This is a genomic window from Fodinicola feengrottensis (assembly GCF_010993775.1).
Taxonomy (GTDB): domain Bacteria; phylum Actinomycetota; class Actinomycetes; order Mycobacteriales; family HKI-0501; genus Fodinicola; species Fodinicola feengrottensis.
Genome location: NZ_WOTO01000032.1, coordinates 1 through 54,105 on the forward strand (window position 1 = coordinate 1; position 54,105 = coordinate 54,105).

Consider the following 54,105-nt stretch of genomic DNA (forward strand, 5'->3'; position numbering starts at 1 on the left):
GTCGCAGCCACAATGTAGCCGGCGGCAGGCAACCACGCTCGTTCAAACGCTTCGCTGACCGCGGGGCAGGAGCTTTTGCTGGCGCTGCGCCGAGTCGACGAGCTGATCGCGCGCTATCCGTTGTCGGGGCAATCAAAGGTCCGGTGGGTACGAGCGCGGACAATGCTGGCTGCAGCTGCGGCTCGCCGGCCGCCGCGGTTGACGAGCTGGAGGCGGCCGTCGCCCGGCACCTTGGTTTCCAGGACTCGCTGGTCAGCGTCGGGCAGGTCTACCCACGGTCGCTGGACCTGGACGTAGTGAGCGCACTCGTGCAGGCTGCCGCCGGGCCGGCGTCGCTGGCCACCACCATCCGGCTGATGGCTGGGAACGAGCTGGTCACCGAGGGTTTCAAGGCCGGACAGGTGGGTTCCTCGGCGATGCCGCACAAGATGAACAGCCGGTCGTCCGAGCGGATCACTGGTTTCGCGAACATCCTGCGCGGCTACCTGACCATGGTCGGCGCGCTCGCCGGCGACCAGTGGAACGAGGGCGACTGGTCGTTCGCGCTGCCAGACGCATTTTTCCGTTGGACGGCGGCTGACCGTGACCATCGGCGTCGGCTCCCCGCTGCCCGAAGTGCGGCGGTATCTGCCACCACCACGAAACTGTTGGTCGCCGCGGTGGGCGCCGGCGTCGGCCGAGAGACCGCGCACGAGGTCATCAAGGAGCACGCGGTGGCGACCGCGCTGGCCATGCGGGAGGTCGGTGACACCGACGGCTCGGCCTTGCTGGACCGGCTGGCTACCGATCCGCGGCTCGGGCTGACTGCCGCCCAGGTCCGCGACGCAGTTGGCGAGCCGCTTTCCTTCACCGGCCTCGCGCAGCGTCAGGTGGCCACTTTCGCTGACCTGGTGGCGAAGCTGGTGGCCGCCGACCCAGCAGCGGCGGCCTACCAACCCGGCGACATTCTTTAGGGCGCGTCTCCTCATCCACCTGGAATGAGGAGACCCGCCCTAGCCGCGTACGCCCAGAAAACGGTCGGCGAGGTGGAGGAACAAATAGAGGTTCGGGATTTTCTTGGCCGGCGTGCCACCGGCGGCCATCCACTTGCCGGCCCGCTTGATCGAGACGTAGCCCTCCCGTACGTTCACGGCCTCCACCTCGGGCCACGGGACGATGCCCTTGCGGATGGCGATTCCCGGCCGGCCGATGCTGACGTCGCCGAACTGTACGTTTTTCGCCACGGGACAGTTTCGCTTCCACCGCGGGCAGATGGGTCCGGGCGACCTGGTCGCAGACCAGCCGGCCAAGCCGCGCGATGTCGTCATAGAAATGGGTGAGCTTGGTCTGCACGTCGTCGTCGCGAATGATCGTGTAGACGTAGGTGGTGCCAGTTTTGATGCCGTTGGAATAATTCACGGTGATTTCCTGGTAAACAGAGGAAATCCGGTCCCAACGATAGGTCGACTCAGGGCCTGCGTGATTGACGGTCATGAATCCGTGGTCGAACACGTACACCCGCTTAGCGGCCTGTCTGGGGTTCAACGAGCTCTGGAAAGCCAGCCAGAGAAAGTAAAAGCCGACGAGAATGACCAGTGAAGCGAGTCCCATCACTATCATCGCTATGACGGCTACGGTGCGCCGCTTGGGGTGAAAAGTCGCGATGTGCCGGCCAAGACTTTCCTGATGCGCGCGGGTCAGAACGTCGTTCGGTGGTCTTTCCAGCGTATTCGCCATTGGCTGCGCGGTCACAATGCCCCGTTTCGTGGTGATGGGATTTGGCCGCTGAGGCGGGCCGGTCGTGACACTATCCGATGAGTGGTGCGCACATCACGCTTTCGCCAGGGTCGGTCATCGTACGTCTGGCGGGTTCGGTAGCGTATTGCAATGACAACGACGTCTCCCCGGCAGCCATCCCGGCCGACTGCTGACGAAATCCGTACGGCCCCCAAGGTGCTGCTGCACGACCACCTCGATGGTGGGCTGCGGCCGGCCACGGTCGCTGAGCTTGCTTCCGAACACGGCTACAAGGACCTGCCCACCGAGGACGTCGGTGCGCTCAAGAGCTGGGTTCCGGGACGCCGCCGACTCCGGTTCGCTGGTCCGCTATCTGGACACCTTCACCCATACCGTCGGTGTGCTGCAGACGCCAGACGCACTCGCCCGGGTGGCGTCCGAATGCGTCGAGGATCTGGCCGCAGACGGTGTCGTCTACGCCGAGGTGCGCTTCGCGCCCGAGCTGCACGTCGAGCGCGGACTCGCGTTGACCGAGGTCATCGAGGCGGTGCTGGCCGGTTTCGCGGACGGCACGGCGCGCGCGGCGGCGGCCGGCCGGCAGATCCGGATGGGTGCGCTGCTGACCGCGATGCGGCACGCGGCCCGGTCGCTGGAAATCGCCCAGCTGGCGATCGCGTACCGAGACAGTGGCGTGGTGGGTTTCGACATCGCCGGTGCTGAGGCCGGTTTCCCGCCCACTCGGCACCTGGACGCGTTCCAGCACATCCAGCGCGAGAACGGGCACTTCACCATCCACGCCGGCGAGGCGTTTGGGCTGCCCAGCATCTGGGAGGCGTTGCAGTGGTGTGGCGCGGACCGGCTCGGCCACGGCGTACGCATCGTCGACGACATCACCCCCCCCGGGGCCGCCGGTGGCGCCAGCGGTGCCCGGCTGGGCCGGTTGGCCGCGTACGTACGAGACAAGCGCATCCCGCTGGAGATGGCGCCGTCCTCGAACCTGCAGACGGGCGCGGTGGCGTCGATTGCCGAGCACCCGATCGGGTTGCTCCGCGAGCTCTATTTCCGGGTGACGGTGAACACGGACAACCGGCTGATGAGCGACACCTCGATGACCAGGGAAATGGCCCTGCTGGTGGACGCTTTTCACTACGGCTGGCGGGATCTGCAGTGGTTCACGGTCAATGCGATGAAGAGCGCCTTTATCCCGTTCGACGAACGGCTGGCCATCATCAACGACGTGATCAAGCCGGGCTACGCGAAGCTGATGAGCGACGCGTAAAAGGGTGACAGCTGACCACTGCTGAGTGGGTGTGATCAGCTGTCACCCGGCTTTTATTCGCTCGGAATGACAATCCAGAGCACGATGTAGACCAGAAACTGTGGCCCAGGTAGCAGGCAAGAAAGCACGAACAGGAACCGCACCAGGTTGGCGGAGAGTCCGAACCGCTCCGCGAGACCCGAACAGACACCGCCGATCCAGCGTCGATCTCGTGGTCTACGCAGCGATGACATGTGACTTTCCTTCGTCTCGGCGGTGTTTTCCTTTGTTGATTCCAAGCTAGCTCGCCGAATCGGCAATGCCGTCGCCCGCGTGGATGATTCCGACCGGATCCGGTCTTAGGGGTTTTCACTGAGGACGATCGGGTACGGCCAGGCCTGGGTAGAGTTTTCTCCGGCGCACAGTGGGCCAGCAACAGACATCAGGGAGTGTGGCGCGTGACCGAACAACCACTCGGCCTCAACGGCCGGACCTTTGCCGAGGAGGCGGTCCGGCGGATCGGGGAGTTGGCTCGTACACAGGCCGAGGCCATCTCGGCGGCGGCCGATGTCGTGGTGGCGGTCTCCCGCGCGGACGGCGTGCTGCACGCTTTCGGCACCGGCCACTCGGAGGCCTGCGCGCGATGGAGATCGCCGGCCGGGCCGGTGGCCTGGTGGGTACGAACAAGGTGTCGCTGCGGGATGTGGTGTTCATCGGTGGGATGGATCCGACCGGCGTGGACCCGCTGCTGGAGCGTGACCCGGCCACTGGCCGGCAGCTGTTTGGGCTGGTCAAGACCGCCCCCGGCGATGCTTTCGTGGTGATCTCCAACTCCGGCGGCAACGGGTCCGTCGTCGAGTTCGCGCTCGCGGTGAAGGAAGCCGGCCTGCCGCTGGTCGCGATCACCTCGGTGGCGCACTCCAGCGCGATCCAGTCCCGGCATCCGAGCGGCAAGCGGCTGTTTGAGATCGCGGACATCGTGATCGACAACCTCGCCCCGTACGGGGACGCGATCCTCGACCTGCCCGGCGGTGGCAAGGCCTGCGGGATCTCCTCCGTCACCTCGGCGACCGCCGCGCAGATGGTCGTCGCCGAAGCGCTGGCCCGGCTGGTCGCGGACGGCGGCACCCCACCGGTCTACTTGTCCGCGAACATCCCGGACGCGGACGAGCACAACCAGAAGCTGGAAGACCACTACGCCGGCCGCATCCACCGCGGGCCCTTCTAGCGAACCCAGGACACTAAGTGGACGAGACCGTTATCGGCGTCGACGTCGGCGGCAGCAACACTCGCGCGATGCTTGCCACCCTGGACGGCGAGGTCCGCGCGGTAGCCGGCGCTGGCGCCGGCAACCCCGTCAGCGTCGGTGCGGCCGAGGCCGCGCGCAACGTTCTGGACGCATGTTTTGGCGTACTTGAGAACGAGCCGGCCGCGGCCGTACGCGCCGTCGCGATGGGCTGCGCCGGGGGCAGTGCGTCGTCCGAGTTCGGCCGGCTGGTGCTCGGCGGGCTGGCTGACGCCGGCGTACGCGGCCCGGTGGAGCTGCGGCCCGATCTGGAGGCCGCGTTCAGCAGCGGCACCGCCGAGCCGGACGGCTACGGTCTGATCGCCGGCACCGGCGCGACCGGTGCAGGTGAAGGGCAACCGTCTTCTCCGGTGCGTCGGCGGTGCGGGTTGGCTGCTCGGCGACGAGGGTGGCGGTTTCTGGCTCGGCCGCGAAGCCGTACGGGCCGCCGTCGCCGATACCGACGGGAGTGGGCCTACGACGAAGCTGACCGACCAGATCATCGGCGTACTGGACTGCACCCGAGAGCGCGACCCGCTCCTCAACGCGGTCTACGAGCGGCCACCGATCTGGCTCGCCAGCCTCGCCCCGATAGTGACCGCCGCTGCCGTCTGCGGCGACCCAGTGTCACTGTCTATTGTGGACAACGCTGCGCGAGCTTTGGCTTTACTGCTGGAATCCTTGCACCCGGAAACCGGTCAGCCGGTGGTCCTGATCGGTGGGGGGGTGGTCTCCGCCGGGTCGCCGGTGGCGGACCGATTGGCCGTACGATTGGCCGCGGCTGGACTGGTCAGCACGTTGGTGCAGAGCGGCGCTCCGGGAGCCACCTGGCTCGCGCTGCTGGAAGCGCGGCCGGACGACGCCGGCGCGGACGTACACGCGCGGTTGGTGGCACCTCGTACGTGAGAAAGCGGCGCCCGGGTGGGCGCCGCTTCTCTCAGGTGAGATGTCTGAGGTCGTCGAGGGTTTTGGCGTGGTGGATGGCGTTGACGGTGGTGACGAGGTCGTGTTGGGCCAGTTGGCGAGCGATGTCGTCGAGGGCGGGTTCGTCGATGGCGGGGTCGGTGCTGAAGTTCATCCGGAGCAACCCGGAAATGGTGCTGAACCGTTCCTCGTACCTGCCCTCGACTTTGCCCTCGACCTTGCCCTCGACTTTGCCCTTCTTGGCGCCTTCGGCGAGGAGTCCGCGGACGAAGCTGGACTCGTGCATGTCGATCGGCATTCCTGACTCCTTCCAGATCCTGTCCACTGTGGCGCTTGACAAGTGTAGCCCGGCGAACACCCTGGCCATGTCGGCAAGCTTGCCCTGGTCCGGGTCGCGGCATTCCCGAATTAATGCCAATGACTTCCGTAGCAATTCCCTTCGCTCGGCCTTGGTCGCCGCCTTCGCCAGCACGGCAAAGGGCATAGTGGTGGGCCGGGCGAGCAGTTCGGCCGCGTCCATCTCTCGTAATATGTGGCACTTATAGACGAGCGTCACGCCGTCCTGGCGCCAGATTTCCGGTGGGCTTCCGCCGCGCAGGATCACCACGTGCTGCTCCACCCGCCGGCCCGGATATTTGTCGAGCAGCCGGGCGAGGTAGATCAACATCGACAGCCCCAGGTTGGGCGGTGACGTGGTATGGAACTCGATATGCGCAAGGCGCCCTGGACCGACCTCGAGCAGGTAGTCGACCCGTTTCGGGTACGCCTCGAGGTCCTCGCCCAGGATCCGGACCGGCCCGGTGGTGGCGGTGCCGAGCCAGCGGCACAGCTCCGCCCGGTGGCCTGGGCTCAGCAGTTTGGCGGCGTTGTCGAAGACCGGACCTGGTCGGGTGTTGGTGGCCATTCGTGGTTCTCCCTCCGTTGGGTGATGACGCTAGGGAGGGGGACTGACAGAAAACGCGAGGAGGTGATCGGTTGACGGAGTGAGTCCTCACTCCGTACGATGGGACCCATGGCAGAAACACAGATGGCAGGCCCGCCGGCTCGCAAGAGGGCTCCGGGCATGACGACGGAAGAGCGCCGGGAGATGATCGTACGAGCCGCGTTGCCCTGGTGGTCTGCGAGTTCGGCGCGGCGGTCACCACCGCGAAGATCGCCCGCGCTGCCGGCATCGGCGAGGCCACGGTTTTCCGTGCCTTCGTGGATAAAGACGAGCTGCTGGCGGCCTGCGTGGCGGAGGCCGTACGGGCCGACCACGTGTTCGCCGAGGTGGCGGCCATCCCGCTGGACCAGCCGCTGGCGGCCCGGCTGGTCCAGGCGGTGGACGCGATGCGGGCGCACCTGACCAGAGTCGCCAGTGTGGTCGGGGCGCTGCAAACTTCCGGCCACCGCGAAACACGTCGAGGGGCGCCGGGAGGCCGACAGGAGATGCTCATGCTCAGCCGGTCGCGTGACCTGCTGGCCGACCTGATGGAGCCGGAGCGGGACAGCTTGCGGTTGCCGGTACGGCAGTCCGCCGCGCTGTTCCTCTCGGTGGTATTCGCGATGGCGCGGCCAGCCGACGGTTTTGCGCCGACCACTGCGGAGACCGTGGATTTCTTTCTTTATGGTGCATTGGCGAGGGGAGAAGAATGAAAGGCATGAGACTCGGCGCGGTCGGTCTCGCGGTGATTGCGCCCGTCGCGGTTTGGCTGCTCGCTACCGCGGTTTTCGGCGCCCGGCTAGTGGTTCCTGGGCAGTCCGGCGGGCCGCCGCTGGACATCGGTTGGCCGGCGGTCGTCGCGATTGCCCTGGTGGCTGGTCTGCTGGGCTGGGGGCTGCTCGCCGGGTTGGAAAAACTCACCAGGCGGGCTCGTACGATCTGGACGATCACCGCGGTCGTGGTGCTGGCACTGTCATTCGGGTTGCTGATCGGTCCTGGAATCGCGGCGAGTACGCGTACCTGGCTGGGTCTGATGCACCTGGCCGCCGGTGGCGTGCTGATTTTCCTGCTGCCCAGCCGAAAAAAAACAAAACGGGCGCAGTCTCCTGGACAACAATCGGCCAAGGAAGACGGCGCCCGCTCCGGTTGAACTCAGTCGTGCCACTTCACGGCGGCGTCGACCTTGCCGATGAGGCTGCGCCAGGCGATCGCGGCCCGCTCCGGGCTGATCTTGCGGACTTTGCGGCGGGCGATGAAACCGCTGGCCCGCAATGCGTCGTCAAGGTCGTCGAGCGGGGTGTCCGGGGCCAGCGCGGACAGCACGTCGTCGAGCTGGCACGCGAACGCGATGTCGCGGGTCACCTCGCCGGCACCGATCAGCAGGTCCTGGTCCCACACGTCGTGGCCGCCGCGCAGGTTCTGGACGACGAGATCCAGCTCGTACTCGTCCTCTCCCAGCGGTTGTACGTCCTCGGCCTTGATCGTCTCGACCAGCGCGGCCCAGGAGTCGTCCTTGAGGTCGTGCTCCGCGTCGCCCTTGACGTAGTCAACGAGCCCCTCGGCGGACTTGAAGAGCTGCAACTTGCCTTTGTGGGCAAGGAAAACAGCTTCTTCGAGTTCGTCGCCCTCATCGTCGGTGACGACCCGGTAGTGCCGCAGGGTGAAGCCGGTGCCGGACGGCAGCACGATCTCGACGGGGTCAATGTTGGCGGCCGCCCAGAGCGCTTCGGTCTCCTCGCTGCGCTCGACCGGCTCGTCGTCGTCCTCAGCTGAGTCGTCGGAGTCGTCCGAGTCTTCGGAGTCCGAGTCGTCGTCCTTGGCAGCGGCGCCCTCGTCGTCGTCGGACTTTTCGTCGTCCGAGTCCTCCTTGGCGGAGTCCTCATCGGAGTCGTCGTGAACGTCCGCGTCGTCGGCCTCGGCCTTGTCTGGCGAGTCAGCCTCGTCCGTGTCAGCTTCTTCCGTGCTGTCCGCGTCGACGCTGTCCGCAGCGGCCACGTCGTCGTCGGTGGCGTCCGCCTTGCTGTCGCCGTCGGTGGCGTCCGCGTCGTCAGTGGAGTCCGCGCTGGTCTCTGCGGCGTCAGAAACCTGGGAGTTGGCTTCGGACTCGATCTCGGCGACGTTCTCCGTCGTCGTGACCGCGGAGGCCTTCACCTCGCTGGGGGCGTCCTCATCGGCCTTCCCCCGCTTCTTCCAGAAAGCCACTGCCCCTCCGATGGGTGGACGACACTCGATGCGCCGAGCGTATCGGGACCGTTCCGCGTGGGTCGGAGGCGGGTACGGGGACGGCCCAGACCAAGCACCCCGAACCCCGGCCGTCGGACAACTAGACTCGCCGGCATGACCACTGTTACTGGTGAACGTCCCTCGGGCCGCGACACGCTTGCCGACGTGTCCGCCTCGGGAGCGTCGCTACGGCGCTTCCTGCACGGCCTGCCAGGCGTCGACCAGGTCGGGGCCGAGCAGCGGGCGGCCATGTTGGCCAGCAGGTCCATAAAGACCGATTCCAAGCAGGCAGGCCATTGACCTCGCCATCGGGATGATCGACCTGACCACGCTGGAGGGCATGGACACCGCCGGCAAGGTGCGCTCGCTATGCGCCAAGGCGCGCCATCCGGACCCGACCGACCCGACGTGTCCGCAGGTGGCCGCTATCTGCGTCTACCCGGACATGGTGCCGCTGGTGGTGGCCGAGCTGAAGGGCACCGGCATCCACACCGCGAGCGTCGCGAGCGGGTTCCCCTCCGGTCGTACGTCCCTGGACATCAAGCTCGAGGACACCAGGAACGCGGTGGCGGCGGGCGCCGACGAGGTCGACATGGTGATTGACCGCGGCGCGTTCCTGTCCGGCGACTATCTGTTGGTGTACGAGCAGATCGCGGCGATCAAGGCGGCCGCCGGGAAGGCGCATCTGAAGGTCATCCTGGAGACCGGCGAGCTGGTTACGTACGACAACGTGCGGCGCGCCTCCTGGCTGGCGATGCTGGCCGGCGGCGACTTCATCAAGACCTCGACCGGCAAGGTGGCGCCGGCCGCGACGTTGCCGGTGACGATGGTGATGCTGGAAGCGGTACGTGACTTCCGGGTCGCCACCGGCCGCCAGGTGGGCGTGAAGCCGGCCGGCGGCATTCGTACGTCCAAGGACGCGATCCGCTATCTGGTGACGGTGAACGAGACCGCGGGCCCGGACTGGCTTGACCCGGACTGGTTCCGGTTCGGCGCGTCCAGCCTGCTCAATGACCTGCTGCTGCAACGACAGCGGATGGCGACCGGGCACTACTCCGGTCCCGACTATGTGACGGTGGACTGATTTCCATGCGATTCGAGTACGCACCGGCGCCGGAGTCGACGGCGATCGTCGACATCAAGCCGTCGTACGGTCTCTTTATCAATGGTGAGTTCGTTTCCGGCAAGGACGGCGCCGCTTTCAAGACGGTCAACCCGGCCACCGAGGAGGTGCTGGCCGAGATCACCGAGGCCGAACCGTCCGATGTGGATGCCGCCGTCAAGGCGGCCCGGACCGCCTACGACAAGGTCTGGTCCAAGTTAAAGCCCGCCGAACGCGGGAAATACCTGTTCCGGATAGCCCGGATCATCGCCGAGCGCGCCCGCGAGCTGGCGGTGTTGGAGTCGATCGACAACGGCAAACCGATCCGCGAATCGCGGGACGTGGATATCCCGCTGGTTTCCGCGCATTTCTTCTATTACGCGGGCTGGGCGGACAAGTTGGCGTACGCCGGTTTCGGTCCCGCCCCCCAACCGCTGGGCGTCGCCGCGCAGGTGATTCCGTGGAATTTCCCGTTGTTGATGCTGGCGTGGAAAATCGCGCCGGCGCTGGCGTGCGGAAACACGGTTGTCCTGAAACCAGCCGAAACCACCCCGTTGACGGCGTTGGCTTTCGCGGAGATCTGCCAGCAGGCCGACCTCCCGCCGGGCGTCGTGAACATCGTGACGGCGCGGGCGACACCGGCCGTACGCTGGTGGAGCACCCCGGCGTCAACAAGGTCGCTTTCACCGGCTCAACCGACGTGGGCAAGGCGATCGCCCGCTCGGTCGCTGGTACGGCCAAGAAAGTCACGTTGGAGCTGGGCGGCAAGGCCGCCAACATCGTCTTCGACGACGCACCGATCGACCAGGCGGTCGAAGGCATCGTCAACGGCATTTTCTTCAACCAGGGCCATGTTTGCTGTGCTGGCTCGCGGTTGTTGATCCAGGAAAGTGTGTACGACGAGGTGCTCGACTCGCTTAAGCGACGCCTCATGACGCTGCGCGTCGGCGATCCGTTGGACAAGAACACCGATGTCGGAGCCATCAACTCGGCCGCCCAGCTGGAAAAGATCCGTGAGCTGTCGCAGATCGGCGAGAACGAGGGCGCGCATCGGTGGTCGCCGCCGTGCGAGCTGCCGGACCGCGGCTTCTGGTTCGCGCCCACCCTTTTCACCGAGGTCACGCAGGCGCATCGCATCGCCCGCGAGGAGATTTTCGGGCCGGTGCTGTCCGTCCTGAGTTTCCGTACGCCCGGCGAGGCGGTCGAGAAGGCGAACAACACGCCGTACGGGCTGTCCGCCGGGGTCTGGACGGAGAAGGGCAGCCTGATCCTGTCGATGGCGAACAAGCTGCGTGCCGGAGTGGTGTGGGCGAACACGTTCAACAAGTTCGATCCGACCTCACCTTTTGGTGGATACAAGGAATCCGGTTACGGCCGCGAGGGTGGCCGGCACGGTCTGGAGGCCTACCTCAATGTCTGACCGACTGGCCGTACGCAAGACGTACAAACTCTATGTGGGAGGAAAATTCCCACGCAGCGAGTCCGGGCGGAGCTACGTCGTGACTGACCACAAAGGACGGTTCGCCGGCAACGCCGCGCTGGGCTCCCGCAAGGACGCCCGCGACGCGGTGCTGGCCGCTCGCAAAGCCGTCGCCGGCTGGTCCGGCGCGACGGCGTACAACCGCGGCCAGGTGCTTTACCGGGTCGCCGAAATAGCCGAAGGCCGGCGCGCCCAATTTGTCGAGGACGTCGTTACGGCCGAGGGCGTTTCACGGTCGAAGGCCGAGTCCACTGTGGACGCGGCGATCGACCGCTGGGTCTGGTACGCCGGCTGGACCGACAAGATTGGTCAGATCGTTGGCGGCGCGAACCCGGTCGCCGGCCCGTTTTTCAACCTGTCCACGCCGGAACCGACCGGAGTGGTCGGGATTCTCGCTCCGCAGTCGTCGTCTTTGCTCGGTTTGGTCAGCGTTCTCGCGCCGGCGATCGCCACCGGAAACACGGTCGTGCTGGTGGCCAGCGAATCACGGCCGCTGCCGGCGATCACGCTGGCCGAGGTGTTGGCGACCTCGGACGTGCCGGGTGGAGTGGTCAACATCCTCACTGGCCGTACGGCCGAAATCGCCCCCTGGTTGGCCTCGCATGCCGACGTCAACGCGCTCGACCTGACCGGCGTTGCGGAGGAACTGGCGGTGTCGCTGGAAGTTTCCGCGGCGGACACCCTCAAGCGGGTCTGGCGTCGGACCGCGGCCGAACCGGATTGGACCGAAGAGCCTGGCATCGACCGCCTCACCACCTACCTGGAAACCAAAACGGTTTGGCACCCGATCGGCGTTTAGCGTAAGTCTCCTGCGCTAGGAGCGAACTGCCTTGCTGCTGCTGGGAACGTCCGCTTCAGTAGTTGGCATGGACGTTTTGGTGTTGGGTGGCACGGCCTGGGTAGGACGCGAGACGGCACGGGAGGCGATGGGTCGCGGGCATAACGTGACGTGCCTCGCGCGCGGCGAAAGCGGTGAGGTGGCCAGCGGTGCGACGCTGATTCGCGCGGATCGTAACGAAAAGGGAGCGTACGACGCGGTCGCCGGTCGCGACTGGGACGCGGTGGTCGAGGTTTCCTGGCAGCCCGGAATGGTTCGTGGTGCGCTGCGGGCACTCGGCGAGCGTACCCGGCACTGGACGTATGTGTCGTCCGGGAATGTGTACGCTTCGCAGGCTGTCCGAGGTGCCGATGAGAGTGCCGAATTACTCCCACCGACCGAGCTGGAAGAGGTCGACAGGTCGCTTTACGGCGAGGCGAAAGCGGCCTGCGAAAAGGCGGTTCGCGAAGCGGTGGGGGACAAGGCGCTGATCGCGCGCGCCGGCTTGATCGGCGGTCCCGGAGACCACAGTGGACGGACTGGCTACTGGGTGGCTCGCAGCGCTCGCGAGCCGCTGAATCCCTTGCTTGTCCCCGATATCGCACCCAACCCGACGCAGGTGGTCGACGTACGGGACCTCGTCAGCTGGCTGGTTGACTGCGCCGAACGCGGCACGGTCGGCGCGTACGACACCGTCGGGCCAGCCCTGACCTTTGCTGAATGGCTGGCGCTGTCCCGAAAGATCGGCGGCCACACCGGCGAGGTGGTGACCGCGCCGGAGAAATGGTTGAGCGACCAGGGTGTTGCCGAATTCATGGGGCCAGAATCCTTGCCAATGTGGATTAACGAGGACGGGTGGGAGGGTTTTCAGGATCGGGCCGGCGGTGCCGCGGTGACGGCGGGACTGCGGCACCGAACCCGCGAGGAACTCCTGCGCGATCTGCTCGCCTGGGAGCGGTCCGAGGGCTTGGACCGAGAGCGTCGTGCGGGCCTGTCCGCGGCCCGGGAGCGGCAGTTGCTGGCCGCTCTGTCGGGTGCGGGTAGGCTGTCGGCCGGGTGATAGTGTTCGGGCCGCTGCCGGCCTGATGAGAGACGTGTGATGAGTGGTACGCAGAACGACGGCTCAGCCGCGGATGCCGAACTTGATCTGGTCGACGCCGGAAACGCGGCGTACGACGAGGGCGATTTCGACACCGCCGAGCGATTCTTCCGGCGGGCGATCGACGCCGGCGATCTGACCATGCATCTCAACCTCGGCAATACTTTCGCCGAACGTTATGAGACCACCGAAGACCCGGCGGATCTGGCCAAGGCGGCGGAGTCGTACCGGATCGCCCTGGACGCCGGCGAGACCGACGCGTGGCGCAATCTTGGCATGGTGTTGGACAAAATGGGCCGCACCGATGCGGCGATCGAGGCGATGCGCTCGGCGATCGCCGCCGGTGACCAGGACGCCCTGCTGTTGCTCGGTTACATTTTTGAGGAGCAGGACGACGCGGCCAGCGCCGAAAAGGCTTACCGGGACGCGGTTGCCGGCGGCTGTGAATTCGCCGATGCCGCGCTCGGCTCTTTTCTGCTGAACGAAGACCGGATGGACGAGGCAGAGTCGGTGCTGCGCCCGATCGCGGGGAACCAACCCGATGCGCGGGCGGATTTGGGCACCCTGCTCATCCGGACGGACCGGCTGGCCGAGGCGGAACAGGTTTTGCGGGCCGGTTTCGGGGCCGGCGAAGTGGAGTCGATGATTCCGCTCGCGAATCTTTACCACGAGGATCTCGACGATCTCGACCAGGCTGAAGAAGTGTTGCGGACGGCGGTTTCGCTGGGCGAGCTGAACGCGATCAACAACCTCGCGGTGGTGCTGTGGGATCAGGGCCGCGAGGCCGAGGCGATCGAGCAGTGGACGCTGGCGGCGGACGGCGGCGACGAATTAGCTGTTTCCGCGCTGGAAGAAATCCACGCCGGCACGGACTAACCGGCTGAGGTCCTCAGGTGAGCAGGAGTTGCCGGTCCCAGGTTGGTGGTTGGTCGGCGGCGGCGGAGAGCAGGGTGAGCGCCACGCCGGACGCACCGTCCAGGAAGCCCGGCCGATCCGAGTATTTTCCGCCCTCCGCCAGCGATGAGAAGCCGTACGGCAGGGCCGGGTCGTACATTCGCAGCAAATACTCGGTCAGCTCGGCGGAAAAATCGGCGAAGCGCGGGTCGCCGGTCTGATGGCCGAAGCGCAGGACAATTTGCAGCAACCCGCTGACTCCGTGGCACAGCCCGGGAGAGTCGCCCATCGCCCGGTCCCGCCATGGTCGCTGGCGCACCGCCATCATCGCCTCGACGGCGATTTCCCGCAGCGAATCGTCGTCCACCGCGTTTCCGGCCAGCCACAGTGATCGGGCCACGCCCGGGCTGCCGTAACACCAGGCATTGTGAGTGGGGTGCCCTTTCGGGTACGAGCCAGCTGCATCTATTGGTCCAACGCCCATGGGCCAGTTGGGCCCCCAACGGTCGTCGCTGCGCCGGTTGGCGATCCAGTGCCCGAGCCGGCTGATCGCCTCGACCTGACCGGGCACCAGAACACCTTCGCTGGCTGCCAGGGAAAGGAGCGCGAGCGGGCCTGGAATGCCATGCGCGAGGCCACAGTTGAACGTACCGTTCGGATACAGCTCGCCAATGGGGGTGTTGGGAAACATCTCCTGCGCAGGGGTGAACCAGTTCGGAACACCGTCGCGTTCCCCGGAAATCGCGACGAACGCGGTCAGAGTGTCCTTCAGTGCATTCTTCGCGAGCGTGTTTTCCTTGACTTGCAAAAGATACGTAGCGGCTCCAGCCAACCCGCTGATGACGTCGTATGTGTGAAATGCCAGCCCGTACGGCTTTTCGAGCATCTTTGGGGGCGCGGACGGCCACGGTCTGCGAGATGTGGTCGTCGAGAACGGCCACCAGCCGCTGGTATCGCTGGCCGTCGCGGCTGAGCGACCGAGCCGCGTACGCCACGCTGCTGAGGCCACCGAACGGGCCGGGTGCGGAAATGGCGGCCCGTTCGACCTGCTGCTTGGCGATGACCAGGCTTTTTCGTGCGCGCGGTCCGCCCAGCCGCCTTCCAGCCGGTCCATTTCGCCGTGCAGGACGGCCACTCCGGTGACGGTGTCGACTTCCTCCAGGTGCAGCACGAGCGGTTGTTTTTCCAGCTCGGTAAGGACGTTCGCGGGCACCAGCCGACGGGCGACCTCGGTGGCCGTGTGTATGGCCCGGTCGGCGAGAGCGCCGGAGACCGCCGGCGCCCACTCCCTGACCACCCCTGCCTCGGTCATTCTCTTCCTTCTCCAGCGGGATTTCCCGAGCGGAAACCGGTCGTTTTCTGCTCGGTCATGGAAAGCGTTCGCTATGGGCAGCAGCTGGTGCGGACGGTTGGGCAGGTGTTGCCGCAGGTGTAGCAGCCGGTGTTCTCGCAGCCACGCGGACCTGTGGTGGTCAGGGACATGTCGTGGTCGGTGAGAATCAGCGGGTCGCTCAGCCGGATGTCAAGGTCGTATTCGTCCACGGGCGCGGTCATGAAATCTCCTTTTCGCAGGCGGATGTGGCCTCACCATCGTGCGCCCGCCACCAGTGGGCAACCAGAGACAATGATCGGGAAGCGGCCGGGAAGATTTCCCGGCGTACGAAAAGCAACCTGACCACCATTGATTCCTGGACAACGGTCGCCCCCGACCGGGGCACCGGGATCTTTCCGGGCAAACTACTGCTGACCGCTTCCGGCCGCTGCTACCGTAAGCATTACGTGACGCGCTCGACGCACAGCAGGAGGCTGGAACCCCGGTGGCTGCCATCATCGTCCCCGTCGGCTTCGACAACGGCCCCCGCTACGACCCGGATGCCGCGCCAGACAGCGGGCCGGAGTATTACGAGGTGTCGGAGCGCCGAAACTCCGCAGAGCTGCCCTTCGACGCGTACGAGGTTTGGCAGCTGGCGCATGTCGACGTCCAGTCCCACGCAGCTGGGGAGTTCAGTCGTGATCGACTGATCGAACTGGCCGCACGGACTGGTCGAGATGCGAATGGCATTGTCAACCGGCTGGTGGCGACGGGCCTGCTGGTCGAGTACGAGGTCGGTACGCCGTCGGCGATCAAGGTTTTGCAGAGCCACCAGTTGCATCCCACCGGCCAGGGCATCGGGAACACTCAGGAGCACCCGGAGATCTTCCGCATCGGCCGCAATGGCGAAGTGCTACTGGAAGTGGTCAACGAGGTCTATACGTTTTGGACTGTCTCGCACGGGTATCCCAGCATCTGGGACGCCGTACAGGACGATGCGCAAGCGATTCCAGCGGGACTGCCCTATCAGACGGCGGAGGAACTGGGCTACCTGTTCGCCGCGGCCATCCCGATGATTGTCGCATCTCATATGGGGGTGCTGGAGCCGATATGAGCGAGCCGGTGATTGGCTACCACAAGAGCCCCAAGATTCCGAAAGTCCGAGCCAGGAAGCCTTCGTTCTGGCCGCGGGTGGCGCGCGGCGGTCAGATTACTGGCACCGCGGTCACCGCTGGTGCCCGGAAAGCCTGGTTCGATCTCGTCGGGACGGTGACCTCGCTTGGCATCGCCGGCGTTGGTGCGTACGTGCTCAATTCCTCGCACCTGCCGGCGGGCGTCAAGGCGGTCGCCACCTTTGTGCTCGGCGGCAGTGTCACGGCCAAGGCCGGCGCCAGTTTCTGGTCGGAGACCGGCAAAACCACCGCTGACGAGCGGGCCAAGGATTCGCCGCAAACGGCCCGGGCGGGTGCCGACGAGCCGCGGATCGCGGCGTTGGAGCAGCGGGCCGCGAGCCTGGAGGCGGCCAACGCGCAGCTGCGGCTGAACAACGCGGCGGTGCTGGCCGACTATGCCAACATGCGCGCGAGCAGAACACCACCCTGCAGCAGTCCAATCATGCGGTTCGTACGCAAAATGTCGAGCTCTTCAACAAAATCGAGGAGTTAGCGAAGAAGTTCGACATGATCTGGACCGTCACTCAGGCGAATTCCACCATTGTCGGCGACCAGAAGAACCATCTCGAGAGTCACGACAACGCCCTGCAGGTCCAGGGCCAGAGTCTGGTACGTCACGAGAGCATGCTGGCCGGCCACGGCGAGGCTTTGTTCACCCACGAAGAAACCCTGAAAAGGCTCCGCCAGCAGTCAACGTCCGCGCCACCGCCATCCGTGGACGCGAACCGGGCGACCTCATTTTTCGACCACGCCAACGAAACTCTGGCCCGAGCGAACCAGGGTCCGGCTGAAACACCGCAGCAGCCGGACCCTGGCTATTACACCGACCCGAACATCGGCCCTATCCGCTAGCAGGACGAGCGACCGCCAGCGAAATGCCGGTTGGCCCAGGAAAGCGCCTGGGCATACCAGTCCGTGCTGTTCAGGTGCAGGTTCACGTCGTGGCCGGAGTTCGCAAGTACATAGCTTTCCAGGCACGCGTCCGCTGGATAGAACGGTTTTTCCTGCGCCTGCACGCGGGCGGAGGAGGAACAGTCCGAGCCGCCGAGGCCGCAGAAGATGATGTCCTTACCGCCGATGACCACCAATACTGGTACGTGAATATTGGACGTCGTCCCGTTCACCAGCACCAGCGGGAAAGTTGCCAACTCGCCAGCCGTGAAGGTGTCTTTCGTCGCCTCGTCGGTAGCGACGACCTGTGGGTCGGCGTTCGAAGCGTTGTAGAAGAAGCTCTTCCTGGTCCCGGGCTCGGTGGTGACAAAGCCCAGCGGCAGTTGGGTAAATCGGCCGGATGGGTCGATATTCGCGGGTTCGTTGAGATAGAGCGGGATCTGGGCGGCGCCGGTCGGCGCCAGTTTGTGCAAGATGCCGGTGTCGATCACGCCGTCCACATCGTGGAAGGTGGCGGCCTCGACCATGGCGGTGATCGATCCGTACGAATGGCCGACCGCGATGACCTTGTCGAACGCACCCAGCTGCGGGGATTTCAGCGCCCGGACGACCTGATGTGCCACGTACGCGTTGACGTCGGTGTTAATCAGGAGACTGTTCGGGCGTGAGCTTTGGCCGGTGGCGATCCGGTCGATGTCGAGGGTGGCATAGCCGGCCGGCACGGCATGCCGTACATACGAGTATCGGTCCGGATCATAGGGAAAATCCCAGTAGACGTGGTTGTACGTGCCGCCGGGCAGCAGCAGTTGGACGACGTCCGGGTGAGTTCCGGCCGGGCTGCAGAGCTCGCCGTAGACTTGGTAGTCGGCGGTTTGACCGGCGGCCAGCGAGACTGGAATGTGGACGGCGCGGCAGTCGATGGCAGCGGGCGTGGGTGCGGCGGCGGCGGGGCCGGACAGGAACAGCGCCGCGCTCGCCACCAGTCCGGCGGCCAGCAGAGCACGCGTACGGCGGGCTACGAATGCAGCCATGGAAAGATACCTCCAGAATGACCCGGGAAAATAGCCAACAGAGACGAAAGTCGCCTCAAGCCATGTCATTCTGGGGCACTTCGCCGCCGCCGACAAGATCGAAACCGTCACCTCGCTTCGGTGACATTTGTCAGTTCTGGCTTCGGATGGGAATGCCTGCGGCGCAACAGAACAGTGAGTCCACAGCCGAATCCGATGGCGGCGGCGAAGAGATGGCCGAAGGTCGCGAAATCTGGCAGGAAAACCGCTCCAGTCGGCGCCGATCAGTGGCCACGCGATCACCGCGGCGGCCGCGAAAGGGCGGAAAATTGGTCGTACCAGCAGGGCGCTGGTGGCGAGAACGGCCTGTGCGCCATAGCTGATCCCGAAATCGTACGCGTGCCGGACGCTGTCCGGATATCCGCCGTGTGCGATGGCCAGCAAAATGACCGGTGCGGTCAGTAAAGTCCCGCCGACGTGCCCGGCGGCGAAGAGGCCGAAGGCGCGCGGGGCGCCGTAGCGGCGTTCCAGCCAGGGCAGGCACACGATAACGCCGGCGCCCAGTGTGATGAGCGTGCCAGCGAAGTCAAGCGAGTGGAAATCTGTCAGCATACCGTCGAAAAACAGCGCGCTGCCGACAAGTGAACCGATGGGATCGTGCTGCAGGTTACCCAGGTTGGTGCTCACTGCGAGCAGGAGCCGGCCGCGGGTCGGGGGTGTCAGAAACCAGTCGACCCACAAATGGGTAGCGAACAGCACAACGACATACGCGGTGGTGAAAGGGCTCCGCCGGGGATAGCTGGCGAGGCCGCGGACGACGCGGAGCACCCGGAAGACATTAGCCGACCCCCCTTGTGGACTCTCAACGGCTATTCTATAGTTCGTTAGAACGGTAGGGAGTGATCGTGAGCGAGTTCGTCGAAGAGCCGGTCTACTACGCGCAGCTGGCGCGGGTCGGGAAGGCGCTGTCGTCGCCCGTACGGCTGCGCCTGCTCGACCTCCTTGACCAGGGCGAACGCAGCGTTGAGCAACTGGCTGACGATGCTGGGGTGGGGCTCAAGAACACCTCAGCCCAGCTTCAGCAGCTGCGCGCGGCGCACCTCATCGTGGCCCGCCGGGACGGCAACCGGGTGCTCTACCGGCTGGCGGACCGGGACGTGTCGACATTTTTGGGGCAGCTGCAGGATTTCGCCGCGCACCGGCTGGCGGACCTGCGGGACGCGGTCGGTGAGTTGCTCGAGGAGCCGGCCGAATGGGCGCCGGTCACCGCCGAGGAATTGCAGCGCCAACTCGATAATCCGGCGGTGCTGGTGGTGGACGTGCGATCTGCCGCCGAATACGCCGCCGGCCATCTGCCGGGGGCAATCTCGGTCCCGGGCCGCCAGCTGCGTGACCGGCTCGACGACCTGCCGGTGGATCGCGAAATCGTCGCGTACTGCCAGGGACCCTACTGTGTCGCGTCGCCCCAGGCGGTGCGGCTTCTTCGCGAGCACGGCCGGCGGGCCCGCTCGCTGGCTGGCGGCGCCACCCGGTGGCGTCGTACCGGCCAACCTTTGGAAACATCCCTATAAGAGGAGGAAAAGTGCGAGTTATTGATTTCGATCATCTGGTGCTGGTCGCCGCGGACGTGGAGCGATCGTTGGACTTCTATCTGAACAAGCTTGGTATGGAGCCGGAGCGAGTGGACGAGTGGCGGGCGGGGAAGGCGCCATTTCCATCCGTACGGGTGAGCCCGACGACGATCATCGACATCATCGCCGGCTCTCGCCAGGAGTCCAATGTGGACCATTTCTGCCTGGTAGTGGAACCGTTGGACTGGCACGAAGTAGTGGAGTCCGGAGTCTTCACCGTGGTGGACGGGCCGGGTACCCGGTTCGGTGCCCGTGGCCGGGCGCAGTCACTTTATGTTCAGGACCCGGACAAGAACACGATCGAGCTGCGGTATTACCCGCCAGCCAACCAGCACTGAGCGGTTTTGTCCCACGAATAGGCCTCATTCGCGGCGGACCATCACTTCGAAATGGCCGGTTGGTGCGACGATCCCGTATGCGGAGAAATACTCGCGAGCAGACGCCGAGGCTGTGTGAGTGGTGATGGGTTTGTCGCCGAGCACTCCCGCGGAGTGGAATCCGGTGCTGGTCAGGGCCAGGATGGCGGCGACTCGGTCGGTCCCGCCAACCACCTGACAGGTGATTTCCCGGATCGACTCCGACTGTCCGTCCTCGTTGAAATCGTGATCAGCGTAGGTCGGGTCCGGATCGCCAACCATCCGCGGCGCGGCCGCCAGTGCCAACTGGCTGCTGCTGCGTTTGGCCACTCCGTCAAGGAAATTCCAGTTGCCGGCGGCGCATGGCCCGATGGCGGGCAGCGCGATGGTGGCAGCAGGTTTTGTCATCGGCGCCGACGGGTTCGCCGGTGGCTTTCGCTGATGCCGGCCAAGGGAGTGGCCGGCCACGAAAGCGCCACCGGCCAGCAGGACGACGGCGATGACGGCGGCCGCCCCGGTGATGGCACGGCGGGCCACGACATTCGCTTCGCCCATCGCTGTCGTGTTGGCGCGGTTGCCGTCGTTGCCTGTCACGTCATCAACCCTTTCATCGGCGTACTCCTGGGACGCCGATGGGGCCTGGTTTGGTTGTCAGCTGCCGCAGAGCAGGGCGGTGCCCAGTGGCGTACGGCTGTGCAGCATCGTGTTGCCGGCGCGTCGACTGACGATCAGTCCTGCGCGGCGCAGCACCGACGCGTGCTGGCTGGCCGAGCCGCGGCGAGCGAGATGCCGAGCCGGCGGGCCAACTCGCTGGTGCTGCAGCCGGTCTCGTCCAGATGTCGTAGGACCTCCCCGCGGGTGCTCCCGACCAGCCAGCGCGCGCGAGCGCGTCCTCGCCGCTCGGAACGCGCGCGTCCAACCCCGTCTCCTGCTCCACTGGGTAGACCAGCGTGGGCGGCAGGCTCGGATCCAGCAAAGTGACCGCATAGTGCCAGCAGAAAACGGACGGCACCAGCAGCAACCCCCGCGACCGCCGAGCTGGAGGTCCTGGTCCAGCGGATACTCCACTTCCAGCACGGGCGGCCGCCAGTGCGCCATCGGCACCAGCGACTCCAACAGGGCCTCGGCGCCGCCGTCCAGCAGAGCGCGCGCTCGTACGGCACGATCCGCGTCGACAAGCGCGTGCAGGCGCTGTGCGTACGGACCGACTGCCGTGTGGTGATAGTGCGCCAGGGCGTCCGCGAGCTTGTCCAGGTTGTACTCGGTCGGAAGGTCGCGGCGCTGGTCCGGCGACCGGCTGGACGCCAGCAGCTCCAGCTCCTGCGAGACCTGGCCGCGGGGGGTCCGTACGACCGCGGAAACGGCGTCCGAGAACGAGCCGTTCGGGTCCGCGGGGGTGAGGAAGTCCGGGAAGTAGCCTGCCGTCGGTATCAGTGGCCTGAGCTGGCGCAACGCCTCGTACGACGGGTTGTTGGCGAGCCGGGAGCCGGTCCGCTGCCGCCAGTTCGCGAACGCCGGGCCACCCTGCCGCCCGCTCAGCATCTGCAGGCTGAGCACGGTCTCCCAGAGCTGGTGGGGCTGGCGCGCCACCCGCAGCCGACCGAGGTCTTCGCTGTCGAACCAGATGCGCAACAAGCCGGTTCACCGCCTCCGGGCGTCAGCGCTGTTTCGGCCAGCGCTGAAAGATGCGGCGGATCCACCGCATCCAGCCTCATTCTGGACGAAGCGTGCTCACCCTGCAGGGAAATGGGGAGAAACTGATGATGCGACGAATCACAGCGGCAGTGGCCGTGTTGATGGGGCTATGCCTGAGCCTTTTCGGCGCGAGTGCGGCATCCGCCTTCGCGATTACCCCGGCTGGAGTCCTGTCCGCCGCGCCCGCTGGCGCCACGACGCTTTCGTACACCTGGCAAGGACAGCAGACCTATTACTACTGCGGCCCCGGCTCGACCCGGATGGTGCTCAGCGCTCGGATGTCGCCGCCATCCCAGGACACCATCGCCGGTTGGGAAGGCACCACCCAGCAACGGGACCGACGACACGGCGAATGTCGTCTCGGCGCTCAACCATTTCCTCAACACTGGTTGGTACGAGCGAAAAGCAGTCAGCGACCCGCCCACCCAGGCCCAGCGTGACCTGCTCAAACAGGACATCGTTTACGACGTCGACCGGGGCTACGGACTGGTGGCGAACGTGGTCAGCGGCTGGCGGCCGCCGGGCTACCCGAGTGGCACTATTTACCATTACGTCGCGATTGTCGGCTACGCCGACGACGGCGACACCGCGGTGATCGGCGACCCAGCCGGCGGCGGCGCCGGTGGCGGGAGTTGGAGCAACGTGCCGCAGCAGTACTCGATCAGCACGTACGACCTCGGCACCTGGATCGGCGAGAAGGCGTACGCGGCTTAGTTCGCAACGAAAACGCCACGGCGTCGACAGCAGCACAATGTCCCGCACTCGACATCGAGTGCGGGACATTGTGCCGCTCTCAACGACCAAGGTGCGTCCAAGACTCCCATCGCGGCGGTCTGTCGACTGGACCACTATTCCTGAGACCTGACGAACGGTGGCTTCGGCCCCATCCAGCGACTGGCCGGATGCGGCCAGCGGCGGCTCGGCGAAGAGTCGTCGCGGGCCCGGTGAAGTCTGGGGAAAGTCTTGGTGCGAAACCGGCAGGGCGGGCGACGACCGGGCGGCGGTGCCCCTACGGTGTGATTTGTCCGATTGTTTGGCTGTGCCCTCACTGGAGCCCAGATGCGCGACAGCGCTCTCCCGGGACCGTCCCGGATCGCCCATTTCACTGACACCTGGCTGCCTCGCCGCGACGGGGTCGTCACCAGCCTGCAGACCCTGGACCGGCAGCTGCGCGCGGCCGGCCGGCAGAGCCTGGTCGTGGTGCCGCGGCACCGGGACGCCGTCGCCGAGCCCGGCCAGTCCCTGCACACCCTCCGATCGCTGCCGTGTGGCGTCGGTCAGCTGCGGCTCGCGCCGCTGCCCGGTCGCCGGCACACCGACGCGATCGCCGGCTGGGAACCGGACCTGGTGCACGTCCACACGGTCGGGCCGATCGGCCTGCTCGGTGTCTATGCGGCTACCCGGCTGGGCGTGCCGCTGGTGCACACGTACCACACGGACTTGCACGCGTACGCCGATGCTTATCGGGTGCCGACGCGCGCGCTCCAGCTCGCTGTGGCGGCGTACCGGCGACGGCTCGCTCCCGGCGGCCGGCGGCCGGCGATGCGTACGGTCGGAGACAACCCGCGGCGCGCTCTGGTGGACGAAGGTCTGCGGCTGCTTTTCGGCCAGTCCGATGCGGTGGTGCTGCCGACCCGCGCGATCCTGGACCGGGTCCGGCTGCCGGTGCCCGCCGATCGGCTGCACGTGCTGCCGACCGGGGTCGAGGGGCGGACCGTACGGTCGTCGGAGGTGATGGCGTTCCGGCAGCGGCATGGGGTGTCGACTCGTGACCGGCTGGTGCTGTCCGTCGGACGGGTGACCGCCGAGAAGGGAATCGACCTGCTGCTACCGGCTTTCGCTCGGGTGCTGGCCGCCGAGCCGCGGGCTCGGCTGGTGCTGGTGGGGACGGTCTACGACCGCGAGGCACTGTCCGCCGCTTTGCGCGCCAGCGGCCTCGGCCGCCGGGTCGTCCTGGCCGGCGAGCTGGCCCCGCAGCGCGTCGCCGCCGCGTACGCTGCCGCCGTCCAGTCCGGGGGCGTCCTCGCCTTCGCATCGCGTACGGACACCCAGGGTTTGGTGTTGTCCGAGGCCGCTCACGCTGGCCTCCCATGCGTCATGGTGGACGCTGAGTTGCTGGCCGCCGGCCCGCTCGCCGGCGCGGCGCTGTGCGCTCCGGCGACGACTGCCGGTTTCGGTGCCGCGATCGAGCGGCTGCTGGCGAATCCGGTGCTGGCGGGCGCGTTGGCGGACCGGGCCCGCAGAGCGGTGCTTGCGCACACCCCGCAGGCCTATGTGACGTCCATGCTGTCGATCTATGCGGCCGCTGCTGGCGTACGCGATCGGATGGCCGCCTAAGAGCAGTTCAGGCTGCCTGATGTGGGGGCAGCGAGGGCGTCGGATAGCGTGCGTGCTGTGGATGCTGCTTTGGACACCCTCGTTGTGGATCACCCGCTGGCGGCCGCGCGGCTGACCACGATGCGGGACGCGCGGACGGATTCGGCGACCTTCCGAGCCGCGCTCGCTGAGTTGACCGTCATGTTGGTCTACGAGGCCACCCGTACGCTGCCGGTCGACAAGTACCAGATCCACACGCCGGTGGCGCGTACGACCGGATACCGGCTGGCGAACCCGCCACTGCTGGTGCCGGTGTTGCGGGCGGGGCTGGGGATGGCGAACGCGGCGCTCGGGTTGTTGCCGGAGGCCGCGATGGGGTTCGTCGGGCTGGCGCGCGACGAGAAGACCTTCGAACCGCGGGCATACATGGAGTCGCTGCCGGCCGACCTCACCGGCCGGCCAGTGTTCCTGCTGGACCCGATGGTCGCGACCGGCGGGTCCATAGAGCACGCCGTACGGCTGCTGACCACTCGCGGCGCCAGCGAGATCACGGTGATCTGCGCGCTGTCGGCCCCCGAGGCGCTCGCCGCGCTGGCCGAGGCGAAGCTGCCGATCCGGATCGTCACGGCGAGCGTGGACGAGCGGTTGAACGACTCGAAGTACATCGTGCCGGGCCTCGGCGACGCCGGCGACCGGCAGTTCGGCGCGGTCTAGATGCGGCTACGGCTGTCGCTGGCTGTGGTGACGGCTTTGCTGCTGGCCGCCGGTTGTGCGGCGGCTGGCCCGCCGCACACCGTCAAACTTTCGGTCACCGCCAAGGAACCTGGCTCGGTCGGCGAGATCTCGTACCAGATCGGCGTCGGCGCGAGCGTCCAGAAAGTCACCGACGCGGACATTCCGTGGACCGTGACGATCAAGGACCCGCCCAACGGCGTCGCCCGGCTCTCGCTGACGGTCGCCAACCTGTCCGACCCGTCGATCATCGTCGCCGAAGCCACCTTCACCTGCACGGCACTGTGGACGGCAAGGTCGTCGCCACCAGGACCGCACGTGAAACCGTCACCTGCGCCCACTGACGTGGGCGTGCGTCAGAGGCCCAGGGCGGTGGCGATTTCGGTGCGCAGGGTTGCCAGTGACCGGTCGGCGCGGGGGCCGGCGTCGGGGGCGAAAGGTTCGACTGTTTCCAGGTAGGCCTTCAGTTTTGGCTCGGTGCCGGAAGGGCGGACGACGACGCGGACGCCTTCGGCTCGTACGGTCAGCACGTCCGCGCTGGGCAGTCGGTCGGTGATTTCGGTGACCGGGCGGCCCAGCAGCGTTGACGGTGGGTTCGACCGCAGTCGGGCCATCATGGTGGCGATTTCGGCGACATCGGTGACGCGTACGGACAGTTGGTCGGTCCGGTGCAGGCCGTACGCCGCCGCCAACTCGTCCAGCCGGTCGGTCAGGGTCCGTCCGTCGGCCTTCAGTCGGGCGGCCAGGTCGGCGATCAGGACCGCGGCGGAGATGCCGTCTTGTCGCGGACGAGGTCGGGCGCGACGCAATAGCCGAGCGCTTCCTCATATCCATAAGCGAGTGGCACGCCGGTCTCATCGCCGCCCCGGACGATCCACTTGAAGCCGGTCAGCGTTTCCGCGTACGGCTGGCCTGCGGCCGCGGCGATCGACTGGAGCAGCTGCGACGACACCACGGTCGTCGCGTACGTGCCGGTCCGGCCGAGCCTGAGCAGATGGTCGGCGAGCAGTACGCCGACCTCGTCGCCGCGCAGGATCCGCCAACCGGCCGGCGTCGGCACCGCGACGGCGCACCGGTCGGCGTCCGGGTCGTTGGCGATCGCGATATCCGCTCCGGTCCGCGCGGCCAGCGCCTGGACCAGGTCCATCGCGCCGGGTTCCTCCGGGTTGGGAAACGGGACGGTGCTGAAATCCGGATCCGGATGGTGCTGCTCGGGCACCGAGGCTGGCTCGGCGAAGCCGGCTTTTTTGAATACCCCCAACAAAGTCTCGGCGCCGACACCGTGCATCGCGGTGTACGCGACGGTGATGTCCTTTTGGTGCGGCCGGATCGACCAGCGCGGCGACGGCGTCCACATAGGACTCGACGAGGGTGTCGTCGATGATTTCCCCGGCATCACCCAACGGCACGGCCGAGAGTGGGCCGACGGTCCGGATGGCGGCCTCGATGCCGGCGTCGACAGGAGGCACGATCTGCCCGCCGCGGCCGTCCTCGCCGCCCAAATAGACCTTGTAGCCGTTGTCCGCGGGGGGGGGATTGTGGCTGGCCGTGACCATCACCCCGGCGGCCGCGTCGAGCGCCCGCACCGCGTACGCGAGGACCGGTGTGGGCAGCCGCGTCCGCAACCGCAGTGCGCGCCGGCCGGCGCCGGTGAAGACGGCCACCGCCTCGTCGGCGAACTCCCGCGATCCGTGCCGTCCGTCGAACCCGACCACCACTGGCCCAGCCGGGCCAGCACTGTCCAAATAGGACACCAGGCCGCGGCTGGCGGCCCGTACGACCGCGCGGTTCATCCCGTTGGGCCCCGCTCGGAGGACTCCGCGCAGCCCGGCCGTACCGAAAGTCAGCGGCTGCGCGAACCGGTCGGCGAGCTCGGCCTCGCTGTCCGGCCACTGGTCAAGCAGAGCCTGCAGCTGCGCCTGGGTAGCCGGATCTGGGTCGTCGTCCCGCCACGCGGCGGCGGCCGCGCGCAGGTCAGTCTGCATTGCCATCCCGCCATCGTGCCGGACGGCCGGTGACGGTCAGAGGCTGACCTTGGTGCCAGCCACCACCTGCTGGAAAAGTGGCAGGTACGTGGCGAAATCCGATTCGTTGGCCATGTAGGAGAGTTGGTACGACTTCCCGTTCTGGCCAATCGCGCCATAGAGCAGGTTGTGCCGCTGGACGCCGTTGTTCGACCAGGTGAACTCCCAGATCGCGCCATCGGAGCGGCCGGCGAACGAGGTCGCCTTCAAGGTGAGTACGTGAAAGCCCGGAATGTAGTACCTCGAGCCGGCCGGCCGCCGCGTCGGCGCGAGCCTCGCTGCCATCCTGGAAAACCTTCAGCGCCGACGAGGTGCCCGGTCCGCCGGGGTTGGAGAACGAGATCCGGATTTTCTGGCTGTCCGGGTTGTTGAGCGGCCCGTAGCCGATCAGCGTCGGGTCGCCGCTGTCCTTGCGTTCCCAGGTGGCCGGGACCGGCACCAGATAGCCGGGGAACAGGCTCACCGGGCTGACCGAAGGCGCTGGTGTGCCAGTCGAGCTGGGGTTGGTCGAGTACGTCGGTTGGGGCGTGGGCGGCGTCGCGGTGTTGGCCTTGTCGTGGTTCAGGCTCAACACGACGACGATGCCGGCGCCGGCCGCCAACGCAAGGGCCAGGACGATCCCGATGATGACCAACGGGGTCTTGGAGCGCCGGCGAGGCGGCGGCGGTTGGTACGGCGGTTGGTGCGGTTGTGGGGTCGGGTGGACTTGCGGCTGGCCGTAGCCGTACGGCGGGCTGCTCGGCGCGGTGGTCCGGCCGCTCACCGGTGGTTGCGGCGCGGGAGGCAGCGGGTGCGGCACCGGCGGAAGGGGTGCCGGCGGGCTGGAGACGGCTGCGTGGCCGGTCGGTGGCCGCCCGGTTGGCCGCTCGGTTGGCCGCTCGGTTGGCCGCCTGGTTGGCCGCTCGGTTGGCTGCCCGGTCGGCTGCGGTGCCGGCGGGGCGGAGACCGACGCCCGGCCGATGGGCAACTGGCCCATCGGGAGCACCTGGGTCTGGTGCACCTGGACGGTCGACGCGTCCTCTTCCGACGGCGGTGCAGGCACGGCTCCGGGCCCGACCGGCTGGTGCCCGTACGCCCCCGGTTGCCCCGAAACCAGATGCCCGTACACCGGTCCAGGCTGGCCGGAGGCCGGCGCTCCAGACACTGGCGTCCCACCTGTGTGAGCCGCGCCGGGCCAGGTCAGCGGGGGAGGCGGCTGGGCTGGTACGGCCGCGGTCGGCGGCAGCAGGGACGGGCTGGCCGAGCCGCCGCGGATGGCAGCTCCAACGCCTCGGCGGCGCCTTGGGCGGACAGCCGCCGGTACTGATCCTTCTCCAGCAGCCCAGTCAGGACCGGTTGCAGGGGACCGGCCAGCCGGTACGGGTCGGGGGGCTCGTTGAGGATCGCGGCGAGGGTCGGCAGCGGGCCTTCCCGGTCGAAAGGCGGCCGGCCCTCGACAGCGGCGTAGAGGGTGGCGCCGAGCGAGAACAGGTCGCTGGGCGGCCCGACGGTTTCACCGCGTACCCGCTCTGGGGCGATGAAGGGCGGCGACCCGATCATCAGGCCGGGCGCGGTGAGCGAGGTCTTGTCGAGCTCGAAGGCGATGCCGAAGTCGGTCAGGCTGGTGGAGCCGTCGTTGTCGATGATCACGTTCGCCGGCTTCACGTCCCGGTGCAGCACCCCGGCGCGGTGGGCGGCGCCGAGCGCGCGCGCCCAGCAGCTCGAGCCCGATCTCGGCGACCCGCGGCGCCGGCAGCGGCCCGCTGTCCAGCACCATGTCGTCGAGGCTCTTGCCGGTGATCAGCTCCATCACCATCCACGGGTTCCCGTCGACGGTGAGCACGTCGTACACCCGGACGATCGCCGGATGCCGCAGCCGGGCGCCGAGCCGGGCCTCCTTGATGAGCCGGTCGGACATCTCCTTGCGTACGGTCGCGGACATGGTGCTCGGCAACAGCAGCTCTTTGAGCGCGACCTCGCGGTCCAGGATCAGGTCGCGGGCCCGCCAGACCCGGCCCATGCCGCCCTGGCCGATCGCGGACACGACCGTGTACCGCTCGGCGATGACCCGGCTTTCCCCGGCAGGCGCTCCGACCACGCAGCCAGGTTAGGGCCGCGAGATCGCGACCGGCATCGGCCGGCAGGTCAGGAGACCGTCACCGTGCCCCAAAGGGCAGGCCATCGCGAGGGCGAGCAATCGCCCTCGCGAAGTGAGGTCAGAGCTTGCTGACGATGGCCAGGAGCAGGTCGCCGATCGAGGCGGCAGCGGCCCGGCCGGCGTCCAGCACCTCGTGGTGGTCCAACGGCTGGCCGCTCAGCCCGGCGGCCACGTTGGTGACCATCGAGAGCCCGAGCACCTCCAGGCCGGCGGCCCGGGCGGCGATGGTCTCCAGGGCGGTGGACATCCCGACCAGGTCGGCGCCGACGGTGACCAGCATCCGGATCTCGGCCGGAGTCTCGAAATGTGGGCCGGGCAGCGCCGCGTACACACCCTCGGCCAGGTCCGGGTCGACCGTACGAGCGAGGTCGCGCAGCCGGGTCGCATACGCGTCCGTCAGGTCGACGAAGTCGGCGCCGACCAGCGGCGAGCGGGCGGTCAGGTTGAGGTGGTCGCTGATGAGGACGGGCTGGCCGATCCGGTAGCCCAGGTTGATGCCGCCGGCGGCGTTGGTGAGCACCACCGTGTGGCAGCCAGCGGCGGCGCGCGGTGCGTACGTTGTGAACGACCGGCTCCACGCCGAGGCCCTCGTAGAGGTGCGTACGGCCGAGGAACACCAGCACCCGCCGGCCCTGGACCGTCACCGAGCGCACCTTGCCGACGTGCCCGAGCGCGGTCGGGGGCGCGAACCCGGGCAGGTCACTGACCGACACTTCCACGTCGGCGGCGCCGATCCGGTCGGCGGCCGGCGCCCAACCGGACCCGAGAACCACCGCCACGTCGTGCTTGTCCACACCGGTGGCGCGCGCGAGCGCGGCCGCGCTGTCGGCCGCGAGCTTTGCTGTTTCCTGAGATGAACTCACGGCCGCCGAGGGTAGTCGACCCCGTCACGCTCTCCGCACACAGTCAGGCCGGACCCTTGCGGCCGACGAGATGGAAGACCCGGCTGAGGTGGCGGTAGGGGTCTCGGCGGCTGGCCTCAAGTTCGACGGCGGCGGTGGCTTCCACCTGTTTCGCGTCTGTCGGGTCCAGTTCGGCGCCGCTGAAGTCGAGCCAGTCGACAAACAGCCACACCCCGTACCAGTCCAGCGGCCGCACGCCGCGGCTCTGGATGAGCTCGCTGACCTCCTCCACCGTGTAGTCACGGCCCGGCAGGCCCAGCACCCCCATCCCCTGTTTGGCGTCGAAGGACGCGAGGGCGTCGTCCCATCGTCGCTCCAAGGCGGGGCGTACGGCGGCAGCCTTGGGGTTACCGGTCATGATCGAGACGACGCCACCTGGGGCGGCGCATCGGCACAGCTGGTCGACCAACGGTCCCGGCTGCTCCAGATATCCGAGCACGCCGTGGCACAGTACGGCAGCGAAGCGCTGACCACCTACCGCCTCGTCTGCGTTCTCGCCATCGGCCTGCAAGAGCGTCACCCGTCGCTGGACCTCAGCCGGCAGTCGTTGGAGTCGCTGGCGCGCCTTGTCCAGCATCGCTGGCGACGAGTCCAGCAGCGTCACGTCGTAACCGGCCTGTGCCAGCGGAAACGATGATGGCCCGCGCCGCCGCCAATGTCCAGCACAGTTGCCGGTGGGGCCGGCAGATGCTCCAGCAACTGCTGGTGCATCACATAAGTGCGCACGAGACCCTTCACTGAGGCGTACGCCTTATCGGCGAACTGATCGGCCACGGTGGCCCAGATGTCGTCGGTCACCACCCCAACTTATCAGTTGGTAGTTAGTAACTAGTAACTTAATGACCATGACCACACGCATGAGTGGACCGGAACGACGAACCCAGGTGCTCGGGATCGCCGCGAGGGAGTTCGCCGACCACGGACTTCACGGTGCGTCGATCGAGGCGGTCGCGCGTGAAGCGGGCATCACACAGGCGTATGTGTTCCGGATGTTCAAAACCAAGAAGGCGCTGTTCCTGGAGCTCGTCGGCGCGGCCTTCGATCGCTTCAGCGATGGCATGGCGCAAGCCGCCAGCGGCGCCCAGGGGTTGAGCGCCCTGGCCCTGATGGGGGCGCAGTACTACGACTCGCTGGCCGACCGCACCACCCTTTTGTTGCAGCTACAGGGCTTCGCCGCAGGTGGTGACAGTGAGGTCCGCGATGTCGTACGGACGCGACTTGCTCGCATGTGGGACACGGTCGCCGATGCGACGGGCCTGGATCCGGTGACGGTGAAGTCGTTTCTCGCCTTCGGCATGCTTCTCAACAACGTGGCCGCCCTCGATGTCGACGAGGTGACCGAACCGTGGGCCGAGGGCGTGCGTACGCGTATCCATCAGGGACTCTTCGAGCACATCACTACCCAAACCAACAGCTGAGGGGAAGGTCAGCTGAGCTGGAAAGTGGCGGACACCTGGTCGAGCAGGGCGCGGTGGCTGGCGAACTGACTTTCCGGCGCGGACAGGGCCAGTTGATAGCTGACGCCGTCGATCACCACGCCCCGATAAAGCGTGTGCCGCCGCTCGGACTCGCCGTCCCGCTGGTACGACCACTCCCAGTCGGCGGCGGCGTACTTTCCCATCTTGCCCGTGCCGTAACCAATCAGCTGGTACGCGCTGCCGCCGCCGACGCCGCGTTCCTGGCGCCGCGAGCCGGACTCCCAGACCTGGTGCTGGTCTGCGTTGCCGGCCTTCTCGGTGTTCAGCTGGATCCAGACCAGCTTGCCTGGGTCATAGAACCGGACCTGGTTGGTGCCCTGCGAGGTCCAGCCGGTCGGCACCTGAATCTGGAAGCCGCTCTGGTGCCGGTAGGGCGTCAGGTTGACTGCCGGGGCCGACGTACCTGCCGACGGTTTGCCACCACGGCCGAGGCCGACGCCCACCAGCACGCCGACGATGACGAGAACCACGACGATCGCCGCCGCGATGCCGATGATCAGCAGGGTCTGCCGGTTGGGGTGCGACCGCGGTGGGAGCGCGGGGGGGCGGGCTGCGGCAACGGCGGCGGTGACATGGGCTGGGGCGGTGTGCCGTAGGGCACCTGGGTCGTCTGCTGGGGCCTGGCCGGCTGCCCGACCTGCTGGTAAAGCTGCTGGTAGTTGTCCGCGTACGGCTGCTGGGCCGCGGCCGCCGGGGTGCCCGCGACGCCGTACGAGAACGCCGACTGCCCGGCCGCTGCTGGCTGGCCGCCAGGCAGGGCCGGCATCGCCGTGGTGGCGGCGGGACCGACCCAAATCGCACCGGCCGGAGCGCCGCTGGACTGGCCCGCCGGCGAGCCCGCTCCGGAAGCCGGCGGATAGCCCCCGCCGCTTGACGGGTAGCCGGAAGCAGGAGCTGACGCGTACCCATCGCCGCCGCTCGGCGCATAGCCGGCTACAGAAACATAGCCGGTTCCAGCAGCATGGCCGGCTCCAGAAGCTGGCGTGACGCCGGACATCGCGGCAGCACCGCTCGTCGGGTCGGCCGGGGCCGATGCGAGTGCGGCGGGCGTCATCGCGGGCGGTGCGCTCGCCGGCATCACCGGTACGGCGCCGGGGCTGACGGCGACCGGCAGCTGCGCGTCCGGCTCGCGGTCGCCCAACACGGCCGCGCCGGCTTCGTGGGTGCCAGGTTCGTGAGCGCCGTGTCGTACGGGCTCGGGCTCAGTCACCGGCTCTGCGGCCGCCGGCTCCGGGACCGTCTTCTCGTCGTCCGGCGCTGGCTGGTTGGTCGGCAGCGGCATCCACATCGTCGTCGCGTCGCCGGCCGGCTCGGCGGCCGGAGCCGTTAGCGAAGCCGCCGGCACCCCGCTGACCTGCGCCGCGACCTGATCGCTGGATGGCTGGTGGCCAGGCAGCGGCGCCGGCGTGTGCTGCACGGTCTGGGCGACCAATGCGGCCCGCCGGGCGGCATCGCTGTCGGTGTCGCTGTCCAGGCCGGCCCCGAGGATGGACAGCAGGCCGGCGCGGGCCCGGGCGTGCGTGAACCGGTCGTTCGGGCTCTTGCGCAGCAGGCCGGCGAGCACTGGTACGAGCGGGCCGGCCAGCGTCATCGGGTCCGGGTCCTCGCTGACCACCGCGGTCAGGGTGGGCAGCGGGTCGCCCCGGTCGAACGGCGGTTTTCCTTGCACCGCCGCATAAAGCGTGGCGCCGAGCGAGAAGAGATCGCTGGACGGCCCGAAAGCCTGGCCGCGGGCGCGTTCGGGCGCGATGTACTGCGGGGAACCCAGCAGCAGCCCGGTGCTGGTCAGCGACGAGTCACCGGGTGCGGAGGCGACTCCGAAGTCGGTCAGTGTGGTGCGACCGTCGGCGGCCACCATCACGTTGCCGGGCTTGATATCCCGGTGCAGGACACCCGCGGTGTGGGCGGCTTCCAGAGCACCCAGCACGGCCAGCCCGATGGCCGCGACCGTACGCGGTGGCAACGGCCCGTCCTCGCGGATGACGTCGGCCAAGCTGCGGGCGTCCAGCAGCTCCATCACGATCCACGGGCGACTGTCGTCGTCGTCGACCACGTCGAAGATCCGGATCACCGCCGGATGGTTCAGCGCCGCCGCGGAGCGGGCTTCGCGCAGCGTGCGCTCGCAGAGCATGTCGCGCTCGGCGGCCGGCAGGCCGGGCGGCAGCAGCACTTCCTTGACCGCCACCTCGCGCCGCAACAGCTCGTCGGTGGCCCGCCAGACGGTGCCCATGCCGCCGCCGGCGCCGATGGTCGCGTGCAGCACGTACCGCCCGCCGATGCGTCGCTCGCTCGGAGGGTTGCCGGAGCCCCGCTGGCCGGGGTGTGCGGTAGTCACTTCCCTCCGTTCTACCGGATGCACCCAACCGGCCGCGAACCGGCAGTCCCGCAAAACCCCGCTCAAGAAGGCCAAAAAAAGGACAGAACGTCAGATAATGGCTTACGTTTTTCTGGTCTCGTAGGGTCAACGTTTCGCGCGGATCGTACGTACGAACTCACTCTGCGCGGCTGTCCAAGCAAAACTGCCCTAGCGCGATCGACAGTGGCCGACCGCGTCCTCGTACGGCCATCCTGCCGTGATCTCCAGTTCACGTAGTGTCACCAGGTCAGGCCCAGGCCCAGCCTGGTTGTTCCGCTGAGCCCCGCGAGCGCCACAGCGGACTCCTGGTTCTGGGCTCTCCTGCCCCCGGAACCCCCGGACAGGACCTAGGCTGTCCCTCACCACGCACCGGCGGGGCCGCGCCAGGGCCACGCCGGTGATCGCGCCTTGGAGGTCCAGATGCGCATCGAGTTCAGCTCGTCACCGCGGGCCAGTCTGGGCGTGGAGTGGGAGCTGGAGCTGGTGGACCTGGACACCCGCGAACTGCGGTCCGGGGCCAGCGAGATCCTCACCGAGATCCGGCCGGAGGGCGCCGCCGAGCATCCCAAGGCCAAGCACGAGCTGCTGGAAAGCACCGTCGAGGTGATCACTGGCGTTTGTACGACCGTCGCCGAAGCGCGCGCGGACCTCGCCGAAACGGTTGAGCAGGTCCGCCAGGCGGCCGCCAAACGCAATCTCGGGGTGATGTGTTCGGGCACCCACCCGTTCACCGACTGGGCGACCCAGGACATCAGCCCGCACACCCGTTACCAGCGGCTGATCGAGTCGATGCAGTGGCTGGCCCGCCGGTTGCAGATCTTCGGGGTGCACGTCCATGTGGGCGTACGGGCGCCGGAGAAGGCGATCCCGATCGTCAACGCGCTGACTCAGTACATCCCGCATTTCCTCGCGCTGTCCGCCTCCAGCCCGTACTGGCAGGGCAAGGACACCGGCCTCGCGAGCGCGCGCAGCAAGGTCTTCGAGGGACTGCCGACCGCCGGTCTGCCCTACCAGCTGTCCGGCTGGGACCAGTTCGAGGCGTACATGGAGACGCTGATCTCCACCCAGACCATCCAGACCATCCGCGAGGTCTGGTGGGACATCCGGCCGCACCCGAACTTCGGCACTGTGGAGCTGCGGATCTGCGACGGGCTGGCGACCTTTGACGAGATCGTGGGAATCGCTGCGCTCGCGCAGTGCCTGGTGGAGCGTTTCGACCGGGAGCTGGACCGCGGCTACACCCTGCCGCTGCCCAAGAGGTGGGTGGTCGAGGAGAACAAGTGGCGGGCCGCCCGCTACGGCCTGGACGCCGAGATCATCGCCGATGACAAGGGCACCGTCGTACCGCTCAAACAGGCGATCAGCGACCTGCTGGAAGACTCACGCCGGTGGCCCGCCGACTGGACTGCGTGGCCGAGCTGTCCACTGTGGACCGCATTTTGAAGGTCGGCGCGAGCTATCAACGCCAGCGCGAGGTGGCGGCCAAGAACAATGGCGACCTGACCAAGGTGGTCGATGCCCTGATGGCGGAGATGCGAGACGGCCTGCCCAGCTGACTCGTGCCTGTGGACTATGCGCACGCGGCATTTGCGGTCGGAGTAGGCTCAATGGTCAAGGTCGTGAATGCGAATACGCCCAGATCCGGGTGAATGTCGCGGACGACCGGGGGGCCTTACGAGGGGCCTATTTCGCTTTCGACCGGCGACACCGCTCCCGGATGAACAGGTGAGGCAGGTGTGCCGCCGTGGACGCAACGGTGAATGAGGGACGCAGTCTTCGTGACAACGACGCAATCCGCCGGAAATAGGCAGCAGGTTTCGACAATGACGTCGGATCTCGGGAATGAGCTGCGTACGCAGCTGGATCGCTGGCTGGTCACCATGGCCATGGCGCGGAGTTGGTGGCGCTGCGGCGCGACCTGCACGCGCATCCGGAGCTTTCCAAACACGAGCAGGGCACCACGGCCAAGATCGCCGCGTTGCTGGAGGCGGCCGGACTCAAGCCGCGGCTACTGCCGACCGGCAACGGCATTATTTGCGATATTCCCGGCGATCCGGCCGGTCCAGTGGTGGCATTGCGCGCGGACATGGACGCGTTGCCCATTCAGGACGCCAAAGACGTACCGTACAAGTCCACTGTGGACGGTGTCTGTCACGCCTGCGGGCACGACGTGCACACCACGGTCGCGCTGGGCGCCGGACTGGCGCTCGCCGAAATGGGCGGATTGCGGGGGACCGTGCGACTGGTCTTCCAACCGGCCGAGGAGGTTTTCGACGGCGGTGCGCCGGACATGATGATCGACGCGGGCGCCCTGGACGGCGTCTCGCGGATCTTCGCGGTGCACTGCGACCCGCGGATCGCCGCCGGCCTGGTCGGCATCCGGGTCGGTCCGCTGACCGCGTCCGCCGACTCGATCCGGGTCACCCTCGCCGGCCCCGGCGGTCACACCGCCCGGCCGTACCTGACCGCCGACGTGGTCGAGGCGATCGGCCGGGTCGTCACCGAGGTGCCCGCGCTGCTCGGCCGGCGGACCGACCCGCGCTCCGGCGTCTCGCTGGTCTTCGGCGCCATCCACGCCGGCCAGGCCGCGAACACCATCCCGCAGGCCGCGTACGCGCTCGGCACCGTCCGCATCCTTGACCACGACGCCTGGTCCAGCGCGCCCACGTTGATCAGCCAACTGGTCCACGAGGTCGTCGCGCCCACCCGCGCGACCGCGGACATCACGTACACCCGGGGCGTCCCGCCGGTCGTCAACGAACCCGGCGCCACCGGCATCCTCGCCGAAGCGGCCCGCGCCGGCCTCGGCGCCGACGCTGTCGTCGGCACCCCCCGCAGAGCATGGGCGGCGAGGACTTCTCCTGGTATTTGGAGCACGTTCCCGGCTCGATGGCTCGCCTCGGGGTCGGTCGCCCGGGAGAGCAGCTGGACCTGCACCAGGGCACCTTCGACGTGGACGAACGCGCCATCGCCACCGGGGTGCGACTGCTCGCCCACACCGCGGTCGCCGCCCTCGCGGGCTGACGAGCTCTGACCGTACGGGCCGGTTGGTTCTCGCTCGTCGCCGCCGGCCCGCGGTCTGCACAATCGGATTCCGATTGTGCAGGTCTACCTAGGGTGCGGCGCGAAACTGTCGTACCGTCGTGAAATTTTGAGCCCCCGCCCTTTCAGAAGGGGGGGGGGGTGGGTGGCGGGTTTTTATTACGTAAGTCGACGCGCGCGCGCGAAATAAGCGCGCGCTGCGGGGGTTCGGTATGCGACACCAAACTGGTGTCACTCGGCGAGCGACACCAAACCCGCGCCATTGGGCGCCGAACGACGACGAGATTTCTGCAGCGCTCGCCGAACGCCACACTTTCGCGCCACTGGAAAGCCGGGCGGCCCATCGCTGCGGCACAATGTCCCGCACTCGACATCGAGTGCGGGACATTGTGCCGCACTGAACGACCAAGTCCACCCCGGCATCGCACTCCGTAGCCACTGGGCCCCCGAGCCATCACCGCTAGTCACGGCAGCTCTTGATCCCGGTCGACCATGGCTGAGGCATACCAGGGCGTTCCATCGTTGCATCGCGGCAAAAAAACTCCATGATCGTTGTCCCTGCGGGCCCCGATCGAGGACTATGGGCGCGTGACGCCACCGCAAACCCGCCAAAAGGTCTTGATCGCACCGCAAGGCGGCCGGGTATCGACCGATGAGGACAGCCAGTGCCACCACAGCGGAACTTTCGGACATACAGGGCAACGTCTTGTTCGTCACAGTGAGTAGCGTTTAGACTACGTAACGTGAATGAAGACAGGGTTGTCGAACTTCGCGTGCACGGCGTGGCCGGCACGCCGCCGGACGAGCTGCTCGATCGAGTGCTCGTCGTACGGGTCGCCGGCGACAGCCGTGCCGGGTTCTACCGGCCGGCGTTAGCGGACGAGGGAACCGACGATGCGCCCGGCCAGCCGCACGGGTCGGGACCACTGCTGGAGGGCTACTGCTGGGGCGGTCTCACGTCCGGCGCCGCGGCCCGCGCGTTCTGGCTTCTGTTGCTGCCCTTCACGATCGCGAACGTGGCGCCACGGCTGCGGCCACCGAGCCCACCGCGTACGGACGGCTTCCTGTGGTGGCTGTCCCGGCTGTTCGCGCTCGGGCTGACCGCGCTGATGATCCAGACCGCGGCCGGCGTCGGCGTCGACCAGATCGGGTGGCGGTGCGGCACGTTGCCGGCCGGTACGTGCCCAGGCCTCCCGAACGCCGTCGACCAGCTGCTGCATATGGCGACTCCGGGCCAGCGACTGCTGCTCGGCGCGGTCGTGCCCATCGTCGTCCTCCTGGTGCTCGTCCTGTTGGGGCGCGGCACCGCGATGCGGTACGAGCAGGCCGATCCGGATCCGGCCGCCAGGTATGCGGACCACAATCCGGGCGACGGGCCGGATCTCGCGCTCAGCCATCCCGACCTGTGGCGAGGCCAGCACCTGGTTCGGCGGTTGCGACGGTTGCACATCCTGATCGCCGTCGGCATCTGCGTCGTCACAGTGGCCCTTCCGGCGTACGAACACGATCGGGGTGCGGCGACCCAACTGCTGCCGCTGGGCGGCGGGCTGCTGAGCTGGCTGGGGTGGGCGCTGCTGGTGCTCTGTGCGGCTGCCGCGGTCGGTGTCGCCACGTTGCTGGCTTTTCCTTCAGTGACAAGCCGTCGTCCGTCGGTGGGGACCGCCGCGACGCTCGCGGAGCGCGCGTATCAAGCAGCTCTCGCCCTCTGCCTGCTGGCGATCGGCTATGTGTGTTGGCGCCACGCCCGGGCTGGTCACCGACCGGCCCACTGCCCGGTTTTGGCCGGTCGGCTGTGCTGCTTTTCAGCCTGCACGTGGTGATCCTGTTGGTGTTGGCCGGTACGGTCGCGTTGCTCTGCTCTGGCAGCGGGCCGCCAGGTTGCCGGCGGGGCAGCCCAAGCAGGCGCTCGGTGGGTACGGGACGGTGCTGCTGACCGCCGCGAGCCTGCTGATGGCGGCCGGTGCATCTGCCGGGATTTACCTTTACGTGGGCGGATTTCTGCGGACCGGCAGCCTGCGACCGAGTTTCGGCGACGTGCAGGGCGCGGTGGCCGCGCTGAACACGGCGCCGGCCATTCAGACCGCGAGCCTCGCCTTCGGGCTGATGCTCGGCTGGCTGGTGCTGGTCGCGTTCGCCGGCGCTGGCATCATCGCGTACCGGCTGATCTGGCCGACTCGCTGGCCCGAGGGGCAGCGGCTGCTCAACCAGCAGTATCCGGAGGCGCACCGGACCCCGGTCCGGGACGCGGAGATCCTGCGCGCCTTCTGGTTGGCCCGGATCGCCGACTGGGCCGGTGGGTTGATCGCCGCGGTTTTGGCTCCGTCGCTGGCAATCGCCGCCATAGCGACCGGCTTCGTGCTGGCCTCGGCGGTGTCCGGCAACGCCGCGTCCGTACTGGACGTGGTGCTGGCCGCGACCGGTTCGTTGAGCGCCATCGGCGCGTACGGCACAGTGCTCGGCCTGCTTTTGTTGGTGGCCGTCGGTGCGGCCGCCTTCCGGATCAGCGGCACTCGGCGGGTGGTGGGTGTGCTGTGGGACGTCGGCGCTTTTTGGCCGCGGGCGGCCCATCCGCTGGCCGCGCCCTGCTATGCCGAGCGTACGGTCCCGGACCTGCTGCAGCGGCTTCGCTGGTACGCCGCCGGCGCACCGACCGGCGGCCAGCCGGCCGGTGAGGCGACACCGGTGGTGGTTTCCGGGCATAGCCAGGGCGGCGTGATCACCGCCGCCGTCACCCTGCAACTGGACTCGGTAGTGCGCGAACAAGTCGCCTTCCTAGCCATCGGAACGGTCCTTCGGCGGCTGTATGCCCGTTATTTCCCGGCGTATTTCGGCGTACCCACCCTGGACGCGATCGATCGCCATCCGGCTCACCGCCCGCTCCGGCCGCCGGTTGCGAAACCTCTGGCGCACCACCGATTACGTCGGCGGCCCGATCGGCAGCGGCCCCCGCGAATCCGACCCGCCGGTGCCACCCACCAGCCCGCTGGCCACCGCCGACCGCCGGCTGACCGACCCGGAATACGCCGCCGCCCCCGGCGACCCTGTCCCGCCGCCGATCCGGGCCCATTCCAACTATCCCGCCGACCCGGTCTACCACCAGGAGCTAGCCGACCTGGCCGACCTGCTCCCGCACCACACCACCACCCCACCCCGAACGCCGCCTCCGAGTCATCCATTAAGTGGGTGCGGCGCGAAATTGTCGTACGTGTCTGTTTTTCTTTCCCCCTCCCTTTGAACGGGCGGGGGGGTGGGTTGAGAGGTGGACTCTAATTTTTAGTTGAACATTGGTCCTCGAACCCGCCCCCCACCCGTCACTGGGTGGGGGCAAATCTGCCGGAGGGGTACGACAGTTTTTCGCGCCGCACCCTATGTAGAGCTGTACAATCGGACTCCGATTGTGACGACCGGAAAGCTGGTCAGGCGTAGGTGCGCATGAGGGACAGGACGGCCTCGGCGTCGGGGCCGTCGGCGTGTACGGGGACCTCGTCGGGGGTGGCGCGGCGGCCGGCGATCGCGCATACGTCGGCGGCGGTGCCGTGGACGACCGTCAGGGCCGCGGCGTCGGCGCCGAAATCCCAGCGGGAGCCGTTTGGCGCGGTCAGCTCGAAGGCCACCGGTCCGGTGAGGGTGAGGTCGGCGCGCGCGAAGGCGTAGGGAATCGTGCGCCAAGCCAGCCGCGCGATGTGCCAGAGCCGGTCGGTCGGCGGCAGCGGCCGGCCAAGCGCGTCGGCCACGTCGCCGGTGTGGATCCAGCACTCGGAGAGTCGGGTGGTGGTGAGCGTACGGGTGCTCAGCCAGCCGGTGACCCACTGCAGCCGGCCGCGATCGTCGCTGTTCAGCAACGCGTTTCCGGACACCGGTGGCAGCGCCCTGCCAGCGCTGGAAAACATCCTTGCCGGGCGCGTCCCGATCCCGCGCCACCATCTGGCCCACCATGTCGTCGACGGTGACGGCACTCGTCATCGGGTGGCCGAGCATCGCGGCACCGGCCTCCAGGAACCGGCCGCCGGCGCTGGCCAGCGCCAGCTCGTCGGTCTGCGCCAGGTGCAGGACGACATCGGACACCGTCCAGCCCACACACCGGGTCGGTGCGGACCAGCCTTCGTCGTTCAGCGGGGCGAGAAGGCCGGCCAGCTCGTCGTGTTGCGCGCGCAGCGCGTCGACGATAGCCGCGAGATCGGAGTCCATAAGACCTACTTTCCAGCCGTACGAGCCGCCCGCGCAAGGACTCCCGCGCTGCCCGTACGGTCAACCTCCAGGGCAGCGGCTATCCGGTGGGGCGGGTCCGCAGCTCGGTGACGTACTCCGTCGGGGCGCCGCCGGCCTCGGCGGCCTCGGCGAGCTGGTTCAGATACTGCGGGGTGGGTAGGCCGCCCTCGTAGTGCGGCGACACATACCACCAGGCGAGCTGAGCGCCTTCCAGCGTCTGGACGCGCACCTTGATCTTCTGCTCCATGCCGGACTCGGCCTTCTCCCAGGCGTCCAACGTCGGCTCGTCCTGCGGGCTCACGTCGTAGATCGTCACGAAGACCTGCTCAGCGGCGGCTTCCACGACAGTGGCGCTGACCGGGACACCGCCGAAGGTCAAGCGCCAGCCCGTTACCCAGCCGGAGCCGGCGACCGGCGACCGCGGGCAGCGCTCCAGCATCCGGGCGGGGTCGAGGTTCGGACCGTAGGCGGCGTACAGCGGCATGGTCGCCACACTAGTGCGAGACAATGCGTGCATCGCGTACGCATCGCCGAACAGCACTGGAGGGCCAGGTCAAGTGACCCGGATCGTGATCATCGGAGGGGGACCGGCCGGGTACGAGGCGGCCCTGGTGGCGGCTCAGCTGGGTGGGCAGGGTGACCATCGTGGAGGCCGAGGCGGTCGGTGGTGCCTGCGTGGTGGCCGACTGTGTGCCGAGCAAGACGTTCATCGCGTCTTCGGACGTGGCGACCAGCCTGCGGCACGGCTCCGCGCTGGGCATCAACGGCACGCTGGCGGGGCGTGTCGACGTCGATCTAGCGGCGGTCCACGCGCGCGTACGAGACCTCGCGAAGGCGCAGTCGCGCGACATCGGCGACGGCCTCGTTTCGCACGGCGTAAGGATCCTGAACGGCACCGCCCAGTTGCGGACCGGCAACCCGCACGTGGTGGAGGTCGAGGGCGGCGAGTCGCTGGAAGCCGACATCGTGCTCATCGCGACCGGCGCGACGCCCAGGGTCGTCCGGGGCGCCGAGCCGGACGGGGAGCGGATCCTGACCTGGCGGCAGGTGTATGACCTGAAGGAACTGCCCGAGCATTTGGTGGTGATCGGCTCCGGGGTCACCGGCGCCGAGTTCGCCAGTGCATACCTGGCCATGGGGGTGCCGGTGACACTGGTGTCCAGCCGCGACCGGGTGATGCCGCACGAGGATCGGGACGCCGCCGAACACATCGAGAACGTTTTTACCAGGCAGGGCATGGCAATCTTGTCCAATGCGCGTGCGGATGCCGTCAGGCGTATCGAGAACGGCGTTCGCGTGGAGCTGCAGGACGGTCGCGTTATCGAGGCCAGTCACGCACTGATGACGGTCGGATCAGTGCCCAATACTGCCGGTCTGGCGGAGGCCGGTGTCGAGCTTGACGACCGCGATTTCGTTGCGGTGGACCGGGTTTCCCGTACGTCCGTGCGTGGGGTTTATGCGGCCGGCGACTGTACGGGCGTGCTCATGCTCGCTTCCGTCGCGGCCATGCAGGGGCGAATTGCCATGTGGCACGCGCTCGGTGAGGCGGTGCAGCCGCTGCGCCGGCAGACCGTTGCCGCGAATGTGTTCACTGACCCCGAAATCGCGTCGGTCGGCCTCGGTCAGTCGTCGGTGAGGAGGCGGGTGCGGTGCCGGCCCGTTCGGTGACTCTTCCGCTGGCGACCAACGCGCGCGCCAAAATGATGGGCCTCACGGACGGTTTCGTGAAGCTGTTCTGCCGGCCGGCTTCCGGTCTGGTGATCGGCGGTGTGGTAGTCGCGCCGCGGGCCAGCGAGCTGATCCTGCCGATCGCGATGGCGGTGGAGAACCATCTGACGGTCAACCAGATCGCGCAGTCTTTTTCGATCTATCCGTCACTTTCCGGCTCGATCACCGAGTCGGCCCGGCAACTCATGCAACCTGAATTTGATTAATCAGGTTTCGAAGCGATAGCCGAGGCCGGGCTCGGTGACGAAATAACGGGGGTGGGTGTGGTCCGGCTCTAGTTTTCGCCGCAGTTGGGCGATGTAGACCCGTAGGTAATTTGTTTCGGTGCCATATTGTGGACCCCACACCTCGCGAAGCAGCTGGCGTTGGCCGACGAGTTTGCCGCGGTGGCGTACCAGGGTGGCCAGGATGTGCCATTCGGTGGGCGTCAGCCGCACTTCGCCGGCGCTGGTGGTGACGCGTTTCGCGGCCAGGTCGATGGTGAAGTCGGGGGTGCTGATGGTCGGCGCTTCGTCGCCGGCGGCGCGCGCGGCGCAGCGCGGCGCGCATCCGGGCCAGCAACTCGTCCATGCCGAAAGGCTTGGTCACGTAGTCGTCGGCGCCGGCATCCAGAGCGGCCACTTTCTCGGCCTGTTCGGTACGGGCGGACAGCACGATGATCGGGACGGTCGTCCAGCCGCGCAGCCCACGAACCACGTCGACGCCGTCGATGTCCGGCAGACCGAGGTCGACGATAACCAGATCCGGTTGCCGCTTGGCGGCGAGGTCCAGGCCGGTACGACCATCCTCGGCGACCTCAACGTCGTAGCCGCGCGCCTTGAGGTTCACCCGCAGCGCGCGGCGGAGTTGGGCCTCGTCGTCGACCACCAGCACGGTGTCCATCCCGCCATTGTGCTCGTCACCTCCGCAAAAACGCCGGCAGTGGCCATCGTCACGAGCCGCGTTTGGAGGCCGGACGCCCCGTCCGCGCCGGATTAGGGCAGGCTTGGCTGGGTGGAGACATCTAGCGCGCGGGACGACCAGTCGCTGGCGTCGTTGCTGGGCGGGCGTACGGCGTCGATCGATGCCACTTTGCCGCCGGTCGCGTTTGTCGCGGGCTGGTTGCTGTCCGGCCGGTCGGTAGCGATCGGTGCGGTGGTCGCGATCGTGATCGGGCTGGCGGTCGCCGGTTTCCGGCTCGCTCGCGGCAACCGACCCAGAGCGGTGCTGATCGGCCTCCTCGGCGTCTGTGTGGCCGCGCTCATCGCGCTCTACACCGGTCGCGCGGCCGACTTTTTCCTGCTGCAGTTGGCAAGCAACGGTGCCAGCGCCCTCGCCTGGGCGATCAGCATCGTGTTTCGCTGGCCGCTGCTCGGTGTCATCGTTGGCCTGCTGCTCGGCCAGAAAACCCGGTGGCGCAAGGACCGGGCCTTGATGCGCGCGTACTCGCTGGCCTCGTGGATCTGGGTCCTGCAGTACGTCATCAGGGTCGCTGTCTTCGGCGTGTTCTATGCGATGCAGGCCGTCGTTCCGCTGCTGGTGGCCCGGGTGGCGCTCAGCTGGCCGCTGATCGTGCTCTGCCTGTTGGTCAGCGGTTGGGTGCTGCGCCAGACGCTGCCGGCCGGCCATCCAGGTTTCCGCAAACCGCAGATCGTGGAGATTCAGCAGGCGCCGGACGCGGCCTAAAGCAGCTGCAGGACGGTACACCGCCAGCGGCCGTCCATGCCTTCCAACCGGAGCGCGATCGCTCGGCACCGAGGGCCGTACGAGACGATCGCGCAGGCCTCGGCCACTCCGTCGATCGGCTCGTTGACGTGCACACTGCGGACCTGGCCGGGGATCCGACCGGCCTGCCGCTGGGTCGGCAGGTGCGCGGCGGCCGAGGAGGCCAGTCGGGTCAGCAGGCCGGCGTACGTACGCTGCGAGGTCACCGCATCGGCATCAGCTGCTGCACCGGCCGGCGGCCGGCCATCACCTCGACCACCGCCTGGGTGAACCGGGTGGCGAACTGGCGCGGGCAGGGCAGGTCGTCGCGCGGGGTCCGCTGTGGAGCGAAGATCGGGTCGTTGCTCGGGCGACCGGCCGGCGCGTCCACCTCGAAGGGCAGCTGGTCGGCGTGGATCTCGTAGCCGAGTCCGTCGACCCGCGGCGGCTCGATCAGCCGCAGTGCGCGGAAGGGGCGGGTCTCGGCGTAGTCGATCGGACTGTACGGCGGCTCGCTGCACGGCGCCGGCCGGATCTGGATGCGTCCAACAGCGTGCCGTGAGGTGTGGTGCTGGCCTGCCGGGCGGTATTTCTGCGTTGACACGGGGCTGCTGGCCGGCGATCGACTCATGACCCGCTCCCGTTCCGGCTGGTCGGCGGCCGGAGCCGCTGACCAGGCCGGATGATGTCGGGGTTCGGGCCGATCAGCTGTCGGTTGGCGGCCCACCAGCGCGGCCATTCGACGGCTATGGCCGGTCGGCTCGGGTGCTGAAGGCGCGCGGCCGCGATGCTCCAGAGGCTGTCTCCGGGGCGTACGACGACGGTCCGCGGCGGGGTGGTCGCGGGCTGTCGAGGTGTCGGCGCGTTCATCTTGGGTAAGACGGCGCTGACACGCGGTGATGACACGAAACCGGACTGTTGATTCGCGTCCGGTCCGCGCGGGTCCAGGACGGCCGCGGTGGTGCCCGCCGGCGCGGCGGCCGCCGGGGTCAGCGGAGCGAGAACGATGCCGACTCCGAGCGTGCCGACCAGCAGCTGGCGTACGGCGGCCGGCACGACCAGGGCCTGCACCGCTCGGGTGGCTCGCCCGATGGGACCAGGGAGGACGCTCGCCGTCGCCACCGCCAGACAGGTGAGCCACCAGCCGTATGCGGCCACCGCTAGGGCGTCTACCAGCGATAACAGTGGATCGTCGGGCCCGGCGCACTCGTACAGGACTACCCCCACAGCAGCTGCCGTGACGATGAGTAAGACCGCTCTTCGTGTCATTTGATCCCCGATTCGTTCATTTGCTTGTGTTTGCTTTTGTAAGCTATCGTTTACGCTAAGTCAAGCGGTTTGGCGTAAATGGGATGTACGGTGAGCGAGTGCGCGAATCGGATGCGGGTCGCTGGGAGCGGCTGTTCGCCGATCTCGAAGACCAGGCCGATGCCCTCGAACGCGCCGAAGAAGCAGCTCAGGTGGGCGACCGGGTGCGGGCCGAGGTGGGTGACGTGCGGCTCTACGACCGACTGCGGGCTGCGGTCGGCCAGCAGCTCGCGCTGACCGTGCGGGGCGCTGGCGCGGTGGCCGGAGCGTTACTGGAAGTCGGGCCTGACTGGCTGTTGCTTGGCGAGCCGTACGAGCGGGAGGTTCTGGTGCCGTTCGCCGCGGTCACGTCGGTGGGCGGGTTGGGCCGGCACTCGGCCGCGCCCGGTTCGCAGGGGCGGGTGGCGGCCCGGCTGACGCTGCGATGGGCGCTGCGGCGGCTGGCGCGGGACCGAGCCGCGGTCTGCGTTTTCCTCGCCGACGGCTGTCAGCTCGGCGGCACCGTGGACCGGGTGGGCGCGGATTTTGTGGAACTCGCCGAACATCCGGCCGGCGAGCCGCGGCGGGCATCGGCCGTACGCGGGGTGCGCGCTGTGCCGCTGCACGCCCTGGCGCTGATCCGCCGCCCTTGACCCGGTCTACTCGCCGAAGGTGCGATACACGGGTGGGGGTGATCTTGCGGGCTGGGCACGACAGTTTTTTGGCGACCAAGGGCAGTTGTGAAGCTTTGCTAACGAGCTAGGGCGTGTCTCCTAACCCCAGGCGGCGAGGGCCGAGCCCAAGCGTCGGCTGCCGGCACCGGGCGATCACCCCCATACAACAACGGTATGAAGGTGACCGCCCGGCACCGGCAGCCGACGCTTGGATCTCGACCCTCATCCACCTGGAATTAGGAGACACGCCCTAGTCGGACTCGGCGTCCTCGCGCGTTCGATGAGCGGGTTTTCTCGTACCCAGTCGGCGGTCTGGGAGTATTGGCGGTCGATGTACGCCTCAAGTTTGGTGCGCTCGACCCGCCACTGGCCGCGGCCGCCGACCTTGATGGCCTCCAGTTCGCCGCTGCGGACGAGGGCATACGCCTGGGAGGCGGAGATGTTGAGGGTGTCGGCCACATCCGCCAGCAAAAGGAACCGTTCGGAACTCATTGTCCCCACCTGCCTTCGATAACCTCAGTGTGCCAGTGTTCGCGCCCATTTGCCGTCATTGACGTGGGCCGTGTTGGGGCATTGCCGAGAGGCCGACAAATAGGGCAAAATGTTCCCCAGCGCGTTCGGCTGGTTGCGGTGGGTGAAAATCGCGAGGGGGTGCGGCATGTCCGGTGCGGTGCCACCGGACTCGCCGCCGGCCACCCGGCTGCGCCGGCCGTCGTGGCTGGATCTGCGGTTGGTGGGTGGGGTGTTGCTGGTCCTGGTCGCGGTGCTGGTCGGCGGCCGGGTGCTTGCCTCGGCGGACCAGGCCGTGCAGGTTTGGGCCGTACAAGCGGACCTCGCGGCTGGTACGACGCTCGGCGCCGGTGACTTGCGGACCGTACGGGTGCAGCTCTACGACTCGGCGGCAAGCTATCTCGCGGTGGCGGCCTCGCCGGTCGGCCGGACGTTGCTGCGCGCGCTGTCTGCTGGTGACCTGCTCCCGCGCAGCGCGCTGGGCGAGACTCCGGCCGGGAGCCTGGTCTCGATTCCGGTGTCACCGCAGCATGTGCCGGGGTCGCTGAGAGCCGGTCAGCGGATCGATGTTTACGCCACCGCGAAGCCGGCGGCCGGGGCGGTGGCCAAGACCGCCCGCGTACTAGCCGGCGTGACCGTCCAGCAGGTCCGGGTGCCGGACGCCGGCGTGCTGTCCAGCACCGCGCAGGTCGCGGTGGTCGTACGCATCGACGACAGCGCGGCGATGTCGCTGGTGGCGGCGATGCGGACGGCCGATCTGGACATCGCCATCGCGCCGCCGGACCGACGGGGCCCGGTGTCGACGGCCGCGCTGCCGGTCCCGGTGCCACCGACCCCGGAACAGCCGGACTATGCCTCGCCGGAGCCGATCGACTCCGCCTCGGCGAGCGTGTCGCCCAGTCCGCGCGAGTCGCGATGAGCCTGCCGATCGTCACCGCGGTCACCGATGCGGCCGCAGAGGCCAACCTGGTCGCCGCACTGGGCCGCTCGGACCGTGGGATCACCGTCGTACGCCGCTGCGTCGACGTCGCTGACCTGCTGGCGGTCGCCGGCAGCGGCACCACCCGGGCCGTGGTGCTCTCCGCTGACCTGCGGCGACTGGACCACGACGTACTGGCCCGACTGGCCGCGGCCAGGGTTGCGGTGGTCGGCTTCGTCAACCCGGCTGAGCGATGGCACGAGCAGACGCTGAGTCAGCTGGGTGTGCGTTATGTCCTGTCGACAGACGCCGATCCGGACACCGTCGTGGAGATGCTCCAAGCGGCCGATGCCAGCATGGCGACCGGCAGCTGGAACGGGGTGGCCGATCCAGCGGCGGCGCTGCCGGTGTTCGCGGCGGCGCCGGCACAGTCGACTCCGGCGCCTGGCCTGGGCACGGTGGTGGCGGTCTGGGGTCCGACCGGTGCGCCCGGTCGGACCACGGTCGCCGTCGGAGTGGCCGACGAGGCCGCCCGGCTGGGGGTGCCCACGCTGCTGGTGGACTGCGACCCATATGGCGGAGTGATCGGACAGGTCCTGGGCATGGTCGACGAGTCACCGGGGCTCGCGGCCGCGGCCCGGCTGCACAACCAGGGCCGGCTCGGGGTCGGCGACCTCGCTGGATTGGCCCGGAGCTTGTCACCGACCCTGCGGGTGCTGACCGGGCTGGCCCGCTCGGACCGCTGGCCGGAGCTGCGGTTCGAGTCCGTGCTCGGGGTGCTGGAATGCGCTCGTACGCTCGCCGCCCTGACGATCGTGGACTGCGGCTTCTGCCTGGAAGCGGACGAGGAGATCAGTTTCGACACCGCGGCCCCGCGCCGCAACGGCGCCACGCTCGCGGCGCTGGACGCCGCCGACGTGGTGGTCGCCGTCGGCGCTGGCGACCCGGTCGGAGTCCAGCGGCTGGTCCGCGGCCTGTCCGACCTCGCCGAGGCGGCGCCCGGCAGCGAGCCGGTCGTGGTCGTCAACAAGATCCGGCCGACCGTGGTGTCCGGCAACCCCGAACACGAGATCGCCACCGCGCTCCATCGGTTCGCCGGCGTGTCCCGGATCCGCGCGCTGCCGTACGACCGGGATGGCCTCGACCGCGCCCTGTCACACGGCCAGACCCTCGCGGAGTCGGTGCCAAGATCGCCGCTGCGCCGGGCACTGATCGAGATCGCCCGCGAGCTCACCAGCGCGATCGCGCGGCCTGAAGACCTGGCCCGCGTGTAGCCGCCGTCCAGTCAGTGCAGCAGGTGCTTCCCTTGGGACACCGAGACAGAACTTCATCCGGCCGACCGACACGCCGGGCGGGGCTCGAAACTGTCGTACGTGTCTGTTTTTCTTTCCCCCTCCCTTTGAACGGGCGGGGGGTGGGTCGCGAGGCAAACGCTCATTTTTAGTTGGACATTGGTCCTCAAACCCGCCCCCCACCCGTCACTGGGTGGGGGCAAATCTGCCGGAGGGGTACGACAGTTTCGCGCCGCACCCGCCCAGATTAGCTCGGCAGGCCATTGACCGGCGCTAGTGCTTGGCAGTAACTTCCTGCCGTCCCGTGGATGCGCGGTGGAAATTTGCGAATCCAGTCATTTCCCTTCAGACGGGAGGCGCCATGGCGCCGATCAGTTCCAGGCGTCTCACCCGGGTGGTGGCCGCGGCGGCGGCTCTTGCGCTGGTGCTGGCGCCAGCGGCCGCCGCGCCGACCTCGGCGGTAGCGGCGCCGGCGGCGCCGTCCGGAGTGATCAGCGATCTGGTGCTCAAGCAGCTGATCAAACGCATGACCCTCGAAGAGAAGGTCGGCCAGCTGTTCGTCACCCAGGCGTGGGGCGAGAACGCCACCAATCCTTCGGCCGCTGACAAAGCCAACAACCAGCTGTATTTCGGGCTGGACAATGCGTCGCAGATCGTCCAGAAATATCACCCGGGTGGGGTGATTCTGTTCCAGAACAACAACAACACCAATAATCCGCCGCAGATCGCCGGACTCACCAACGGCCTGCAGCGGGCCGCGGTGACCAGTGGTGCGCATTTGCCGCTGATGATCAGTACGGACCAGGAGCAGGGCATCGTCACCCGGATGCACGAGCCGGCCACCATGTTCGCCGGCAGCCAGGCACTAGGCGCCACCCGGCGGACGGCCGATGTCTGCACAGAGGCGACCATCACCGGTCAGGAGCTGCGCGCGGTCGGCATCAACCAGAACTTCTCGCCCGATTCGGACGTGAACGACAACCCGGCGAACCCGGTGATCGGCGTCCGCTCGTACGGCTCGGATCCGGCCCTGGTCTCCTCGATGGCCTCTCGACCGCGGTGAAGTGCTTCCAGAACAACGTCGCCGCCACCGCCAAGCACTTCCCCGGCCACGGCAACGCTGACACCGACAGCCACACCGGCATCCCGATCATCAACCGCTCGGCGGCCGACTGGCACGCGATCGACCACCAGCCGCCGTTCGCCGCGGACATCGCCGCCGGCATCGACTCGATCATGACCGCGCACCTGGAGGTGCCGTCGCTGGACCCGTCAGGTGACCCGGCCACCCTGTCGGCGCCGATCATGACCGGCATCCTGCGCAACCAGATGCACTACGACGGTGTCGTGGTCACCGACGCGCTCAACATGGCGGGCGTACGGACCAAGTACGGCGATGACCGGGTGCCGGTGCTGGCCATCAAGGCCGGTGTCGATCAGCTGCTGATGCCGCCGCTTTTCGACCTCGCGTACAACTCGGTGCTCAAAGCGGTCCATAGCGGCGAGATCTCGGTGGCCAGGATCGAGCAGTCCGATCTGCGGATCCTGCGGCTGAAGCTGAAGGACCGGGTGCTGACCCAGCCGTTCGTCAACGAGAAGGCGGTCAGCCAGCTGGTGGGTACGCCGCAACACCTGGCCGCCGCGCAGGCCGTCACCGACCGCGGCATCACGCTGGTCAAGAACGACGACCACGTGCTGCCGCTGGCGAAGTCGGCGAAGGTGCTGGTCACCGGTTGGGACAACGGCGTCACCATCCCGACCACCGCGCTCGCCTCGGATCTGACCAGCGCCGGGATCACGGCAACCGCGCTGCCGACCGGAGCGGTGCCCACCGCGGCCTCGGTCTCGGCGGCCGTCGCCGCGGCCCAGCAGAACGATGTGACGATCCTGCTGACCCGCAGCAGTGCGGCGGTCCTGGGGGCGAGTCAGCAGACGCTCGCGGCGCAGCTCATCGCCACCGGGAAACCAGTGGTCGTGGTGGCCGTCCAGAATGCCTTCGACATCGCGTACATCCCGACCGCGCGCAACTACCTGACCTCGTACTACACGGTCCGGTGTCGATGACCTCGCTGGCCCGGGTGTTGGCCGGAAAGGTCGCGCCGACCGGAAAGCTTCCGGTTCGGATCCCGACGGCGAATGATGTGAACGCGACGCTCTACCCGTTCGGGTACGGGCTCACGTACTGACCTCGGAGGTTCGATTGCTCGACGCGGCCGCTGCCGTCCTGGATGCCGCGGTCGCGTCGAGACCTCCGGTCTTCCCCTCCGCTGTGCTTGTTGTCGCGAGGGATGGAGAGCCGCTGCTGCGGCACGCCGTCGGCGACGCGGTCCGGTTCAAGGTCGGCGGCGACCTGCTGCCGCCGCAGGACCGCGTGCCAGCTCGTACGGACACCATCTACGACCTGGCGAGTGTCACCAAGCTCTTCACCGCGGTGGTGGCGGTGCGGATGACGGAGCGGGGGCTGCTGGACCTCGCGGCGCCGGTGGTGGAGTACGTGCCGGCCTTCGGGACGCCGGCCATCACCGTTCGGATGCTGCTCACGCACACGTCCGGCCTGGAGCCGGACCTCCCGCTCTGGCGGGACTGGGGGAGCCGTCAGGAGCGGCTGGAGGCCGTCCTGACCCGGCCGCCGGTGAACCCGCCGGGCGGTGGGCACCTCTACTCGGACCTGAACATGATCACGCTCGGCGTGGTCCTGGAGGCTGTCACCGGCCGGCGGCTTGACGAGCTGGTCCGGGATTGCGTCACCGGGCCGCTCGCGATGGCCTCCACCGGCTTCAACCCGCCGGCCGCGGTGCAGGACCGGGTCGCGGCGACCGAGGACGAGTCGTACGCCGGCCGGGGCATGGTCCGCGGTGAGGTGCACGACGAGAGTTCCTGGGCGCTGGGCGGAGTGTCCGGTCACGCCGGGCTTTTCTCGACCGCCGACGATCTGGCCACCTTCGGCCGCGCGATCGTCGAGGGCGGCGGCGGCATCCTGTCCGAGGAGTCCGCCCGGATGCTGACCGTTGGTGGTGGTGAGCACGGCCTTGGCTTCGAGCTGGCGGCTCACCGCTACATGGGCGCGCTGGCCGACACTGGCGCGTACGGGCACACCGGCTTCACCGGCACCTCGCTGGTGGTCGACCCGGCGAGCCGGGCCGTCGTCGTACTGCTGACCAACCGCGTGCACCCGGATCGGCGAGGCCCGTCAGTGAACCCGGTCCGGGCGGCTGTCGGCGACATCGTGGCCGGCGCCCTGCAGCGCTAACCGCCGCCGTACGACCAGCGAGCTCGCCAGTCGGTTCACGCCGAACGACAGCATGATGGCCGCGGTGGTCTCCAGCAGGTGCGCGCCGACCTGCGCGGCCACCACGAAGGATCCGACGCGGATCACCAGGAACGTGGCCCAGAGCAGAATGCCCCACGACGTGAGCTTGTAGCGCAGCTCGCCGCCGACCCCGCCCGAACCGGGTCGCGAGGCCCATCATCGTGCCGGTGCCGGAGACCAGCAGCAGCTCGACCAGGAGCACGACCGCGTCTAACGGCGTCAGTTGCTGGCCGGTGGCGACCTCCCAGACCAGCCAGCCGGCGCCGATTGCCACCACGATCAGCGGCAGCTTCAGGATCGAACCCGGGTCGGCCTTGCGCCACATGAACTGGCGGACCACCAGGTAGCCAATCAGGGCCACTATCAGCGCGTCGTCTACCCATTCCATGCCTACTCCTCATTTCCATCACTGGTGATGGAAATGTATCACAGGTGATGTAAATTTGTCGCCATGCGTGCTTCTGACTTGCACCGGATCGCCCGCCAGCTCCGCGAGATAGCGCTGGTGGCGACCGGAAACACCGCGGCGGACAAGGTCACCATGGGAGAGTTGCTGGTGGTCGAGGACGTGGCCGCGCACCCAGGGTCGTCCATTCGGGAGATCACCGAACGCACCGATCTGGCGCAGAGCCTGGTTTCCCGGATCGTCGCCGCGATGCATTCCCATGGAGTCTTCACCCGCGAGGTCGCGCCGGACGACGCCCGTAAGACGCTGGTGAGCATCGACCCGGTCGTACGCGCTGAGCTGTTTAAAGAGCGCGGCAACCGGCCCGTCGAGGGTGCCCTGGCCGAGTCCCTCCCGGGCCTACTGTCCGCGGAAATCGCCCGTACGGTAGCGATCCTCGACGAGCTGACGGACCTCCTTCAACGAGGTTCTCGCTAACCCCTCCGCGAACTTGACGTTCTTGTCGCGCTTTCCGGCGTACCCGAAAACGTCGAGTTCGCGAAGGTCCGAATTACCCACTGCGGCGCGAAACTGTCGTACCCCCACCCTGTTTTCTAGCCCCCACCCAGTGATCGGGTGGGGGTGGGTTTGAGGACACGCGCGCGGAAAAAAATTCACGTTCGCGACGCTCGGTGTCGAGTGCGGCACATTGTTCGGCAGTCGACGTCGAGTGCGGGACATAGTGCCGCACTCGATGAGTCAGTGGCTGTCCAGTGGCCCGAAAAGTGTCGCCTTCGCCGAACGACACAGAAAGGGCTGGCGACGCGCCTACGTCAAAAGGCCCCGCCGACTTAGTCGGCGATGAGGCGTGCGTACGTGTCGGAGTCGAGTTGGTCGATGGAGCGCAGCGCGAGCGCTACCGCGCCGAGAGCGGCATCGGTCACGAGGGTGGGTTTCACGCCGGTCCGATCCGCGAGCCCGGTCCGGACGGCGTCGGCGACCGGGCCGGGGTTGGTCAGCACCGATCCGCCGAGCACGATCGCGGACGGCGGGTCGTCCGCGCGACGCAGCACCGCGGTCGCGGACTCGATCAGGGCGTACGCGGCTTCTCGGCAGATCTCGGTGGCGACCGGGTCGCTGCCGGCCAGATCCCGTACGGCGGGGGCGGCCTTGCCCAAATCGGCCGGAGTGGCCGCGTAGACTGCCGCGACGATCCGCTGGGCCTGTTCGTCGGGCCCGAGTGCGGGGTCGGGCGGCGTGCCCGTTAGGGCAGAGATCACCGGCTCGGTCAACTCGGTCGCGAGGCCGCGGCCGTCCAGTGCGGCGAGCACCGC

General features: G+C 67.9%; 58 protein-coding genes and 12 pseudogenes (1 of these 70 only partly in view). 40 read left to right on the top strand and 30 right to left on the bottom strand.

What is annotated here, in order from left to right; translation table 11 throughout:
• Positions 1 to 953: pseudogene (locus GNX96_RS26825) on the top strand (lyase family protein); the annotation flags it as partial.
• 39 nt (positions 954 to 992) lie between these two features.
• Here the strand turns inward: GNX96_RS26825 and GNX96_RS26830 are convergent.
• Together GNX96_RS26830 and GNX96_RS64915 are read right to left on the bottom strand one after the other, a co-directional pair.
• Positions 993 to 1,223, bottom strand: a complete 231-nt coding sequence (locus GNX96_RS26830) for a DUF6585 family protein (protein WP_163570306.1) — start codon at positions 1,221 to 1,223, stop codon at positions 993 to 995.
• A gap of 52 nt (positions 1,224 to 1,275) precedes the next feature.
• Positions 1,276 to 1,716, bottom strand: a pseudogene (locus GNX96_RS64915) (DUF6585 family protein); the annotation flags it as partial.
• A gap of 150 nt (positions 1,717 to 1,866) precedes the next feature.
• Between GNX96_RS64915 and GNX96_RS55475 the strand changes: the two are divergent.
• Both GNX96_RS55475 and GNX96_RS26835 read left to right on the top strand, forming a co-directional pair.
• Positions 1,867 to 1,947 (top strand): annotated as a pseudogene (locus tag GNX96_RS55475) (hypothetical protein); the annotation flags it as partial.
• A 7-nt stretch (positions 1,948 to 1,954) separates the two neighbouring features.
• Positions 1,955 to 2,995 carry an adenosine deaminase gene (locus GNX96_RS26835; RefSeq protein ID WP_279581584.1) on the top strand — a complete coding sequence of 347 codons (1,041 nt, stop codon included), beginning with the start codon at positions 1,955 to 1,957 and terminating at the stop codon, positions 2,993 to 2,995.
• A gap of 53 nt (positions 2,996 to 3,048) precedes the next feature.
• On the opposite strand, the gene GNX96_RS26840 is transcribed toward GNX96_RS26835, so the two are convergent.
• Complete coding sequence (locus GNX96_RS26840) at positions 3,049 to 3,228, bottom strand: PspC domain-containing protein (protein WP_163570307.1); 180 nt, start codon at positions 3,226 to 3,228, stop codon at positions 3,049 to 3,051.
• A 204-nt stretch (positions 3,229 to 3,432) separates the two neighbouring features.
• Between GNX96_RS26840 and GNX96_RS64920 the strand changes: the two are divergent.
• Together GNX96_RS64920 and GNX96_RS26845 are read left to right on the top strand one after the other, a co-directional pair.
• Positions 3,433 to 3,594: pseudogene (locus GNX96_RS64920) on the top strand (hypothetical protein); the annotation flags it as partial.
• Positions 3,595 to 3,617: 23 nt separating this feature from the next.
• Positions 3,618 to 4,202, top strand: coding sequence for a sugar isomerase domain-containing protein (locus tag GNX96_RS26845; RefSeq protein ID WP_279581585.1), 585 nt, complete (start codon positions 3,618 to 3,620; stop codon positions 4,200 to 4,202).
• On the opposite strand, the gene GNX96_RS26850 is transcribed toward GNX96_RS26845, so the two are convergent.
• Positions 4,199 to 4,618 carry a hypothetical protein gene (locus tag GNX96_RS26850; protein ID WP_163570309.1) on the bottom strand — a complete coding sequence of 140 codons (420 nt, stop codon included), beginning with the start codon at positions 4,616 to 4,618 and terminating at the stop codon, positions 4,199 to 4,201. The genes GNX96_RS26845 and GNX96_RS26850 overlap by 4 nt on opposite strands.
• On the opposite strand from GNX96_RS26850, the gene GNX96_RS26855 reads away from it, so the two are divergent.
• Positions 4,608 to 5,165 carry a BadF/BadG/BcrA/BcrD ATPase family protein gene (locus GNX96_RS26855; RefSeq protein WP_163570310.1) on the top strand — a complete coding sequence of 186 codons (558 nt, stop codon included), beginning with the start codon at positions 4,608 to 4,610 and terminating at the stop codon, positions 5,163 to 5,165. The two genes, GNX96_RS26850 and GNX96_RS26855, sit on opposite strands and share 11 nt — an antisense overlap.
• 31 nt (positions 5,166 to 5,196) lie before the next feature.
• Here the strand turns inward: GNX96_RS26855 and GNX96_RS26860 are convergent, their stop codons facing one another.
• Positions 5,197 to 6,087, bottom strand: a complete 891-nt coding sequence (locus GNX96_RS26860; protein ID WP_163570313.1) for an RpnC/YadD family protein — start codon at positions 6,085 to 6,087, stop codon at positions 5,197 to 5,199.
• Between the two features lie 209 nt (positions 6,088 to 6,296).
• Here GNX96_RS26860 and GNX96_RS26865 point away from each other — a divergent pair, with 209 nt between their 5' ends.
• Together GNX96_RS26865 and GNX96_RS26870 are read left to right on the top strand one after the other, a co-directional pair.
• Positions 6,297 to 6,818: a TetR/AcrR family transcriptional regulator gene (locus GNX96_RS26865; RefSeq protein WP_279581586.1), complete on the top strand. Its 522-nt coding sequence runs from the start codon at positions 6,297 to 6,299 to the stop codon at positions 6,816 to 6,818.
• Positions 6,819 to 6,823: 5 nt separating this feature from the next.
• Positions 6,824 to 7,255: a DUF6069 family protein gene (locus GNX96_RS26870; protein ID WP_279581587.1), complete on the top strand. Its 432-nt coding sequence runs from the start codon at positions 6,824 to 6,826 to the stop codon at positions 7,253 to 7,255.
• 2 nt (positions 7,256 to 7,257) lie between these two features.
• Here the strand turns inward: GNX96_RS26870 and GNX96_RS26875 are convergent, their stop codons facing one another.
• The gene (locus tag GNX96_RS26875; protein ID WP_163570315.1) at positions 7,258 to 8,307 is read right to left on the bottom strand and encodes a hypothetical protein; all 1,050 of its coding nucleotides are present in this window, start codon (positions 8,305 to 8,307) and stop codon (positions 7,258 to 7,260) included.
• Positions 8,308 to 8,641: 334 nt separating this feature from the next.
• Between GNX96_RS26875 and deoC the strand changes: the two genes are divergently transcribed.
• The 5 genes and pseudogenes from deoC to GNX96_RS26900 all read left to right on the top strand — a co-directional run bounded on the left by deoC (position 8,642) and on the right by GNX96_RS26900 (position 13,702).
• Positions 8,642 to 9,412, top strand: a complete 771-nt coding sequence (deoC, locus tag GNX96_RS26880; RefSeq protein ID WP_279581588.1) for a deoxyribose-phosphate aldolase — start codon at positions 8,642 to 8,644, stop codon at positions 9,410 to 9,412.
• A 5-nt stretch (positions 9,413 to 9,417) separates the two neighbouring features.
• Positions 9,418 to 10,850 (top strand): annotated as a pseudogene (locus GNX96_RS64925) (aldehyde dehydrogenase family protein).
• Entirely contained in the window at positions 10,843 to 11,709 is an 867-nt protein-coding gene (locus tag GNX96_RS26890) for an aldehyde dehydrogenase family protein (RefSeq protein WP_163570316.1), read from the top strand. Before GNX96_RS64925 ends, GNX96_RS26890 begins: the two are co-directional and overlap by 8 nt.
• 31 nt (positions 11,710 to 11,740) lie before the next feature.
• Positions 11,741 to 12,787 (top strand): NAD-dependent epimerase/dehydratase family protein, encoded by a 1,047-nt coding sequence (locus GNX96_RS26895; RefSeq protein ID WP_279581590.1) that lies wholly within the window; start codon positions 11,741 to 11,743, stop codon positions 12,785 to 12,787.
• Between the two features lie 39 nt (positions 12,788 to 12,826).
• Entirely contained in the window at positions 12,827 to 13,702 is an 876-nt protein-coding gene (locus GNX96_RS26900) for a tetratricopeptide repeat protein (protein ID WP_163570320.1), read from the top strand.
• 13 nt (positions 13,703 to 13,715) lie between these two features.
• Here the strand turns inward: GNX96_RS26900 and GNX96_RS26905 are convergent, their stop codons facing one another.
• A complete protein-coding gene (locus GNX96_RS26905) occupies positions 13,716 to 15,032 on the bottom strand; it encodes a lanthionine synthetase C family protein (RefSeq protein WP_163570322.1) in 1,317 nt (438 codons plus the stop codon).
• Between the two features lie 71 nt (positions 15,033 to 15,103).
• The gene (locus GNX96_RS26910) at positions 15,104 to 15,274 is read right to left on the bottom strand and encodes a hypothetical protein (RefSeq protein WP_163570324.1); all 171 of its coding nucleotides are present in this window, start codon (positions 15,272 to 15,274) and stop codon (positions 15,104 to 15,106) included.
• Between the two features lie 263 nt (positions 15,275 to 15,537).
• On the opposite strand from GNX96_RS26910, the gene GNX96_RS26915 reads away from it, so the two are divergent.
• Genes GNX96_RS26915 through GNX96_RS26925 form a run of 3 tightly spaced genes read left to right on the top strand, consistent with a single transcriptional unit; the run spans position 15,538 to position 17,056 of the window.
• On the top strand, positions 15,538 to 16,146 hold the full coding sequence (locus tag GNX96_RS26915; protein ID WP_163570325.1) for a hypothetical protein: 609 nt from the start codon (positions 15,538 to 15,540) through the stop codon (positions 16,144 to 16,146).
• Positions 16,143 to 16,697: a hypothetical protein gene (locus GNX96_RS26920; protein ID WP_163570327.1), complete on the top strand. Its 555-nt coding sequence runs from the start codon at positions 16,143 to 16,145 to the stop codon at positions 16,695 to 16,697. The genes GNX96_RS26915 and GNX96_RS26920 overlap by 4 nt, the downstream gene beginning before the upstream one ends.
• A gap of 14 nt (positions 16,698 to 16,711) precedes the next feature.
• On the top strand, positions 16,712 to 17,056 hold the full coding sequence (locus GNX96_RS26925) for a hypothetical protein (protein ID WP_163570328.1): 345 nt from the start codon (positions 16,712 to 16,714) through the stop codon (positions 17,054 to 17,056).
• On the opposite strand, the gene GNX96_RS26930 is transcribed toward GNX96_RS26925, so the two are convergent.
• Positions 17,053 to 18,933, bottom strand: coding sequence for an alpha/beta hydrolase (locus GNX96_RS26930; RefSeq protein ID WP_163570330.1), 1,881 nt, complete (start codon positions 18,931 to 18,933; stop codon positions 17,053 to 17,055). The genes GNX96_RS26925 and GNX96_RS26930 overlap by 4 nt on opposite strands.
• Before the next feature lie 77 nt (positions 18,934 to 19,010).
• Here GNX96_RS26930 and GNX96_RS26935 point away from each other — a divergent pair, with 77 nt between their 5' ends.
• Positions 19,011 to 19,676, top strand: coding sequence for an ArsR/SmtB family transcription factor (locus GNX96_RS26935; protein WP_163570331.1), 666 nt, complete (start codon positions 19,011 to 19,013; stop codon positions 19,674 to 19,676).
• Positions 19,677 to 19,687: 11 nt separating this feature from the next.
• Positions 19,688 to 20,074 carry a VOC family protein gene (locus GNX96_RS26940; protein WP_163570333.1) on the top strand — a complete coding sequence of 129 codons (387 nt, stop codon included), beginning with the start codon at positions 19,688 to 19,690 and terminating at the stop codon, positions 20,072 to 20,074.
• 24 nt (positions 20,075 to 20,098) lie between these two features.
• On the opposite strand, the gene GNX96_RS26945 is transcribed toward GNX96_RS26940, so the two are convergent.
• Both GNX96_RS26945 and GNX96_RS26950 read right to left on the bottom strand, forming a co-directional pair.
• Entirely contained in the window at positions 20,099 to 20,686 is a 588-nt protein-coding gene (locus tag GNX96_RS26945) for a hypothetical protein (RefSeq protein ID WP_163570334.1), read from the bottom strand.
• A 57-nt stretch (positions 20,687 to 20,743) separates the two neighbouring features.
• On the bottom strand, positions 20,744 to 21,727 hold the full coding sequence (locus tag GNX96_RS26950) for a helix-turn-helix domain-containing protein (protein ID WP_279581591.1): 984 nt from the start codon (positions 21,725 to 21,727) through the stop codon (positions 20,744 to 20,746).
• 149 nt (positions 21,728 to 21,876) lie between these two features.
• Here GNX96_RS26950 and GNX96_RS26955 point away from each other — a divergent pair, with 149 nt between their 5' ends.
• From GNX96_RS26955 to GNX96_RS64930, 5 genes are all read left to right on the top strand, one after another.
• Positions 21,877 to 22,227 (top strand): cysteine peptidase family C39 domain-containing protein, encoded by a 351-nt coding sequence (locus tag GNX96_RS26955; protein ID WP_279581592.1) that lies wholly within the window; start codon positions 21,877 to 21,879, stop codon positions 22,225 to 22,227.
• Positions 22,228 to 22,276: 49 nt separating this feature from the next.
• Positions 22,277 to 22,501, top strand: a complete 225-nt coding sequence (locus GNX96_RS26960; RefSeq protein ID WP_163570337.1) for a hypothetical protein — start codon at positions 22,277 to 22,279, stop codon at positions 22,499 to 22,501.
• Positions 22,502 to 22,846: 345 nt separating this feature from the next.
• The gene (locus GNX96_RS26965) at positions 22,847 to 24,124 is read left to right on the top strand and encodes a glycosyltransferase (protein ID WP_163570338.1); all 1,278 of its coding nucleotides are present in this window, start codon (positions 22,847 to 22,849) and stop codon (positions 24,122 to 24,124) included.
• Between the two features lie 120 nt (positions 24,125 to 24,244).
• Positions 24,245 to 24,817, top strand: a complete 573-nt coding sequence (gene upp / locus GNX96_RS26970) for a uracil phosphoribosyltransferase (protein ID WP_390624161.1) — start codon at positions 24,245 to 24,247, stop codon at positions 24,815 to 24,817.
• The gene (locus tag GNX96_RS64930) at positions 24,818 to 25,294 is read left to right on the top strand and encodes a hypothetical protein (RefSeq protein ID WP_163570342.1); all 477 of its coding nucleotides are present in this window, start codon (positions 24,818 to 24,820) and stop codon (positions 25,292 to 25,294) included.
• Here GNX96_RS64930 and GNX96_RS64935 read toward each other — a convergent pair.
• The 7 genes and pseudogenes from GNX96_RS64935 to GNX96_RS55495 all read right to left on the bottom strand — a co-directional run bounded on the left by GNX96_RS64935 (position 25,192) and on the right by GNX96_RS55495 (position 30,696).
• A pseudogene (locus GNX96_RS64935) lies at positions 25,192 to 26,820 on the bottom strand (phospho-sugar mutase). The gene GNX96_RS64930 and the pseudogene GNX96_RS64935 overlap by 103 nt on opposite strands.
• Positions 26,810 to 28,003, bottom strand: coding sequence for a hypothetical protein (locus tag GNX96_RS26985; protein WP_163570344.1), 1,194 nt, complete (start codon positions 28,001 to 28,003; stop codon positions 26,810 to 26,812). The pseudogene GNX96_RS64935 and the gene GNX96_RS26985 overlap by 11 nt, the downstream one beginning before the upstream one ends.
• A 35-nt stretch (positions 28,004 to 28,038) precedes the next feature.
• Positions 28,039 to 28,518, bottom strand: coding sequence for a protein kinase domain-containing protein (locus GNX96_RS26990; protein ID WP_163570346.1), 480 nt, complete (start codon positions 28,516 to 28,518; stop codon positions 28,039 to 28,041).
• 46 nt (positions 28,519 to 28,564) lie between these two features.
• A pseudogene (locus tag GNX96_RS55490) lies at positions 28,565 to 28,936 on the bottom strand (protein kinase domain-containing protein); the annotation flags it as partial.
• Between the two features lie 118 nt (positions 28,937 to 29,054).
• Positions 29,055 to 29,859 (bottom strand): annotated as a pseudogene (locus tag GNX96_RS27000) (purine-nucleoside phosphorylase).
• A gap of 43 nt (positions 29,860 to 29,902) precedes the next feature.
• On the bottom strand, positions 29,903 to 30,502 hold the full coding sequence (locus GNX96_RS27005; protein WP_279581594.1) for a methyltransferase: 600 nt from the start codon (positions 30,500 to 30,502) through the stop codon (positions 29,903 to 29,905).
• On the bottom strand, positions 30,499 to 30,696 hold the full coding sequence (locus GNX96_RS55495) for a hypothetical protein (protein WP_279581595.1): 198 nt from the start codon (positions 30,694 to 30,696) through the stop codon (positions 30,499 to 30,501). Before GNX96_RS55495 ends, GNX96_RS27005 begins: the two co-directional genes overlap by 4 nt.
• A gap of 86 nt (positions 30,697 to 30,782) precedes the next feature.
• On the opposite strand from GNX96_RS55495, the gene GNX96_RS27010 reads away from it, so the two are divergent.
• Positions 30,783 to 31,316, top strand: a complete 534-nt coding sequence (locus GNX96_RS27010; protein ID WP_313885795.1) for a TetR/AcrR family transcriptional regulator — start codon at positions 30,783 to 30,785, stop codon at positions 31,314 to 31,316.
• 8 nt (positions 31,317 to 31,324) lie between these two features.
• Here the strand turns inward: GNX96_RS27010 and GNX96_RS27015 are convergent, their stop codons facing one another.
• Both GNX96_RS27015 and GNX96_RS27020 read right to left on the bottom strand, forming a co-directional pair.
• A complete protein-coding gene (locus GNX96_RS27015; RefSeq protein WP_163570350.1) occupies positions 31,325 to 31,846 on the bottom strand; it encodes a hypothetical protein in 522 nt (173 codons plus the stop codon).
• A gap of 26 nt (positions 31,847 to 31,872) precedes the next feature.
• Positions 31,873 to 33,711, bottom strand: a complete 1,839-nt coding sequence (locus GNX96_RS27020; protein ID WP_279581597.1) for a serine/threonine-protein kinase — start codon at positions 33,709 to 33,711, stop codon at positions 31,873 to 31,875.
• A gap of 441 nt (positions 33,712 to 34,152) precedes the next feature.
• On the opposite strand from GNX96_RS27020, the gene GNX96_RS27025 reads away from it, so the two are divergent.
• The 5 genes and pseudogenes from GNX96_RS27025 to GNX96_RS27040 all read left to right on the top strand — a co-directional run bounded on the left by GNX96_RS27025 (position 34,153) and on the right by GNX96_RS27040 (position 40,044).
• Positions 34,153 to 35,175 (top strand): glutamate--cysteine ligase, encoded by a 1,023-nt coding sequence (locus GNX96_RS27025; protein ID WP_279581598.1) that lies wholly within the window; start codon positions 34,153 to 34,155, stop codon positions 35,173 to 35,175.
• A complete protein-coding gene (locus GNX96_RS55500; protein WP_279581599.1) occupies positions 35,160 to 35,288 on the top strand; it encodes a hypothetical protein in 129 nt (42 codons plus the stop codon). Before GNX96_RS27025 ends, GNX96_RS55500 begins: the two co-directional genes overlap by 16 nt.
• A 311-nt stretch (positions 35,289 to 35,599) precedes the next feature.
• Positions 35,600 to 36,756: pseudogene (locus tag GNX96_RS27030) on the top strand (amidohydrolase).
• A 761-nt stretch (positions 36,757 to 37,517) separates the two neighbouring features.
• Positions 37,518 to 38,594: a hypothetical protein gene (locus GNX96_RS27035; RefSeq protein WP_163570352.1), complete on the top strand. Its 1,077-nt coding sequence runs from the start codon at positions 37,518 to 37,520 to the stop codon at positions 38,592 to 38,594.
• 58 nt (positions 38,595 to 38,652) lie between these two features.
• On the top strand, positions 38,653 to 40,044 hold the full coding sequence (locus tag GNX96_RS27040; RefSeq protein ID WP_163570353.1) for a hypothetical protein: 1,392 nt from the start codon (positions 38,653 to 38,655) through the stop codon (positions 40,042 to 40,044).
• 146 nt (positions 40,045 to 40,190) lie between these two features.
• On the opposite strand, the gene GNX96_RS27045 is transcribed toward GNX96_RS27040, so the two are convergent.
• From GNX96_RS27045 to GNX96_RS27055, 3 genes and pseudogenes are all read right to left on the bottom strand, one after another.
• Entirely contained in the window at positions 40,191 to 40,616 is a 426-nt protein-coding gene (locus tag GNX96_RS27045; RefSeq protein ID WP_163570355.1) for a maleylpyruvate isomerase family mycothiol-dependent enzyme, read from the bottom strand.
• Positions 40,617 to 40,623: 7 nt separating this feature from the next.
• A pseudogene (locus GNX96_RS64940) lies at positions 40,624 to 40,962 on the bottom strand (maleylpyruvate isomerase N-terminal domain-containing protein); the annotation flags it as partial.
• A gap of 79 nt (positions 40,963 to 41,041) precedes the next feature.
• Positions 41,042 to 41,467 carry a gamma-glutamylcyclotransferase family protein gene (locus tag GNX96_RS27055; protein WP_163570357.1) on the bottom strand — a complete coding sequence of 142 codons (426 nt, stop codon included), beginning with the start codon at positions 41,465 to 41,467 and terminating at the stop codon, positions 41,042 to 41,044.
• Between the two features lie 73 nt (positions 41,468 to 41,540).
• On the opposite strand from GNX96_RS27055, the pseudogene GNX96_RS27060 reads away from it, so the two are divergent.
• A pseudogene (locus tag GNX96_RS27060) lies at positions 41,541 to 42,917 on the top strand (NAD(P)H-quinone dehydrogenase).
• On the opposite strand, the pseudogene GNX96_RS27065 reads toward GNX96_RS27060, so the two are convergent.
• Positions 42,918 to 43,593 (bottom strand): annotated as a pseudogene (locus GNX96_RS27065) (response regulator).
• 111 nt (positions 43,594 to 43,704) lie between these two features.
• Here GNX96_RS27065 and GNX96_RS27070 point away from each other — a divergent pair.
• Positions 43,705 to 44,376 (top strand): DUF3159 domain-containing protein, encoded by a 672-nt coding sequence (locus GNX96_RS27070; RefSeq protein WP_163570359.1) that lies wholly within the window; start codon positions 43,705 to 43,707, stop codon positions 44,374 to 44,376.
• Here the strand turns inward: GNX96_RS27070 and GNX96_RS27075 are convergent.
• The 3 genes from GNX96_RS27075 to GNX96_RS27085 are packed head-to-tail and all read right to left on the bottom strand — an operon-like array spanning position 44,373 to position 45,552.
• Positions 44,373 to 44,621, bottom strand: coding sequence for an Rv3235 family protein (locus GNX96_RS27075; RefSeq protein WP_163570361.1), 249 nt, complete (start codon positions 44,619 to 44,621; stop codon positions 44,373 to 44,375). The genes GNX96_RS27070 and GNX96_RS27075 overlap by 4 nt on opposite strands.
• Positions 44,618 to 45,025: an Rv3235 family protein gene (locus GNX96_RS27080; RefSeq protein ID WP_163570363.1), complete on the bottom strand. Its 408-nt coding sequence runs from the start codon at positions 45,023 to 45,025 to the stop codon at positions 44,618 to 44,620. Before GNX96_RS27080 ends, GNX96_RS27075 begins: the two co-directional genes overlap by 4 nt.
• Positions 45,022 to 45,552: a LysM peptidoglycan-binding domain-containing protein gene (locus GNX96_RS27085; protein WP_279581601.1), complete on the bottom strand. Its 531-nt coding sequence runs from the start codon at positions 45,550 to 45,552 to the stop codon at positions 45,022 to 45,024. The genes GNX96_RS27080 and GNX96_RS27085 overlap by 4 nt, the downstream gene beginning before the upstream one ends.
• Before the next feature lie 209 nt (positions 45,553 to 45,761).
• On the opposite strand from GNX96_RS27085, the gene GNX96_RS27090 reads away from it, so the two are divergent.
• Positions 45,762 to 46,334: a hypothetical protein gene (locus tag GNX96_RS27090; RefSeq protein WP_279581602.1), complete on the top strand. Its 573-nt coding sequence runs from the start codon at positions 45,762 to 45,764 to the stop codon at positions 46,332 to 46,334.
• A gap of 243 nt (positions 46,335 to 46,577) precedes the next feature.
• Here GNX96_RS27090 and GNX96_RS27095 read toward each other — a convergent pair whose 3' ends face one another.
• Positions 46,578 to 46,847 carry a helix-turn-helix domain-containing protein gene (locus GNX96_RS27095; protein ID WP_163570368.1) on the bottom strand — a complete coding sequence of 90 codons (270 nt, stop codon included), beginning with the start codon at positions 46,845 to 46,847 and terminating at the stop codon, positions 46,578 to 46,580.
• 166 nt (positions 46,848 to 47,013) lie between these two features.
• Here GNX96_RS27095 and GNX96_RS27100 point away from each other — a divergent pair, with 166 nt between their 5' ends.
• The 6 genes from GNX96_RS27100 to GNX96_RS27115 all read left to right on the top strand — a co-directional run bounded on the left by GNX96_RS27100 (position 47,014) and on the right by GNX96_RS27115 (position 52,326).
• The gene (locus GNX96_RS27100) at positions 47,014 to 47,784 is read left to right on the top strand and encodes an SAF domain-containing protein (protein ID WP_279581603.1); all 771 of its coding nucleotides are present in this window, start codon (positions 47,014 to 47,016) and stop codon (positions 47,782 to 47,784) included.
• A complete protein-coding gene (locus GNX96_RS27105) occupies positions 47,781 to 49,058 on the top strand; it encodes an AAA family ATPase (protein ID WP_163570372.1) in 1,278 nt (425 codons plus the stop codon). Before GNX96_RS27100 ends, GNX96_RS27105 begins: the two co-directional genes overlap by 4 nt.
• A 379-nt stretch (positions 49,059 to 49,437) precedes the next feature.
• The gene (locus tag GNX96_RS55510; protein ID WP_279581604.1) at positions 49,438 to 50,139 is read left to right on the top strand and encodes a glycoside hydrolase family 3 N-terminal domain-containing protein; all 702 of its coding nucleotides are present in this window, start codon (positions 49,438 to 49,440) and stop codon (positions 50,137 to 50,139) included.
• The gene (locus GNX96_RS55515; RefSeq protein WP_279581605.1) at positions 50,136 to 51,140 is read left to right on the top strand and encodes a glycoside hydrolase family 3 protein; all 1,005 of its coding nucleotides are present in this window, start codon (positions 50,136 to 50,138) and stop codon (positions 51,138 to 51,140) included. Before GNX96_RS55510 ends, GNX96_RS55515 begins: the two co-directional genes overlap by 4 nt.
• Positions 51,137 to 51,262, top strand: coding sequence for a glycoside hydrolase family 3 C-terminal domain-containing protein (locus GNX96_RS55520; RefSeq protein ID WP_279581606.1), 126 nt, complete (start codon positions 51,137 to 51,139; stop codon positions 51,260 to 51,262). Before GNX96_RS55515 ends, GNX96_RS55520 begins: the two co-directional genes overlap by 4 nt.
• A gap of 14 nt (positions 51,263 to 51,276) precedes the next feature.
• A complete protein-coding gene (locus tag GNX96_RS27115) occupies positions 51,277 to 52,326 on the top strand; it encodes a serine hydrolase domain-containing protein (protein ID WP_163570373.1) in 1,050 nt (349 codons plus the stop codon).
• Here the strand turns inward: GNX96_RS27115 and GNX96_RS27120 are convergent.
• A complete protein-coding gene (locus GNX96_RS27120) occupies positions 52,267 to 52,452 on the bottom strand; it encodes a hypothetical protein (RefSeq protein WP_163570375.1) in 186 nt (61 codons plus the stop codon). The two genes, GNX96_RS27115 and GNX96_RS27120, sit on opposite strands and share 60 nt — an antisense overlap.
• Positions 52,453 to 52,547: 95 nt before the next feature.
• Between GNX96_RS27120 and GNX96_RS55525 the strand changes: the two genes are divergently transcribed.
• Both GNX96_RS55525 and GNX96_RS27125 read left to right on the top strand, forming a co-directional pair.
• On the top strand, positions 52,548 to 52,733 hold the full coding sequence (locus GNX96_RS55525; RefSeq protein ID WP_279581607.1) for a hypothetical protein: 186 nt from the start codon (positions 52,548 to 52,550) through the stop codon (positions 52,731 to 52,733).
• Between the two features lie 104 nt (positions 52,734 to 52,837).
• Entirely contained in the window at positions 52,838 to 53,269 is a 432-nt protein-coding gene (locus GNX96_RS27125; protein WP_163570377.1) for a MarR family transcriptional regulator, read from the top strand.
• A gap of 353 nt (positions 53,270 to 53,622) precedes the next feature.
• Here GNX96_RS27125 and GNX96_RS27130 read toward each other — a convergent pair whose 3' ends face one another.
• On the bottom strand, positions 53,623 to 54,105 hold the final stretch of the coding sequence (locus GNX96_RS27130) for an N-acetylglucosamine kinase (RefSeq protein WP_163570379.1). 483 nt of this gene lie beyond the right edge of the window; the window shows 483 of its 966 coding nt (coding positions 484-966); its start codon lies beyond the right edge, outside the window; it ends in the stop codon at positions 53,623 to 53,625.

Excerpts from the sequence above, each read along its gene's own strand:
- GNX96_RS26835 (WP_279581584.1), top strand. The coding sequence starts at position 1,955 with ATGGTGGGCTGCGGCCGGCCACGGTCGCTGAGCTTGCTTCCGAACACG.
- GNX96_RS26840 (WP_163570307.1), bottom strand. The coding sequence starts at position 3,228 with ATGTCATCGCTGCGTAGACCACGAGATCGACGCTGGATCGGCGGTGTC.
- GNX96_RS26845 (WP_279581585.1), top strand. The coding sequence starts at position 3,618 with ATGGAGATCGCCGGCCGGGCCGGTGGCCTGGTGGGTACGAACAAGGTG.
- GNX96_RS26860 (WP_163570313.1), bottom strand. The coding sequence starts at position 6,087 with ATGGCCACCAACACCCGACCAGGTCCGGTCTTCGACAACGCCGCCAAA.
- GNX96_RS26870 (WP_279581587.1), top strand. The coding sequence starts at position 6,824 with ATGAGACTCGGCGCGGTCGGTCTCGCGGTGATTGCGCCCGTCGCGGTT.
- deoC (WP_279581588.1), top strand. The coding sequence starts at position 8,642 with ATGATCGACCTGACCACGCTGGAGGGCATGGACACCGCCGGCAAGGTG.
- GNX96_RS26890 (WP_163570316.1), top strand. The coding sequence starts at position 10,843 with ATGTCTGACCGACTGGCCGTACGCAAGACGTACAAACTCTATGTGGGA.
- GNX96_RS26900 (WP_163570320.1), top strand. The coding sequence starts at position 12,827 with ATGAGTGGTACGCAGAACGACGGCTCAGCCGCGGATGCCGAACTTGAT.
- GNX96_RS26905 (WP_163570322.1), bottom strand. The coding sequence starts at position 15,032 with ATGACCGAGGCAGGGGTGGTCAGGGAGTGGGCGCCGGCGGTCTCCGGC.
- GNX96_RS26910 (WP_163570324.1), bottom strand. The coding sequence starts at position 15,274 with ATGACCGCGCCCGTGGACGAATACGACCTTGACATCCGGCTGAGCGAC.
- GNX96_RS26920 (WP_163570327.1), top strand. The coding sequence starts at position 16,143 with ATGAGCGAGCCGGTGATTGGCTACCACAAGAGCCCCAAGATTCCGAAA.
- GNX96_RS26925 (WP_163570328.1), top strand. The coding sequence starts at position 16,712 with ATGATCTGGACCGTCACTCAGGCGAATTCCACCATTGTCGGCGACCAG.
- GNX96_RS26965 (WP_163570338.1), top strand. The coding sequence starts at position 22,847 with ATGCGCGACAGCGCTCTCCCGGGACCGTCCCGGATCGCCCATTTCACT.
- upp (WP_390624161.1), top strand. The coding sequence starts at position 24,245 with ATGCGGGACGCGCGGACGGATTCGGCGACCTTCCGAGCCGCGCTCGCT.
- GNX96_RS64930 (WP_163570342.1), top strand. The coding sequence starts at position 24,818 with ATGCGGCTACGGCTGTCGCTGGCTGTGGTGACGGCTTTGCTGCTGGCC.
- GNX96_RS27025 (WP_279581598.1), top strand. The coding sequence starts at position 34,153 with ATGCGCATCGAGTTCAGCTCGTCACCGCGGGCCAGTCTGGGCGTGGAG.
- GNX96_RS27055 (WP_163570357.1), bottom strand. The coding sequence starts at position 41,467 with ATGCCGCTGTACGCCGCCTACGGTCCGAACCTCGACCCCGCCCGGATG.
- GNX96_RS27080 (WP_163570363.1), bottom strand. The coding sequence starts at position 45,025 with ATGAGTCGATCGCCGGCCAGCAGCCCCGTGTCAACGCAGAAATACCGC.
- GNX96_RS27095 (WP_163570368.1), bottom strand. The coding sequence starts at position 46,847 with ATGAGTTCCGAACGGTTCCTTTTGCTGGCGGATGTGGCCGACACCCTC.
- GNX96_RS27100 (WP_279581603.1), top strand. The coding sequence starts at position 47,014 with ATGTCCGGTGCGGTGCCACCGGACTCGCCGCCGGCCACCCGGCTGCGC.
- GNX96_RS27105 (WP_163570372.1), top strand. The coding sequence starts at position 47,781 with ATGAGCCTGCCGATCGTCACCGCGGTCACCGATGCGGCCGCAGAGGCC.
- GNX96_RS55510 (WP_279581604.1), top strand. The coding sequence starts at position 49,438 with ATGGCGCCGATCAGTTCCAGGCGTCTCACCCGGGTGGTGGCCGCGGCG.
- GNX96_RS55520 (WP_279581606.1), top strand. The coding sequence starts at position 51,137 with ATGACCTCGCTGGCCCGGGTGTTGGCCGGAAAGGTCGCGCCGACCGGA.
- GNX96_RS27125 (WP_163570377.1), top strand. The coding sequence starts at position 52,838 with ATGCGTGCTTCTGACTTGCACCGGATCGCCCGCCAGCTCCGCGAGATA.